Origin of the sequence: Micromonospora sp. DT201 (assembly GCF_049841575.1) — a bacterium.
Lineage (GTDB): Bacteria > Actinomycetota > Actinomycetes > Mycobacteriales > Micromonosporaceae > Micromonospora.
This window is the reverse complement of the sequence record NZ_JBNCKP010000008.1, coordinates 57,672-114,808: the sequence shown is the minus strand read 5'-3', so window position 1 is coordinate 114,808 and position 57,137 is coordinate 57,672. Positions and strand designations below refer to the sequence as shown.

Genomic DNA, 57,137 nt, shown 5'->3' with positions numbered 1-57,137 from the left:
GGCTGGCGCCGTCGACACAGGCGGCCAGGATGACCACCGCCTTGTCGAGAACGCCGACACCGCTCATACTGTGTCCCACAAGCCGAAACTTACCTCCCAAACTTTAGGATGTCCAGATGGTGGGAGTCACTCCTGAGCCGAGGACCCTGGCCGAAAAGGTCTGGGACGCGCACGTCGTACGGTCCGCTGATGGTGAACCGGACCTGCTCTTCATCGACCTGCACCTGCTGCACGAGGTGACCAGCCCGCAGGCTTTCGACGGGCTGCGGCTCGCCGGGCGCCCGGTGCGTCGTACCGACCTGACCCTCGCGACCGAGGACCACAACACCCCGACCGGGTACGCCGACCCGGCGTTCCGCCTTCGCCGTGGTGACCTGCTCACCATCGCGGACCCGACGTCGCGTACGCAGATCGAGACGCTGCGCCGCAACTGCGCCGAGTTCGGGGTGCGGCTGCACCCGCTCGGCGACGACAACCAGGGCATCGTGCACGTGATCGGCCCGCAGCTCGGCCTCACCCAGCCGGGCATGACGATCGTCTGCGGCGACTCGCACACCGCCACCCACGGCGCGTTCGGTGCGCTCGCCTTCGGCATCGGCACCAGCGAGGTGGAGCACGTACTGGCCACCCAGACGCTGCCGCAGAGCCGGCCCAAGACGATGGCCGTGAACGTCACCGGGAAACTGGCCCCCGGCGTCACCGCCAAGGACCTGGTGCTCGCGCTGATCACCCAGGTCGGCACCGGCGGGGGTCGCGGGCACATCGTCGAGTACCGCGGCGAGGCGATCCAGGCCCTCTCCATGGAGGGGCGGATGACGATCGCCAACATGTCCATCGAGTGGGGTGCCAAGGCCGGCATGATCGCGCCGGACGAGACCACCTTCGCGTACCTCAAGGGTCGACCGAACGCGCCGCAGGGCGCGGACTGGGACGCGGCGCTGGCCTGGTGGCGGACGCTGCCCACCGACGAGGGCGCGCGCTTCGACGCCGAGGTGACCCTGGACGCGAGCCGGATCACCCCGTTCGTCACCTGGGGCACCAACCCCGGTCAGGGTGCGCCGCTGAGCGCCCCCGTGCCGGACCCGGAGGACTTCGTCACCGACTCGGAGCGCAGCGCCGCCCGCCGCGCTCTGGAATACATGGACCTACGTCCCGGCACCCCGTTGCGGGACCTGCCCATCGACGTGGTCTTCGTGGGTTCCTGCACCAACGGCCGGCTGGAGGATCTGCGGGCCGCCGCCGACGTGCTGCGCGGCCACCAGGTCGCCGAGGGCGTCCGGATGCTCGTGGTGCCCGGTTCCGCCGCCGTGCGGGAGGCCGCCGAGGCTGAAGGGCTGGACAAGGTCTTCGCGGATGCGGGGGCCGAGTGGCGGTTCGCCGGCTGCTCCATGTGTCTCGGGATGAACCCCGACACGCTGAAGCCGGGCGAGCGTTCCGCCTCCACCTCGAACCGCAACTTCGAGGGCCGTCAGGGCCGGGGTGGGCGTACCCACCTGGTCTCCCCGCCGGTCGCCGCCGCCACCGCCGTGGTCGGCCGGCTGGCCGCCCCCGCCGATCTGTAGAAGGGACTCCAGGAGATGGACAAGTTCACCACCCACACCGGCACCGCCGTGCCGCTGCGTCGGTCCAACGTGGACACCGATCAGATCATCCCGGCCGTGTACCTCAAGCGGGTGACCCGGACGGGCTTCGCTGACGGGCTGTTCAGCGCCTGGCGGGAAGATCCAACATTCGTGCTCAACGATGACACCTATTCGGGGGCGTCGATCCTCCTCGCCGGCCCGGAGTTCGGCACCGGCTCCTCCCGGGAGCACGCCGTCTGGGCACTACGGGACTGGGGCTTCCGCGCTGTGGTGGCGCCGCGCTTCGGCGACATCTTCCGCGGCAACGCACTCAAGGAAGGTCTGTTGCCGGTCGAGTTGGAATTGAAAGCTGTCGAAGAGCTGTGGGATCTGGTCGAGCAGGATCCGACCACGCCGGTGACCGTCGACCTGACCGCCCGCCAGCTCCGCGCCGGGGATGCCACCTGGTCGTTCCCGCTCGACGACTTCAGCCGCTGGAGGCTGCTGGAGGGCCTCGACGACATTGGACTCACCCTCCGGCACGCCGCTGACATCGACTCCTACGAGGCCCAGCGACTGCCGTTCCTGCCCTCCGTGGCATAGCCGTACGCGTGCCCGCACAGCGGATTTCACCCCCATCGGTCCAACCGGTGGGGGTGAATCCGTTACGACACAAGGGCTTTTTTCCACCGAATGTTTGTGTAGCGGCAGCACAGGGCATACGGTGCGCGCAGAATGGCTCGCGACGAGTCAGTTGCACAATCGGGAGGAAGTCGTGAACAAGGCCGAGCTCATCGAGGCGCTCGCCGTTCGCCTGGGGGACCGGAAGACGGCGACGAACGCCCTCGAGGCGGTCCTCACCGAGGTCCAGGCGGCGGTCACCAAGGGCGAGAAGGTGGCGATCACCGGATTCGGAGCATTCGAAAAGCGTGTGCGTGGCGCGCGAACAGCGCGCAACCCGCGTACCGGCGAGGCGGTGAAGGTCAAGAAAACATCAGTCCCGACCTTCCGCCCCGGCGCCGGGTTCAAGGAAATGGTGGCCAGCGGCAAGGTGCCGAAGGCCACGGTGGCGACGAAGAAGACCGCCACCGCCACCGCCACGGCCAAGGCGGCGGGCACCAAGGCTGCGGGCACCAAGGCGGCGGGCACCAAGGCGACCGGCACCAAGGCCGCCGGCACCAAGGCCGCGGGCACCAAGGCAACCGCGGCCAAGGCGGCCAGCAAGACGACCGCCCCGGCCAAGGCAAGCAAGACCACCACGGCGACCAAGACGGCCGCCAGTAAGAAGACCGCCCCGGCCAAGGCGAGCAAGAGCACCACGGCGACCAAGACGGCCGCCAGCAAGAAGACCACCACCGCGGCGAAGAAGACCACCGCGGCGACCAAGTCGACCGCGGCGAAGAAGACCACCGCGGCGGCGAGCAAGAGCACGGCGGCCAAGAAGGCGCCGGCGAAGAAGGCTCCAGCCAAGAAGGCGGCCAGCAAGCGCTGACCAACCCTCTGCGAAAGGGCGTCCACCCGTGGGTGGACGCCCTTTCCGTGTACGGGGACCGTCGACCCGGCCGCCGCAGCGGTGGGGCCGAGCGTACGGGCCGGTGGCGCTGCTGGCCGGCGCGGTGCTGTTCGCCCTCAACCGGGGTGACCTGCTCCTCCCGGCCATCCTGCTCGCCGCCGTGGGCCTTGGCGCCTGCCTTGCTCAGTCGCGGAGATCGGTGGCAGCTCAGCAGGGCGGTGCTCGGCGTGTCGAATCGCTCAGCTGCCAACGATCAAGGATGCGAGTCGCGATGCCGGCGGGACTGCGACTTGATGCCGGCTCTACAGGCGGTCGGCGGCCAGCAGCCGGTCGCCGGTGAAGGCGAGCAACCAACCGCCACCCTTGGGAGTGGTGAAGTCCTCGTCGGTGCGGCCGGTCAACCGCTCCAGGGCGCCCGGCAGCACCTTTCCCTGGCTGCACACCGCCACCTGCCCACCGCCGCTGGCCAGCTCCAACAGTCGGGCGGCGGTTGCCAGAATCTGCTCGTCACCCTGCTGGCCGGGCTGCGGCTCGTCCAGGTCGCCGCAGATTTCGATCGGCAGGTCGAGCAGCGCGGCGGTCGGGTCCAGTGTCTGCACGCAGCGGCGCGGTGACGCCGACACCAGCCGGGCCGGCCGGATCAGGGCGAGGAGGCCGGCCAACGCGGTCGCCTGGGCCCAACCCTCGGCGTCCAGTGGGCGGCCGACGTCCGGGCCGGACCAGGTGGCCCGCTTACCGGCGTGGGCGTGCCGGACCAGCGCGACCGTCGCGGTCACCGACGGCAGTGCGGCGAACGCCGCCAGCACCTCGGCGTCATGGGGGTAGCTGACCAACCGGATGGCGTCGTCCACCGGGAGCCAGCGCAGGTCGTCCACCTCGGTGTCGGGTTGGAAACCGCCGCTTGCCACCGCGAGCATCGACCAGTAGTCGACAAGCTTGGCCTGCCCCTCGCTGCGGTAGCGCACCGACGGCAACCGGACCTGCGGTACGCCCCGTACGTCGGCCTCCTCGGCCACTTCACGGACCGCTGCGGCCAGCGCATGCTCGCCCGGCTCCAGCTTGCCCTTCGGCAGCGTCCAGTCGCCGTAGCGGGGGCGGTGCACCACGCAGACGCGTACGCCGTCGGCGGTCGGCCGCCAGGCCACCCCGCCAGCCGCCCGGATGCCGGTCACGGCAGCCAACTGGTCCGCCGCCGCCGGGTGGCCCGGTGCCAGGCAGCCGGGAAGAGATCCCGCATCCGCCGCACCGAACCGCGTTCGCGCTCGGCCAGCCGCCCGGCGGTGACCGCCAGCTCGTGGTCGTCCGGCCGCTCGGCGGCGATCTCCAGCCAGGTGTCCGCTGCCACGGCCGCATCCTGGTGCTCGCCGAGCACGTCCTGCACACCGGCGAGGGCGCGGGAAAGCCGACGTGCACCCTTGCTGACGGTCGGTGCCACGGCATTCACCGCGTACCGGGCCTGTTTGCCCTCCTTGCGCACGGCGTGCCAGCGGGTGTCCGGCGACTGCGCGTCGAGCCCGTCGACGCCTTCCGGCCCGGTCAGCCGCCTCCACGGCCGGGCCACCAGCGCCGGCAGCGCCTCCGCTGCGGGGGCAGCCGACCCGCGGGTGAGCCGGGGCGCGCGGGCGGCCAGCACCAGGCTGTCCACCAGGGCCAGGTAGCGGGTGGAGCGCAGCGCCTCGTCGACGGCGGCGAGTGCCTGCCGTTGCCGTACGGCGAGCACCTCGTCCAGCCGGTCCACCGCGCCCTGGTCGAGCGGGCTGAGTGGGTCGGCGCTCGCGGTCTTGCGCAGCCGTTTGCGCAGCACCTCGGCGTCGCGGGCCGCGCCGAGGACACCGGCCAGCCAACGCAGCTCGTCGCGCAGCGGACGGGACCAGGTCTTGCGGATCAGCGGTTTGAAGGTGCGCAGATCACTGCGCAGGCGTCGGCAGGCAACCCGCATCTGATGCACGGCGGTGTCGCCACCGGCCGCCGGGGCGCGCAGCCGGACCAGCGGGTCGTGCGCCAGCAGCCGGCGGATCTCCTTACGGATCGCCTCGGTCACCACGTCGCCGGCGCTCGGTTCGGCGGCCAGCCCTGCCGGCGCGACCAGGTCTGGATCGGCCTGCGCCGTCGCGCCCAGCGCCCGTACGTGCTTCGGGGTGAACGAGCCGCCCTCGGCGCCAGCCTCGCGCAGCGCAGCGCCAACCCGGTCGAGCAGCTTCCGGTCGCCGGCCTTGAGCTCCACCTCCAGCTCGCGGAACGTGCCAGTGGTGGCACCGGCGTCGTCGAGCACGGTCACCCGGTCGTCCACCACCTCGGCGAGCACCGTGCCAGCCTTGTCACACACCTCGTACGCGCGCCGGACCGTCCGCACCACCGTCACCGGAGCCAGTGGTGCCCCACGGTGCAAAACGGTGACCAACTCCACCAGGTCCGGCGGTGGCTGGCCCACCGGCCCGGGGCGGGAGACCTCGTGCCGGACACCCGGCGTCCCGGTCGGCAGCTTCACCGTCCAGGGCAACTCGTCGCCCTGGCGATGGCGCAGCGAGGCACCGGCGCGGGCCAGCCGGAGGTCGACCGTGTCGAGGTAACGGGCGACAAGTGTCACCGGTGGCAGCGCCCGGACCTGGCCCCCGGCCGGGGACGTGGCGGTCAGGTCCGGTAGCACGTAAGCGCCGTCCACCTCGTACTTCTGCTCCTCCTCGACCATCGGTTCAGCCTATGCGCTGATCGGTCAACTGGCCGTGCCACCGACGCGGTGCAGCAGCAGTTCCTGCAGATGCACCCGGGCGGCGTCGTCACTGCCGGTGCGCCTTGTCCAGGTGCCGTCGCCGGCCAACTCGAACGCGTCCACGTCGGAGCTCATCGCGGCGGTCAGGACGTGGTCCAGCTCGGCGCGGGCGATCGGGTCGGTCACCTGCACCAGCGCCTCCACCCGGCGGTCGAGGTTGCGGTGCATCAGGTCGGCGGAGCCCATCCAGAACTCGGCTTCGCCGTTGTTGCCGAACCGGAAAACCCGCGAGTGTTCCAGGAAACGACCGAGGATCGAGCGGACGCGGATGTTCTCCGACAACCCCGGCACCCCCGGGCGCAGCGTGCACATGCCCCGGATGAGCAGGTCGACGTGCACGCCGGCCTGGGAGGCCCGGTACAGCGCGTCGGTCACCCCCTCGTCGACCAGCGAGTTGACCTTGAACTGGACCAGGCCAGGCATGCCCAGTCGGACGTGGGAGATCTCCCGCTCGATCCGCTCGATGAGGCCGCTGCGGATGCCCTGCGGGGCCACCAGCAACCGCCGGAACGCGGTCTGCCGGCTGTACCCGGTGAGCACGTTGAACAGGTCGGTGAGGTCGGCGCCGATCTCCGGGTCGGCGGTGAGCATGCCGAAGTCCTCGTACAGCCGGGCGGTCTTCGGGTGGTAGTTGCCGGTGCCGATGTGGCAGTAGCGGCGGATCTGGTTGCCCTCCTGGCGGACCACCAGCGCGGTCTTGCAGTGCGTCTTCAGGCCGACCAGGCCGTACACCACGTGGCAGCCGGCGCGTTCCAACGTGCGGGCCCAGCCGATGTTGGCCACCTCGTCGAAACGGGCCTTCACCTCCACCAGCACCACCACCTGCTTGCCGGCGGCGGCCGCGTCCACCAACGCGTCGACGATCGGGGAGTCGCCGCTGGTCCGGTAGAGGGTCTGCTTGATGGCCAGCACGTTGGGGTCGGCGGCGGCCTGCTCGATGAAGCGCTGCACGCTCGTCGCGAACGAGTGGTACGGGTGGTGAACCAGGATGTCCCCGTCGCGCAGGGTCGAGAAGACACTGCGCGGCACCTCGCCCTCGGCGAGCCGGGGGTGGGTGGACGGCACGAACGGCGGGTCCTTGAGGTCCGGCCGGTCGGCCTCACCGTAGACCTGCCACAACGCGGAGAGGTCCAGCAGCCCGGGCACCCGCAGCACGTCCTGGTCGTTCATGTCCAGCTCGCGAACGAGCAACTCCAGCATGTGGTCGGAGATGGACGCGGCCGCCTCCAGACGGACCGGTGGGCCGAACCGCCGCCGCGCCAGCTCCCGCTCCAGCGCCTGGAGCAGATCCTCGTCGCGGTCCTCGTCGACCTCCACCTCGGCGTTGCGGGTGACCCGGAACAGGTGGCACTCGACCACCTGCATGCCGCTGAACAACTGGCCCAGGTGCACCGAGATCAAATCCTCGACCGGCAGCATCCGTACGCCCGGCTGGTCCCGGTCCACACGGACGAAGCGGGGGACGTTGTTGGGCACCTTCACCCGGGCGAACAGCTCAGAGCCGCCATCGGGGTCGCGAACCGCCACCGCCAGGTTCAACGACCGCCCCGAGATGTACGGGAACGGGTGCGCCGGGTCCACGGCGAGCGGGGTGAGCACCGGGAAGATGTGCTCCCGGAAGTAGGTGCGCAGCCGTTCCCGCTCGGGGTCGCCCAACTCAGCCCAGCGAAGTATGCGGATGCCCTCGTCGGCCAGCTTGGGCAGCACGTCGTCGACGAAGCAGGCGGCGTGCCGGGCACCCAGCTCAGCGGTCCGCTCGGCGATCAGCGCCAACTGGGTACGCAGGGGCAGCCGGTCCCCGCCGCGCACCGGTAGGCCGGCGGAGAGCCGCCGCTTCAGCCCGGCGATCCGCACCATGTAGAACTCGTCGAGGTTGCTGGCGAAGATCGCCAGGAACTTGGCCCGTTCCAGCAGCGGGGTGCGTTGATCCTCGGCCAGGGTGAGCACCCGAGCGTTGAAGTCGAGCCAGGAGAGCTCCCGGTTGAGGAAACGGTCCTCCGGCAGCGGCGGGGCCGCCGGCGGTTCGTCGTCCTCGTCCTCCTTCTCGGCGTTTGTCGGTAGGTCGCTCGGCAGGACCTGATGGACGTCACCGGTGGTCGGGCCGTTCGTCTCCTCGGCAGCTGTCGGCCCGGGGTCGAGGACCTCGTCCAGCCCGGTGGAGGCGGCACCGGGGTCGTCGGCCAGGGTGTCGGCGCGGGCGGCACCGGCACGTTCTGCGCGGGACGGGCGGAAGCGGCCGTCGGTGCCGCGTACGCGGGAGCCGTTGCGGAGGTCGGTGGCGGGCGGGTGGGCCGGTTGCTCGCGAGGGGTGCTCACCCGCTCATAATCACCCGATTACGGTAAACGCAAAATGAACTTGGGCTCGCTGGCTCAGATCATCGTCGGCAATGTCACCCGGACGACCTCGCCGTCGGGATCGGTGTCGATGTGAACCCGCTGACCGAGCCGGAGCAGCCGCAGCCCGGAGGCATCGAAGGCTCGGGCGGGGAAGCGCATCTCGGTGCCGTCGTCGAGCAGCAGGAGACCGCTGCGTGTCGCCGCGTCGTAGCTGGCCACCGTGCCCTGCATGCAGGCACCGTACACCCGCGGGTCAGACCGCAGAGCGGGCCGGGCTAATCACCCCGCGGCGCGGGCCGGGCGGGTGGCGGCGACGAGTTCGGCGGTGCGCGGCCCCAGCCCGAGCCGGGTGGCTGCGATCAGGTCCGCGGCGGTGTCCACGTCCCGGCGCAGGCTGGGCCAGTCGCCGCTCAGCGGCAGCGCCCCGCTGGCCGCGTGCGCGACCGCCGAGCCCACCCCGAAGCGAGGGTCCAGGGGTACGCCAGGAGGGGCGGTGAGCAGCGTCGTGCCGCTGCCGGGTGCGTCGGGTACGAAACGGCGTACCGCAGGTCGGCCGTTCTCTGCCGCGAGCAGCGTGCCGGCCAGTTCGGCCGTGAGCAGCGCGCCGGCCAGCTCTGCCGCGAGCAGCGCGCCGGCCAGTTCTGCCGCGAGCAGCGCGTCGGCCAGTTCGGCCGGGCGCAGCGCCGGCAGATCCGCGGTGAGCGCGGCCACCCATTCCGCGGCGGCCCCGGCGGCACCGTGCCGGAACGCGGCGTTCAGGCCGGCGTCCGGCCCGTCGGGCAGCACCCGCGCGCCGGCGGCCCGCGCCGTCGCCGCCACCCGGGTGTCGTCGGTCACCACCAGGGCCTCGGCGACCGCCGGACAGGCCAGCACCGCGCGGAGCGTGTCGGCCGCCAGGGCCAGCGCCAGTTCCTCGTGCGGTACGCCGGGCAGCGCGCCCCGCAGCCGACTCTTGGCCGCTGCCAGATGCTTCACCGGCACCAACACGGTCCATCTCGGCTGACTCACGCCCGCCATCCTGCCAGCCGGACGTGGGGACCCTCGCTGGCCGTACCGGGGGCGAGCAGGCATGATTTCCGCTGCGGGTGTCGTGGGCGGGTTCCGCGGCGGGGTTCGGGCACGACGAGGAGGCACAGTGGCACGGCGGAGGCTGGGGTTCTGGCAACGGTTCTCCGTGGGGCTGGTGAAGCCCGTGATGGCCGTGTGGACCCGGCGCACCTGGCGTGGCCAGGAGCACCTCCGACGCGACGGCGGCATGATCATCGTGGCGAACCACATCTCGCACGCCGACCCCCTGGTCTCCGCGCACTTCATCCACGATGCCGGGCGGTGGCCGCAGTACCTGGGCAAGGCCAGCCTGTTCCGGGTGCCGGTGGTCGGCTGGCTCCTGCGTCAGTGCCGGCAGATCCCGGTCGAGCGGGGCACCATCGACGCGGTCCGGTCGCTGGATTCGCTGGTCGCCGCGCTCAATGAGGGTGGCGCCGTGGTGATCTACCCAGAGGGCACCACCACCCGAGAGCCGGACCTGTGGCCGATGAAGGCCAAGACCGGTGCCGCCCGGCTGGCCCTGGCCACTGGCGCCCCCGTCGTACCGCTGGTGATGTGGGGGCCGGAGCGGCTCTTCGACCCACGGACCAGCCGCGTCAACCTGCGCCCCCGGATCCCGGTGACCGTTGTCGCCGGCGAGCCGATCGACCTGAGCCGGTGGGCGGACGCCCAGCCGACCCGGGCCACCCTCGAAGAGATGACGGACACAATCATGGTGCGGCTGCGGGACATGCTCGCTGAGATCCGTGGCGGCACCCCGCCGCCGCTGTGGGTGCGAAATGCCCGGTCCTCGACCACCGGACGCGAGCAGCAGGGTGACGCGGCATGAGTGGCCACGTCGCGGTGCTCGGTGCCGGTTCCTGGGGCACCGCGTTCGCCAAGATCCTCGCGGACGCGGGGCGGGATGTGACGGTGTGGGCCCGTCGTGCGCCGGTCGCCGAGAGCATCCGGGCCGAACGCCGCAACCCGGAGTACCTGCCCGGCGTGCTGTTGCCGGCCCGTGTCACCGCCACTGCGGACGCAGCCGAGGCAATCACCGGCGCCGAGGTGGTGGTGCTGGCCGTGCCGTCGCAGACCCTGCGCGGCAACCTCGCCGAATGGGCCGGTTACCTGCACCCGGACTCGACCCTGGTGTCGCTGATGAAGGGCATCGAACTCGGCACCACCAAACGGATGAGCGAGGTCATCGTGGAGACCGCCGGGGTCGCCGCGGACCGGGTGGTCGTCGTGTCCGGGCCGAACCTGGCCCCGGAGATCGCCGCTGAGCAGCCCGCCGCGACCGTGGTCGCCGGGACCAACAGCCACCGCACCGTGCTCGTGCAGGCGTCGATCCGGACGCCCTACCTGCGCCCGTACACAAATGACGACGTGATCGGCTGTGAGCTGGGCGGGGCGGTCAAGAACGTGATCGCCCTCTCGTACGGCATCGCCACCGCGATGGGTTTCGGCGACAACACCCGGGCCATGCTGATGACCCGAGGGCTGGCCGAGACGGCCCGGCTGGGCGTGGCGCTCGGCGCGGACCCGATCACCTTCGCCGGCCTCGCGGGCATGGGCGACCTGGTCGCCTCCTGCTCGTCCCCGCTGGCCCGCAACCGCACCTTCGGAGAGCATCTGGGCCGGGGTGAAACGCTGGAGCAGGCCCAGGCCGCCACCCGGCAGACCGCCGAGGGCGTGAAGAGCTGCCTGGCGATCCGCGACCTGTCCCGGGCGCACGGCGTGGAGATGCCGATCACCGAGCACGTCGAGCGGATCTGCCATGAGGGGATGGACCCGCGCCTCGCCGTGGAGGCCCTGATGAGCCGAACCGCCAAACCCGAGTCGTACGAGTGAGGATCTGATGAACGAGTGGGGAGACGGCACCCGGTCCGTACGCGCTGGCCTGCCCGAGCCGGCACCGGGGGACCCGTTCCTGCCCGGGCCAGTCTTCGCCGCGCCGTACCACCTCGACCCGTGGCAGGGCCCTGCCACGTCGCCGAACGGTTACGGCCGCCCCGACAACCCGACCCGACGGTTGCTGGAGGCGGCTGTGGGCGAGTTGGAAGGCGGTGACTGCCGGGTCTTCGCCACCGGTCAGGCGGCCATCACCGGCCTGCTGCTCACCCTGCTGCGCCCGGGGGACACCGTGGTGCTGCCCGCCGACGGATACTTCCCGGTCCGGGCGTTCGCCACCGACGTGTTGGAGGCGATCGGCGTCCGGGTGCTCTTCGTGCCGACCGTCGGGCCGTACCCGTCGTTCCAGGGTGTCCGGCTGGTGCTGGTGGAGACGCCGGCCAACCCGGGCCTGGACGTGGTCGACGTGGCGGCCCTGGCCGAGCAGGCGCACGCCGCCGGCGCGCTACTCGCGGTGGACAACACCACCGCCACCCCGCTCGGTCAGCGTCCGTTGGACCTCGGTGCCGACCTGGTGGTCGCCTCCGGCACCAAGGCGCTCACCGGCCACTCCGACCTGCTGCTGGGCTACCTGGCCAGCCGGTCCACCGAGCTGATCGAGGCGGTGACGACCTGGCGTACCACCACCGGGGCGGTCCCGGGCGCATTCGACGCCTGGCTGGCACACCGGTCGCTGGCCACCCTCGACCTGCGCCTGGCTCGGCAGAGCGCGAACGCCGCCGCCGTCGCCGAACTGCTCGCCGACCGGCCGGACGTGACCGGCCTGCGCTGGCCCGGGCGGCCGGAGGACCCGGCGTACCCGGTGGCCTCGGCGCAGATGCGCCGGATGCCCGGGGTGCTCTCGTTCGACCTGGGCGACGCCGACCGGGTGGGTCGATTCATCGACGCCGCCCGGCTGGTGGCGGCGGCGACCTCCTTCGGTGGCCTGCACACCACGGCGGACCGGCGGGCGCAGTGGGGTGACGACACGGCTCCCGGCTTCGTCCGGCTGTCCTGCGGTGTGGAGGACACCAGTGACCTGGTGGCCGACATCGCTGCCGCGCTCGCCGCCGCCGGAGGGGCCTGAGTTATCGTGTCGGCGGCCCAGATCGGTGGGCCCCCGACCGTGAGGAGGTGAGTCCGATCCGCCAGCCAGTAGGACCGGCGCTTCCTCCCAGGTCCACGTCGCGATAGCGGCCCTCGGGAGCGCCGGACGTTTCCCCGGAGGTTCCCATGGCAGCACCATTTTCCACCGACCGGTCCGCACTCGTGGGGCGGCTGCGCGCCGCCGGCTGCGTCTACGCCGAGGACGAGGCGGACCTCCTGCTGGCCGCCGCCCCCGACGATCCGGCGACGTTGGCCGATCTGACCGAGCGTCGAGTAGCCGGCGAGCCACTGGAGTATCTGCTCGGCTGGGCGGAGTTCTGCGGCCTGCGGATCGCCGTCGACGCGGGCGTGTTCGTGCCGCGCGGTCGGACGGCCCTGCTGGTCGAGGCGGCGGCCGCGCTGACCGGCCCGGCTCCGGCCGTGGTGGACCTCTGCTGCGGGTCCGGGGCCACCACGGTCGCGCTGGCGCACCGCCTCATGCCCCGCTGGCTGGCCGCCGCCGACATCGACCCCGCGGCCGTGGCGTGCGCCCGCCGCAACCTCACCGGGCTGGCCGCCGAGGTGTTCGAGGGTGACCTGTTCGCGCCACTGCCCGTGCAGTGGCGGGGTCGGCTGGACCTGGTGGTCGCCAACGCCCCGTACGTGCCGACCGACGCGATGGCGATGATGCCGCCGGAGGCGCGGCTGCACGAGGCCCCGGTGGCGCTCGACGGCGGACCGGACGGGCTCTCCGTGCTGCGCCGGGTGGGTGTCGACGCGGCTCACTGGCTGGCCCCCGGTGGACACCTGGTGGTCGAGGCCGGGACCACGCAGGTGGAGGCGCTCTGCGCCGCGTTCAAGGCGGCCGGCCTGGTGCCGAGCGTGCAACACAACGAGGACCTAGACGCCACAGCAGTAACAGCCCACCGCCCCTAACCCCGCCCCTAACCCCGCCCCGCCCCCGCCCCGCCCGGCCCCCGCCCCGCCCCCGTCCGGCGATCTTGCAGTTTCGGTCGTCGAGATGAGCCGAACACCCCTTTTGTCGGGACAGTAACTGCAAGATCGCGGGCAGGGCCGGCTGGTGGGGTGGCCGGGCGTGGCGGGGGAGAGGGGTTGGCACTAGCCTCGGCTCACACTTACGACGGCGGGAGGCGGTTTCGGTGGGCAGCGCAGGGGTGCCGGTGGTCGTCGGGCTGGACAACGGCGGCACCAGCAACAACGCCACCGTGCTGACGGTGGACGGCCGCTTCCTGGTGGACGGGCTGTTGGAGATCCCCAGCGAGGTGCGGGCCGGGCCGGAGGCGGCGATCGAGGCGCTGGCCCGGGCGTTGGACGGTGCCCTGGCCCAGACTGGCGTGCCGCGCGAGCTGGTCCGGGCGGTGGGGCTCGACACTCCCGGCCCGGCCAGCGCCGACGGCATCATCTCGTCGCGGGGCTCCACCAACTTTTCCCAGCCGGCCTGGCGCGGCTTCGACGTGCGGGGTGCGCTGGAACGACGGCTCGGCCTGCCGGTGATCTACCACAACGACGGCAACGCGGCTGCGCTCTACGCCCACCACGTGCACTTCGGTGCCGACGCGATGAACCGCTCGTCGGTCTCCGCGATCGTCGGCACCGGCCTCGGCGGCGGTGTGGTCGAGAGCGGCCGGGTGATCGCCGGTGCGTCCGGGATGGCGGGGGAGCTTGGCCACGTGCACATCCCGCTGAGCGGGCTGCTCGGCCCGGGGCAAGCGGAACCCACCTGCGCCTGCGGCTTCACCGGGGACGTCGAGAGCGTCGCCTCGCTGACCGGGATCGAGCGCAACCTGCTGCCGTACTGGCTGACCCGGTATCCCGACCACCCGCTCGCCGCCGAGCCGTTGGGCCGGGCGGCCAAGTTGGTCCGGGGGTACGGCGAGCGGGGGGATGCCCTCGCCCGGGACCTCTTCACCCAGCAGGCGATGGCGCTGGGCCGGCTGTTCACCGTGGCGGCGAACTTCACCGACCCGCACGCGTACTTCGTCGGCGGTGGGGTGGTGGAGGCGGCACCGGAGTTCCGCGACTGGTTCCTGGAGACGGTCCGCGAGCACACCGTGCTTCGCGAGGAGCAGGCGGCGGTGGCCACCTTCGCGCTGGTGCCGGACCGGGACATGGCCGGTGCCCGTGGTGTGGCAATCGCCGCGCTGGAGGCGCTACGCGCCGTCCCGGAGCCCCGTCCACTGGTCGCCTGAGCCTCACCGGGCCGCCGCGCGTCGTGGTCAGCTGCGCGGCGGCCCGGTGGTGCACCCGGTCAGGTCAGCGAGGCGGCTGCCCTGGCCGGTGGTGGGGTGGTGCCTGGGCGAAGGTGGCCCAGGCGGCCGGTGGGAACAGCAGGGCCGGACCGGACGGGTCCTTGGAATCGCGGACGGCCACCAGCCGCGGGATCGCGGCCACCTCCACGCAGGCGCCCTCGTCGCCGCTGCGGCTGCTCTTTCGCCATGCCGCCGTGGCCAGGGCCGCTGTGATTGTCGGTGTCATCGGTCCTACCGTCCCTTCAGGACTGTCAAGAGCATTTCGCGGCTGTCGGCCGGGCTGAGGGCCACGCTGCGGAGATGCTCCATGATCTTGGTGCAGGTACGCGTCTCGCCGGCCCGGTCGAGGATCATCTGACCGGCGACGGTCTCCACCGACGCGATGATCGGGTCCTCCGGGTCGGCGAACTCGAGGATGTGCAGGGAACCCCGCGTTCCCCGGTGGTAGCCGGCGGAGAGTGGGATCACCTGAACGGTGATGTTCGGCAACTCGGCCATCTTGACCAGGTGCCGTAGTTGCCCGTCCATCACCGACTGGTCGCCGACCGGGCGCAGCAGTGCGCCCTCGTCGATGATCGCGTCGAGGATGGGCGGTTGGTCGCCGGTGAGCCGCTGTTGTCGATCGAGGCGGACCCTGACCCGCTGCTCCACCAGGTCGTCGCCGAGGGTGTGCGGACCACCGCGCATCACGCCACGGATGTAGTCGGCGGTCTGCAGTAGGCCGGGCACCACCGAGGGCTCGAAGTTGGCGATGGCGGTCGCCTCGGCCTCCAGTGCGATGAAGTCGATGGTGCGCGGATCCAGCAGGTAGGAGTACGACACCCACCAGCCCGGCTTGCGGGCGTCTTTGGCGAGTTGCACCGCAGCGGCTACCTCCTCGGCACTCACCCCGTACGACGTGAGCAGGGCACGCACGGTGGCCGGAGTGATCAGGGTCTGGGCGTTCTCGTACCGGGAGAGGGTGCTGCGGGTGCTGTTGATCTCATCCGCTGCGGTTTCCAGCGTCAGACCGGCGGCTTCCCGGTGGTGGCGCAGGGCGATGCCGAGCCGGCGGGCACGGGCTGTCTTCGGGGCCATGCATCGATGGTCGCACACATCTGCGGGAAAGGCTGCATGAGAGAACGTCGATGAGAGTTGCATTCACGGCTGTACACGTGTCAATCTGTTATGGCGTCCTCACCGCCGGTTGTCGTGGCGACGGTGGTGGTGAGTGACCGGAGGGGATGGGGCGCGCGGCGATCGGGTTTCTCCCCCGTACCCGATCGTCGCGTGCCGCCGCCATCCCGGCCTGCCGGAAGGAGACGACGACGTGCGTAACGGCCCGGAGCCCTCCGCCGTGCACCCGGTCGGTCTTCCATGACCCGCTTCCTGGTGGTGCTCACGGACGTTCGTTCCGTCGAGGGCATCGACCGCGACGAGCGGACCGCGCCGGAGCGGCGCCGGCAGGTGGTTGGCGCCAGCAGTCGGGAGGCCGCCGACCGGATCGCCGGAGCGTTCATGGCGTTGGGCATGGTCCGGGCCGGCCGGCAGCGAGTGAAGGTGATCGCAGTCGGCCGCCGGCACGCCCGCGACTGAGCAGCCGCCGGCCGCCGACCTGGGGCACCGCAACGGTGTCGTTACGCACCGTATATGCTCTGGTGACCGATTGCCGTGTCGTGCCGTGGCTCGCCGGGTATCACCTCGCCCTACCGCCACGCACAGTAAGGTCAACCGGGTGAGCGCCACCGGCGAGCACGACCAGCCGCAGTCGCGTACGAAGAGGTGACCGGAGTGACCACCCCAGGCAAAACCCGCGTGGCGATCGTCTTCGGCGGCCGCAGCCCGGAGCACGGCATCTCCTGCGTCAGCGCCGGCAGTGTGTTCGGCGCACTCGACCCGGACGAGTTCGAGGTGGTGCCCGTCGGCATCACCCGGGCCGGCCAGTGGGTGCTGACCAGCGGAGATCCCGCCCAGCTCGCGATCAACGCCCGTCAGTTGCCGGAGATCACCGCCGACTCCGGCGACGACATCGTGCTGCGCGCCGACCCTACCGGCAGCGGGCTGATGGTGCTCGACCCGACCGAGGGCCCCCGGGTCCTGGCCGACGTGGACGTGGTCTTCCCGGTGCTGCACGGTACGTACGGCGAGGACGGCACCATCCAGGGAATGTTGGAGATGGCCGGCATCCCCTACGTCGGGGCGAACGTCTTCGCCTCAGCGGCCGCCATGGACAAGGAGTTCACCAAGAAGCTCTGCGCCGTCGAGGGCATTCCGGTCGGCTCGTACGCCGTGCTGCGCAACGGGATGACACTCAGCGAGCAGGACAAGGAGCGGCTCGGCCTGCCAGTCTTCGTCAAGCCGTCCCGGGCCGGTTCATCGTTCGGCGTCAGCAAGGTCACCGACTGGGCGCAGCTGGACACCGCCGTCGCCGCCGCCCGGCAGTTCGATCCGAAGGTCATCATCGAGGCCGCGATCGTCGGCCGCGAGGTCGAGTGCGGCGTGCTGGAGGGCGAGGCCGGTGGCGCGCCCGAGGCGTCCGTCCTGGCCGAGGTGCGGCTCATCGCCGACCACGACTTCTACGACTTCGAGGCGAAGTACCTCGACGACTCCTGCGAGTACGACATCCCGGCCAACCTGCCGGACAGGGTGACCCGTCAGGTGCAGGAGTACGCGGTCCGCGCGTTCACCGCGCTGGACTGCGCCGGCCTGGCCCGGGCCGACTTCTTCGTCACCCCCGAGCTGGACGTCTACCTCAACGAGATCAACACGATGCCCGGGTTCACCCCGACGTCGATGTTCCCGCGGATGTGGGCGGCCTCCGGCCTGGAGTATCCGAAGCTGGTGAACCGGCTGATCCGTACCGCCCAGCGGCGCGGCGTCGGCCTGCACTGAGCCACCCGGCCCCACCCGACCACGTCAGCCGGCTCAGCGCTGGCAGCTCAGCGCTGCCAGCCTTCGCGGCGCCGGCTCAGCGCTGGCAGCCGGACGGGATGGCGCCGCCGGAAGGCACGCTCGCCACGATCGTGCTGGAAATCGGCGACACCCACTGCAACGGCTGCTCGTACTCGCGCGGGACACGCACCGTGATCAGCGTCTCCCGGTCGACAGTGGTGAGCACGGCCGCCTCGGTCTCCTCGGCCAGGTGCCAGCAGACCCGGTTGACCGTCCAGACCTCATCGGTGCTGGGGAAAGTCGGCTCGGTGCCGCCACAGGCCACGGTGAGCGCGGGGTCGCCGTACGCGGCGTTCTGCTCCGGACCGGCCGTGACCGGCCGCTGGGCCAGGTCGCGGATGCTCGTCGGCAACTGGGAGAGCAGGGCCCGGCAGAGCGTGGCCGGGCGGGCGACCAGAGCCGGGGCGGCCATCTCCACCGGGGCGGTCGACTGCACCCGGGCGGCGGTCGCGGAGGGCGTCGGCGCGGCGGCCGGCGTGTCCGGGGTGAGCTTCGTGAAGGCCAGCACCGCCACCAGCAGCGTGATCGGCAGCGCGATCAACGTGGCCAGCAGGGCGGCGCCGCGAAGGGTCCGGTCCCGGCCGACCGGCGCGGCGGCGGCTGAGTCGGCCGGATCGCCGATACCGTCAGCCGGCTCGCGCGTTCCCTCGTCGTCCAGAGCAGCGGTGGAGGTCGTCATCTCGTCCACTTACAGCCGCACCACCGAACACGTGAGGGTGCGGGTGATGCCGGGCACCATCTGCACCTTGCTGACGATGAGTTTGCCAAGCTCGTCGACGGTGTTCGCCTCGGTGAGGACGACCACGTCGTACGGCCCGGTGACGGCGTCGACGCGTACCACGCCGGCGATGTCCGCGATGAGACCTGCCACGTCGCGTGCGCGGCCGACCTCGGTCTGGATGAGGATGTACGCCTGTACCACGACTCGGCCTCCGTCCGTCGCCGCTCAGGAGCGGCCCGAAGGGTGAAACTACCTTACGGACCAGGTCTGATCCCTATCGGTGGTCAAGGAGCAGCGGTGAGCGAGCACGGCGGAGCCGGGCAGCACGGGCGCAACGCCGGCGGCAGCGCCAGCGTGTCCGGGATCGGGGAGTTCGGGCTGATCGGGAAGATCACCGCCCGGCTGTCGTACGGGCCGACGACCCTGCTCGGCCCAGGCGACGACGCGGCGGTGGTGGCCGCGCCGGACGGCCGGGTTGCGGCGTCCACGGACGTGCTGGTCGATGGGCGGCACTTCCGGCGGGACTGGTCCTCCGCCCGCGACGTCGGGCACCGGGCGGCGGCGGCCAACCTGGCCGACATCGCGGCGATGGGTGCCACGCCGACCGCCCTGCTGGTCGCTCTCTGCATGCCGGCGGATCTGGACACCAGCTGGGCGGAGGAGCTGGCCGACGGGCTTGCCGCTGAGGCGGCGACGGTCGGCGCGAGCGTCGTCGGCGGGGACATGTCGGCAAGCCCCACCCTGACCGTCGCGGTCACCGCGCTGGGCGACCTGGCGGGCCTCCCGCCCGTGCTGCGCTCCGGTGCCCGTCAGGGGGACGTGCTCGCCCTGGCCGGGCGCACCGGGTACGCGGCAGCCGGGCTAACCGTGCTCACCAGGGGCTTCCGCACTCCCCGGTTGCTGGTGGAGGCGTACCGGCGCCCGCAGGTGCCGTACCAGGCCGGCCCGCAGGCTGCCCGGCTGGGCGCCACCTCGATGATCGACGTGTCGGACGGGCTGCTCGCCGACCTCGGGCACGTGTCGGCGGCCAGCGGCGTCGCGATCGATGTGCGCCGGAACGCGTTCGAGGTGCCCCGGCAGATGGCCGACGCGGCGCAGGCACTCGGCGTCGACCCGTACACCTGGATCCTCGCCGGTGGCGACGACCATGCGTTGGCCGCGACCTTCCCCCCGACGGTGGTGTTGCCGCCGGGCTGGCGGCCGATCGGCGTGGTCACGGACGGTGCCGGGGTGACGGTCGACGGCGCACCCTACGAGGGCCCGACCGGCTGGGACCACTTCCGGTGAAGCCTGCGGGCCGCCGTACCCTGGATACCGTGAGTGAGATCGAGATTCGGTTGGTGCGGTTCGACGCACCGGTGGCGCAGCAGTTGATCAGTGCCGCACTGGCCGACCTGGGTGCCCGCTACGGTGGCTCCGGCGACGACACCCCGGTGGACGCGACCGAGTTCGAGCCGCCCGACGGCGCGTTCCTCGTCGCCTACCTGGCTGGCGAGCCGGTCGGCTGCGGTGGCTGGCGCAGCCACGGCGCGGACACCGCGGAGCTGAAGCGGATGTACACGGTCCCGGCGGCGCGTGGGCGAGGCGTGGCCCGCACCGTGCTGGCGGCCGTCGAGCGCTCGGCTCGTGAGCAGGGCCGCAAGCGGGTGGTCCTGGAGTGCGGCGACAAGCAGCCCGAGGCGATCGCCATGTACGGCTCCGCCGGTTACGAGCGGATCCCGAACTTCGGCTTCTACAAGGACGCGGAGGGCTGCGTCTCCTTCGGCCGCACCCTCTGACCTACGGTCGCCGACGGCTCCGGGCGCGGCAGGCGGTGTTCGGGCGCTGCTCGCGGCTCCGGGCACGGCTTGCGGCTCGGACACGACAGAGCCGGCGGACCTTGAGGTCCGCCGGCTGAGCCGAACGAGAAGTGTGGTGTTGCCGCGTCAGGCGCGGGTGACCTTGCCGGCCTTGATGCACGAGGTGCAGACCTGCAGCTTCTTGGTGTTGCCGCCACCGGCCGGGGTGCGCACCGACTGGATGTTCGGGTTCCAGCGGCGGTTGGTCTTCTTCTTGGACCAGGGCACGTTGTGGCCGAAGCCCGGCCCCTTGCCACAGACGTCGCACACGCTAGCCACGGGATACTCCTGGGATTGAAACGTTCATGAGGTCGCCGGCAGAGGTGCTGCACGGGCAACCGGGTCAGCCTACCCGATGCCCTGCCGACGGGACCAACCGCCCTGACCCGTTGACCAGCGGCGTCCCCGCCAGCGGGTGGTGGGTCGGCCCGCCTGGTGCATGGCGGTGGTTCCGGCGGCAACTCTACCTGCAGGGCCCGTCCCGGCTACCCGGCCCGGGAGCGACGGCCGACCGGTCCAGGGCAACCGGACACGCCGGACGAGTCCGACGCGTGTCGGTGCGCGCCAGTAGGCTTCTGGCCGTGCTGGACACCCTCGACGCCGCCGCGGTCCGCCGTTGGTGCGCGGGTGGGCTGGCCGCGTTGAAGCGTCACCAGGGCGAGATCGACCAGCTCAATGTCTATCCAGTGCCCGACGGCGACACCGGCACCAACCTGGTGCTCACCCTCACATCGGCGCAGCAGGCTCTCGCGATGGATCTGGACACTCTCCCCGACAGCGGGCCGACCGCGCACGGGCACGCGTTGCGGCTGATGGCCCAGGGCGCCCTGCTCGGCGCGCGGGGCAACTCCGGGGTCATCCTCTCGCAGATCCTGCGTGGTTTCGCCGACGAGGCCGCCGTGGTCCCGGCCGTGCACGGTCGCGAGTTGGCCGCCGCGCTGCGGTCCGGCACCGCCGCCGCGTACACCGCGGTTGCCCGGCCGGTCGAAGGCACCCTGCTCACCGTGGTCGCGGCGGCCGCCACCGCAGCCGAACAGGCGGACAGCGACGACCTGCCGGCGGTCGCCCGCGTCGCGGCCCGGGCCGCGATCGAGGCGCTCGCCCGGACCCCGGAGCAACTACCGGCGTTGGCCCGCGCGGGCGTGGTCGACGCGGGCGGCCGGGGGCTCTGCGTGCTGCTCGACGCCCTGGTCGAGGTCCTCACCGGGGAGAGCGCCGCCCGGCCCGCGCCGACACCGCGCTCCGCCCGGCCGGCGGCCACCGTCGCCCGGGAGGCCGGTTCCGACGAGTACGCGTACGAGGTGCAGTTCCTGCTCGACGCCCGGGCCGAGGCGGTGGCCGGGATGCGGCGGACGCTGGACGCACTGGGGGATTCGCTGGTGGTCGTCGGCGACGGGCGTGAGCCGGAGAGCACCTGGAATGTGCACGTGCACGTCAACGACGTGGGCGCTGCGGTCGAGGCGGGCGTCGCCGCTGGCCGCCCGTACCGGATCTCGGTGACCCGCTTCGCCGACCAACCGGAGCCGCCCCGCAGCCCGGTGGCGGACGGCCGGGCGGCAGTGGTGGTGGCCACCGGCGGCGGCATCGCCGAGCTGTTCGCCGCGGAGGGGGCCACCGTGGTGCCGGGCAACCCGTCCACGGGTGAGCTGTTGGACGCGGTCCGCAGCACGGGTGCGGCCCGGGTGGTGGTGCTTCCCAACGACCCCAACACGGAGGCGGTGGCGAGCGCGGCGGCCCGCGAGGCCCATCGTTACGGCATCAAGGTGAGCGTGGTGCCGACCCGCTCGCCCGTGCAGGCCCTCGCAGCCCTCGCGGTTCGCGACGGCGACCGCCGCTTCGAGGACGACGTGATCGCGATGGCCGAGGCCGCCGGGGCCTGCCGTTACGCCGAGGTCTGCCATGCCAGCCGGGAGGCGCTGACCGTTGCCGGCCCGTGCCGTCCGGGCGACGTGCTGGCGCTGGTCGAGGGCGAGGTGCACCTGATCGGCACCGACCTCACCGACACCTGCGCGGCAGTGGTCGACCGGATGCTCGGCGGCGGTGGCGAGATGGTCACTCTGCTGGCCGGGGTGGACGCCCCGGCCGGTCTCACCGATGCCGTCCGCGCGCACGTCGCGAGGCGCTGGCCGTTCGTCGAGGTGCACACGTACCCGGGTGGCCAGCCATTTTATCCGCTCCTGGTAGGGATCGAATGAGCGAACCAGCCACCGTGGACACTCCGCTGAAAAAGCTGGTCGGGGACAAGACAGCCAAGGCTTTGGCCGCGCACCTCGACCTGCACACCGCGGGTGACCTGGTCTACCACTTCCCGCGTCGCTACGACGAGCGCGGCGAGCACACCGACATCCGCTCGCTGGACGTCGGCGAGCAGGTCACCGTGCTGGCCCAGGTGCAGCGCACGGCCGTGCGCCCGATGCGCCAGCGGCGCGGCAACCTGCTGGAGGTGACCGTCGGCGACGGCTCCGGCGGGCTGCTGACGCTGACCTTCTTCGGCAATCAGGCGTGGCGCGAGCGGGAGCTGCGCCCCGGCCGGTGGGGGCTGTTCGCCGGCAAGGTCACCGAGTTCCGGGGCAAACGACAGCTCAACGGCCCGGAGTACGTCCTGCTCGGCGAGGGTGGTGACGGCGAGGCGGCGGTCAACGACGAGATCGAGGAGTTCGCCGGCGCGCTGATCCCTGTCTACCCGGCCGCCGCGGCCGTGCCGACCTGGGTGATCGCCCGCTGCGTGCGAGTCGTGCTGGACACGTTCACCCCGCCGGACGATCCGCTGCCGGGCAGCGTGCGGGCCAGTCGCAAGCTTGTCGGGCTCGGCACCGCGTTGCAGGAGATCCACCGGCCCACCAGCAAGGAGGAGCTGTACCGGGCGCGGCGGCGGCTCAAGTGGGACGAAGCGTTCGCCGTCCAGTTGACCCTTGTGCAGCGCAAGCACCGGGCTGCGGACTGGCCGGCCCGGCCCCGCCCTGCGCGCCCCAGCGGGCTGCTGGACGCGTTCGATGCCCGCCTTCCGTACGAGCTGACGGCCGGTCAGCGCGACGTCGGCGTGGAGATCGCCGCGGATCTGGCCGCCCCGCACCCGATGCACCGGTTGTTGCAGGGCGAGGTCGGCTCGGGCAAGACGGTTGTGGCGTTGCGGGCGATGCTCCAGGTGGTCGACGCGGGTGGGCAGGCCGCGCTGCTGGCGCCCACCGAGGTGCTGGCGGCCCAGCATCACCGCGGCATGCTCGACCTGCTCGGGCCGCTCGGGCAGGCCGGCGAGCTGGGCTCCGCCGAGCACGCCACCCGGGTCGAGTTGGTCACCGGTTCGTTGGGTGCGGCGGCTCGTCGTCGGGCGCTCGGCGAGGTGGCCAGCGGCGCAGCCGGCATCGTGCTCGGCACCCACGCCCTGCTCTACGAGGGCGTCGACTTCGCCGATCTCGGCCTGGTGGTCGTCGACGAGCAGCACCGCTTCGGCGTGGAGCAGCGCGACGCTCTGCGTGCCAAGGCCGATCAGCCGCCGCACGTGCTGGTGATGACGGCCACCCCGATCCCGCGCACGGTGGCGATGACCGTCTACGGCGACCTGGAAGTCTCCACCCTCTCCCAGTTGCCCCGGGGCCGATCGCCGATCGCCTCGCACGTGGTGCCGGCCGCCGAGAAGCCGGCGTACCTGGACCGGGCCTGGCGTCGGGTGCGCGAGGAGGTGGCCGCCGGCCATCAGGCGTACGTGGTGTGCCCGCGCATCGGTGACGGTCCGGCTTCCGAGGAGGAACCGCCGCCCGAGGACGACAACGGCCGACGGCCGCCGCTGGCGGTGACCGAGGTGGCCCCACTGCTGGCCGAGGGGCCGCTGCACGGCCTGCGGATCGGGGTGCTGCACGGTCGCCTGCCGGCCGACGAGAAGGACGCGGTGATGCGGTCCTTCGCCGCCGGTGAGCTGGACGTGCTGGTGGCGACCACCGTGATCGAGGTCGGCGTGGACGTGCCGAACGCGACCGTCATGATCGTGCTGGACGCCGACCGGTTCGGCGTCTCCCAACTGCACCAGCTCCGTGGCCGGGTCGGCCGGGGCGCCGCGGCCGGGCTCTGCCTGCTGGTCAGTGAGGCCGCCGAGGGTTCGTCGGCGCGGGAACGGCTGGACGCGGTGGCGTCCACAAGCGACGGATTCAAGCTCGCCGAGCTGGATCTGGAGCAGCGCCGCGAGGGTGACGTGCTGGGTGCCACCCAGTCCGGGCATCGTTCGCACCTGCGGCTGCTGTCGCTTCGACGCGACGCCGACCTGATCCGCGACGCCCGTGCCGAGGCGATCACCCTCGTCGAGGAGGACCCGGAGCTGACCCGCAATCCGGCGCTGGCCGCTTCGGTCGCCGCGCTTGTCGACGAGGACCGGGCGGAGTACCTGGAGAAGGGCTGACGGTCCCCGCCTGGCCTACTCCTCATCAACTGATCACCTGAATACACCGAGGGCGCGCCGACCGGATGGTCGACGCGCCCTCAGTTTCTGTCAGAGCGGGTTGTCTCAGGCGGTGAAGCGCACCCGACGACGACGCGCCATCACGAACAGGCCAGCACCGGCGGCCAGCAGCACCACGGCACCAGCGATGATTCCGCCGGTCGCGGCACCGGTCAGCGGCAGCGCGGGCTCGTCCTTGTCGCCGCCACCCTGACCCGGGTTGCAGTCGGCCGGCTTCTCCCAGGCGACCGGGCTGGTGTCGTCGAGGCCCTCGGCGGCCGGCGTCACGGTCAGACCCTCGGACGCGGCGAACTCGACGATCACGGTCTTGCCGGGCTCGACGGTCCGCTTCTGCACCTCGCCCTTGTTCGGGGTCAGGGTCACCTCGAAGGCCTTGCCGTCCTCCGGGTTGGCGAAGCCGAAGACGAGCTTGTCGCAGGTGGACTCGAAGCCCGCCTGGGGCTCACCGGGCTTGACGCAGTCCTCGGGCGTCGCCCAGGTGTAGGGCTCGCCGACCAGCTTGTCGCCCTCGCTGACGGTGATCGCGCCGGCCTTGGCCGGAACGACGATGTCACTCTTGCTGTCACCCGGCTTGACGGTGTAGGTCTCCGAGAAGCCCGTCGCCTTGACGGTGAGCTTGGCGTCGGTCGTGGCGTCGGCACCGTTGGCCAGCGTCACCGTGACGGCGCCCTCGCAGTCGGAGGCGAAGCTCGCGGTGGGGACGGTGACCGCCGCCGGCGGGGTGGTCGGCGTGGGGGTCGGGCTGGCCGTCGGCGTCGGCGTCGGGCTGGCCGGCGGCGTGGTCGGCGGGGTGTCCTTGGCGCAGGTGCCGCCGAACGTCACCTTGCCCTTGGTGGGCTGGTCCTCGGAGTAGCGGTCGTCCCACTTGGCCTTCACCGCGAGGGTGGCCTGGGTCGCCGAGCCGGGGACCCGCTGCTCGCCGGTGATCGGGGTGTTGACGTCGTAGGACTCGTCGCGTCCCGACACCTTGATGTTGGTCACCGTGGTGTCGGCGGGGGTGAGCTCGACAGTACGCAGCTTGAAGGTCTTGGAGGATCCGTGCTTTTCGCTCTTCACGGTCCAGGTCACCACCCACTCGCCGGTGGTGGTGTCGCAGACCGCTTTGCCGCTGACCGTGGAGTAGTGGGCGCTGGCGGGGGACGCCACGACGCCAACACCGGTGAGGCCGATCAGCGCGCCCGCGGCGATGGCCGCAAAGCGTCGCAGCGGAGACTTGGGGAGGTTCAACGCCTGCTCCTGGTGAGGGGTATGGATCGCGTGCGGGAGACCGGGAGGCCGGGCGACCGGACGGGTCGTCTGCTCACCGGGACGTCGCGCAACGCGGGGGTGTTCCCGCGCGAAGCGGGGACAGGGGGTGACTGTACTGGCGGCTCATGAATGAGGGGAGTTCATATCATTGCCATCAGGCAATGTAATCGATTTGTGATCTTTGATGAACCGGTGGTGCTCGTCCGCTCACTGAGGATCGGCGGCGACGGTCGGGCGGGGCTCCGCAGTGGATCGTCCTCAAGCGTCGGACGTCTGTCGTCGAGCCCGAGGGGCGGGCATCCCGACAAGCGTTATGACTCAGAGGCATATTTATACCTGTGAGTCATGACGCTCACCAGTGCACCCGCCGCCCGTTGATACGCGAATAGTGATCATCTGTCCGGCCCGGCGATAGGGACGGTGTCGGTCGTGGTCTGCGTCGGTTCGCGTAGCGTCGCGGGCATGAGCAGGAGGAAACCGTGACCCGGATCGTGGCCGGGACGCTCGGCGGGCGGCGAATCGCCGCGCCTCCCGGCGCCGGCACCCGACCCACGTCCGACCGGGTGCGGGAGGCGCTGTTCAGTGCCGTCCAGGCCGAGGTCGACCTCGACGGTGCCCGCTTCGCCGACCTGTACGCCGGTTCCGGGGCAGTGGGGCTGGAGGCGCTCTCCCGGGGGGCCCGGCACGTGCTGCTGGTCGAGTCCGACCCACGGGCGGCCCGGGTGATCCGGGAGAACGTGGCGGCCCTGCGCGCCGGACCGGCAGCCCGCCTGGTCACCGGCAAGGTGGCGACGGTGCTGGCCGCCGGTCCGGGCGGTGAGACCTACGACGTGGTCTTCGCCGATCCGCCGTACGCGGTGCCGCCCGAGGAGATTACTGCCGTGCTGACCGCGCTGGTGGACGGCGGCTGGTTGGCGCCCGACGCGCTTGTGGTGGTGGAGCGGTCCAGTCGTACCAGGCAGTTCGACTGGGTGGACGGGATCACCGCCGAGCGCAGTCGCCGGTACGGCGAGACCACCCTTTGGTACGGTCGCCGATCATGAGACGTGCGGTGTGCCCCGGTTCGTTCGATCCGGTCACCAACGGACACCTCGACATCATCGGGCGGGCCAGTCGGCTCTTCGATGAGGTGATCGTCGGTGTGCTGATCAACCAGTCGAAGAGTGGCCTGTTCACCGTCGAGGAGCGGATCGACATGCTCCGCGAGGTGACCTCCTCGTACGGGAATGTGCGGGTCGAGTCGTTCCGAGGGCTGCTGGTCGACTTCTGCCGGGCCCAGCAGGCGAGCGTGCTGATCAAGGGCCTGCGGGCGGTCAGCGACTTCGACTACGAGTTGCAGATGGCCCAGATGAACATCGGGCTGGCTGGCGTCGAGACGCTGTTCATGCCGACCAACCCGCTCTACTCGTTCCTCTCCTCAAGCCTGGTCAAGGATGTGGCCAAGTGGGGCGGCGACATCTCCGCCCACGTGCCCGACCCGGTCCGCGAAGCCCTCCAGTCCCGCCTAGGCCCCCGCCCCTAACCCGACTAACCCCACCCCACCCCACCCCACCCCACGCTCCACCCCCACCCCCACCCCCACCCCACCCCACGCTCCACCCCCACCCCCACCCCCACCCCCACCCCCACCCCCGCGCCCCACCCGCTCCCCGCGATCTTGCACTTACGGTCCCCGAATCGCCCCTTTTGGGGTGGTTTGGCGCAACAGAAAGCGCAAGATCGGCGCGGGAGGCGGGGCGCGGGGAGCGCGGGGTGACGATGTCGCGACGCGCCGGAATGGGGCGGATGGGGGCGGTGTGGGGCCGGCACGACATGATTGGTGGCGCGGGGAACGGCCGTAGCCCGCATCATGGAGGTCGGCCGAGGAACGACAGGAGTGAGGTACCGGTGGACCCGCTCGATCGAATCGACGAACTGATCGCCATGGTGGAGCAGGCCCGCTCCGTCCCGATGTCGCGCAACAACTGCATGGTCGACCGGGGTGAGATGATCGCCGCCCTCGACGAGATGCGCGCTGACCTCCCCGCCGACCTGCGTCGCGCCGCCGCGCTCCTGGAGGAGCGCGACAAGATCATGGAAGCCGGTAAGCGCGAGGCGGACCGGATCATCAGCGAGGGTGAGGCAGAACACGCCCGCCTGGTCTCGGTGAACGAGATCACCGTGTCGGCCGAGCACGAGGGTGCCCGGATCGTCGCCGAGGCCCGGGCCGAGGCGCAGCGCCTGCGTGAGGAGGTCGACGACTACGTCGACACCGCGCTGGCCAACTTCGAGCAGTTCCTCACCCGGGCACTGGCTTCGATAGAGCGTGGCCGAGACAAGATGCACGCACTGCGAGAGATCGGCACCTTCGGTGGGGATGAGGCGGAACGCCCGCTACCCTTCTGAGCGGCACCTCACCAGCCGACATTCTCAGGCAGGCGTCGCCCCCGGTTCGACGGTCGGGCGGTCGTCCAGGTAACCTTTTTTGTCGGCCTCTCACCGGCCGGAGTCTAACTATGCCCAAGCACTCGCCATCGACACTCAACCCCAGGTCGCCGCTGGTCCTCGACACGAGGGACCTGCCGCGTCGACCTGGCGCGTTGCGTGAGGTCCAGCGGGTTGTGCCGGCACCGGCGGACCTCGGTGTGGAGTTGATCAGCGTGCCGGAGGGCGCGGACCTCGACCTCGATCTGAGGTTGCAGTCGGTGTCCGAGGGCGTGCTCGTCTCCGGGACCATCACCGGTCCCGTCCGGGGCGAGTGCGGCCGTTGCCTGCGCGAGATCAACGACTCGATGGGCGTGACGATCCAGGAGCTGTACGCGTATGAGGACAGCACCACGGACGCCACGACCGACGAGGACGAGGTGGGCCGGATGCAGGGCGATCTGATCGACCTGGAGCCGGCGCTGCGGGACGCGTTGGTGCTCACGCTGCCGACCAACCCGCTCTGCCGGGAGGACTGCCCAGGGTTGTGTCCCGAATGCGGGGCGCACTGGGATGATCTGCCGGCCGACCACAGTCACCAGCAGATCGACCCGCGTTGGGCGGGCCTGTCGCAACTGACCGTTACAGAGGAGTAAGAACCGTGGCCGTCCCGAAGCGCAAGATGTCGCGCAGCAACACCCGGTCCCGCCGGGCGAACTGGAAGGCGACCGTGGTCGCGACCGTCGCGTGCCCGCAGTGCAAGTCCCCGAAGCTGCCGCACGCTGCCTGCTCCGTCTGCGGCACCTACAACGGCCGCCAGGTTCTCGAGGTCTGACCTGGACGCCGAGTGACGCCCCCGACCTCAGGTCGGGCGGCGCGCGCATCCTGGCATTCGCCCGGTGCCCCGGCTTCCTCCGCCGCCGGCCGGCCCAATTCGGTCGGCGTTCCGGTGGAGCCGGGCACCGCGCGGATCGCCGTTGACCTCCTCGGCGGGGACGACGCTCCCGCCGTCGTGGTTGACGGCGCTCTGCGGGCCATGCGCGCCGATCCTGACCTGCACCTGCTCCTCGTCGGTCCGACCGAGGTCGCCGACGGGTTGATTGCTGCCCTCGATCCGCCGCAACGCGCCCGGATCACGGTTCGGCCCGTTCGCGATGTCGTCGGCATGGCCGACCATCCCATTGCCGCCCGTGCGCAGAGCACGGTCCGGGCCGCGGTCACCGCCGTCCGGGACGGGACCGCCGATGCCCTGGTCTCCGCCGGTGCGACCGGTGCCACTGTCACCGCCGCCGTGCTCGGCCTCGGCCGTTGGCCGGAGATCCGTCAACCTGCGCTGGTCGCCACCCTGCCCGCCGTAGCCGGGCCGGTCGTGCTCCTCGACGTCGGCGGCTCCCTGGAACCCCGCCCGGCCACCCTTGCCCGCCACGCCGTACTCGGGGCCGCCTACGCCGCAGTGGCGCACTCGATCGCCGCGCCGCGGGTCGGGCTGCTCTCGGTCGGTACCGAGGCCGGCAAGGGCGACCGGGTCCGCCGCGCCACCGACCCGTTGCTCGCCGTCGAGCCGCTGCCCGGTAGGGCGCGCTACGTCGGCCTGGTCGAGGGGTACGACGTGACCCTCGGCGCGCGCGTCGATGTGGTCGTCACCGACGGCTTCACCGGTAACGTGCTGCTCAAGGCCATCGAGGGCGCGTACGCGATGGCCGGCGGCCCACCTGCCGAGGGCGGTGCGCCCCGCGCGGCCGCCCTGCTTGGCGTCGCCGGGACGGTGGTCGTCTGCCATGGTTCCGCTCGCGCCGACGACGTCGCCTCCGGCATAGCCCTCGCCGCCCACCTGTGGCGGCGGCGTGCCACCGATCTGGTCTCGGCGTTGCTCGACGACGACGCCGAGAAGAACCGCACCGACCGCTCCACCGACACCGAGGTACGCACATCATGAGCAACGACAAGCGGCGGCGGGCGTCCGTCGGTCACCTGGAAGCCGCGTTCGGCGTGAGCCTGGAGCCCGAGCTGCTGCAGCGTGCGCTGACCCACCGCTCGTACGCCTACGAGAACGGCGGGCTGCCGACCAACGAGCGGCTGGAGTTCCTCGGCGACTCGGTGCTCGGCGTGGTGATCACCACCGCGCTCTTCCACAACCACCCGGATCTGCCCGAGGGGCAGTTGGCCAAGTTGCGTGCCAGCGTGGTCAACATGCGAGCGCTCGCCGACGTGGCCCGTGGCCTGGGCCCGGACGGCCTCGGCGCGTACCTGCTGCTCGGCAAGGGCGAGGAGACCACCGGCGGCCGGGACAAGGCGAGCATTCTCGCCGACACCCTCGAAGCGTTGCTCGGCGCGATCTACCTGCAGTACGGATTGGACACCACGGGGATCGTCATCCACCGGCTCTTCGACTCGCTGATGGCTGAATCGGCTGGTCGGGGCGCCGCACTGGACTGGAAGACCAGTCTTCAGGAGCTGACGGCGGCGCTCGGGCTCGGTGTCCCGGAATACCGGATCGAGGGCACCGGTCCGGACCATCTCAAGACGTTCACCGCTTGGGTGGTGGTGGCCGGCAACCGGTACGGCGGTGCCGAGGGGCGCAGCAAGAAGGAGGCCGAGCAGCGGGCCGCCGAGGCCGCCTGGCGAACGCTCGCCGAGCAGAACGGCCAAGCCGGCGACGACGGCCAGAACGGCCAAGCCGGCGACGACGGCCAGAACGGCCAAGCCGGTGACGGCGGCCAGGGCGGGCCGGCCGGCGACGACCGCCAGGACCAGCCGATCGACCCGGACGACTCGGCCGACCGGGGTGAGTCGTCCGGGCCGCTGGAGCGCGCCGAGCGGGCAGCCCAGGCCGAGCAGGCCGACCACCTGGCGCAGGCCCTGCCGGCTGGGGGTGCCGACGGCCACGAGACGGGGTTGCGGCGTGCCTGAGCTGCCCGAGGTGGAGACGGTCCGGCAGGGGCTGGCCCAGTGGGTCATCGGCCGCCGGATCGCCTCGGTGGAGGTCCGTCACCCGCGCGCGGTGCGCCGGCACGTCCCGGGCGGCGTGCACTTCGCCGACGTACTCGCTGGCCGGACGGTGCTGGACGCCCGCCGCCGCGGCAAGTACCTGTGGCTTCCTCTGGATAGCGGCGACGCGATCATCGGGCACCTCGGTATGTCCGGTCAGCTCCTGATCCAGCCATCGGGCACCGCGGACGAGACCCATCTGCGGGTCCGGTTCCGGTTCGCCGACGAGGGGCCGGAGCTGCGCTTCGTCGACCAGCGCACGTTCGGCGGGCTCTCGGTCAGCGAGGGCGGCGCCGAGCTGCCCGACGAGATCGCCCACATCGCCCGTGACCCGATGGACCCGGAGTTCTCCGACGCGGCTTTCGTCGCCGCGTTGCGCCGCCGGCACACCGAGGTGAAGCGGGCCCTGCTCGACCAGACGCTGATCTCCGGGGTGGGCAACATCTACGCCGACGAGGCGCTCTGGCGCGCCGGGCTGCACGGCTGCCGACCCACCGACGCGCTGACCGGCCCGGCCGCACAGCGCCTGCTCGGCCATGTCCGCGACGTGCTCGCCGAGGCGATCAAGGCGGGCGGGACGAGCTTCGACGCCCTCTACGTCAACGTCAACGGGGAGAGCGGCTACTTCGACCGGACGCTGAACGCCTACGGCCGCGAGGGCGAGCCGTGCCGTCGTTGTGGGGCGCCGATCCGCCGCGAGGCGTTCATGAACCGGTCCTCGTACAGTTGCCCGCACTGCCAGCCACGGCCCCGGGGTTCCCTTCGGGGATGACCCGGAGCCGGCTCCGGGTCGGCACCGGCGGGTCGTGGCCGGACGCGCCGGGCCCGCACCCGGGACCTGTCCGAATCGCGGGTTGATGCTCGCCGAGCGGACCCGCCACCACGGTGTACGGGGTCCGGGGTAGGCCAGGGCCGTTCCCCGATGTGACCGCCTCGTCACGCACCTAACGTCAGCACCGTTGACAGAGGGTTGACGTGACAGGGGGACCCGAGATGGGCAACAGACCGGTGACGGTGCGGTTGGCGCGGTGGAGCGCCGAGCACCCGTGGCGGGCGGTCGCACTGTGGGCCGTGTTCGTGGCGGTGTGCTTCGTCGGCGGCAACGCCGCCGGCCTCAACGAGGCCACCAGCGGCGACCAGGCGATCGGCGAGGCGGGTCGCGCCAGCCTCATCGTGGATGCCGCCAACTTCGACGACCCGGCCGTGGACAACGTCCTCATCACCTCGCCGGGCGGTGTGCTGGACCAGACGGCGGCGAAGGCAGCGGCCGACGACGCGGCGGCCCGCCTGCGTACGGTCACCGGCGTCGCGGAGGTGGGTCAGCCGATCACCGCCCGGGACGGCTCGGCGCTGCTGCTGCCGATCACCATGTCCGGCGACCCGGAGACCGCCTCGGAGCGGGTGCAGCCTCTGCGCGACGTCACCGCCTCCGTGCAGACCGCGCACCCGCAGCTGCGCATCGAGCAGGTCGGCGGGCCGTCGATCGGCCAGGCCCTCGACGACACCCTGGGCAAGGACTTCAAGCGCGCCGAGTTGCTCAGCCTGCCGGTCACCCTGGCGATCCTGATCATCGCGTTCGGCGCGCTGATCGCGGCCAGTGTGCCGGTGCTGCTGGCGCTCTCCTCTGTCGCCGCCGCGATGGGCCTGTCCACGCTCGCCTCGCACCTGGTGCCGGCCACCGACACGACGGCACCCGTGATCCTGCTGATCGGCATGGCGGTCGGGGTCGACTACTCGCTGTTCTACGTCCGCCGAGAGCGGGAGGAACGGGCCAAGGGCCGCTCCGGCCTGGACGCGGTGGAGATCGCCGCCGAAACCTCCGGGCACGCCGTGGTGGTCTCCGGCATCGCGGTGATCATTGCGATGGCCGGGCTGCTGCTCGCCGGTGACGTGGTCTTCTCGTCCCTGGCCATCGGCTCGATCCTGGTGGTCGCCGTCGCGGTGATCGGCTCACTGACCGTGCTGCCCGCCCTGCTGGCCAAACTCGGCCGTTGGGTCGACCGGCCCCGGGTGCCGCTGCTCTGGCGGCTGACCGCGCCGCGTACGGGCCGACACGGCGAGCCACGCTCGCCCCGGCTCTGGCCGGCGCTGCTCCGGCCGGCGCTGCGCGCCCCGGTGGTGACGCTGGTTATCTCGGTCGGCCTGCTGCTCGTGCTGGCCGCGCCGGCGCTCGGCATGAAGCTGAAGTTCCCCGGCATGGAGGACCTGCCGCGCACCACGCCGGCAATGCAGGCGTACGACCGGCTCACCGCCGCTTTCCCGAGCACCGGCACCAACCACGTGGTGGCCGTCCGCGCACCGGCCGAGCAGGCCGATCGGGTCCGCGCCGCCCTCACCGACCTGTCCACCCGAGCCTCCGGCGATCCGCTGTTCGCCCCGACCGAGGCGGACGGCCCGAAGATCGAGGTGTCGGCCGACCGGCGGGTGTCGGTGCTGGACGTCGCCACCCCGTACTCCAGCCGGGACGACCGGTCGGTGCAGTCGCTGGAGAAGCTGCGCGAAGACCTGGTCCCGGCCGAACTGCGGAGCATCCCCGGGATCGAGTACGCGGTCGGCGGCAGCGTGGCCGGGAGTGAGGACTACGCACAGCACATTCGGAAGAAGTTGCCGCTGGTGATGGGCTTCGTGCTGGTGCTGACCTTCCTGGTCATGGTGCTCACCTTCCGGTCGGTGGTGGTCGCGGCAAGCTCGATCGCGTTGAACCTGCTCTCCGCCGGTGCCGCGTACGGGCTGTTGGTGCTGATCTTTCAGGGCGAGTGGGCCGAGGGGCTGCTCGGCTTCACGTCGATGGGCGCGATCGTGTCCTGGCTGCCGTTGTTCCTCTTCGTGGTCCTCTTCGGCCTCTCGATGGACTACCACGTGTTCGTGGTCAGTCGGATCCGCGAGGGGATCCGGGCCGGCATGGCCAACCGCGACGCCGTGTCGTACGGGATCACTTCCTCGGCCGGGGTGGTGACCAGTGCGGCGATCGTGATGGTCGGGGTGTTCTCGATCTTCGCCACGCTGAGCACGATCGACATGAAGCAGCTCGGCATCGGTCTGGCGGCGGCGATCCTGCTGGACGCCACGATCATCCGCGGAGTGGTGCTACCAGCGTTGATGACCCTGCTCGGCGACGCCAACTGGTGGGCCCCGCGTTTCCTGCGCCAGCGCCCGGCACCCGCCCCCGTCGAGCCGCCCGCATCTGCCCCGGAGCTGGTGCCGGTCCCCTAACCGCCCCTCCGCCCCGCCCCACCCCAGCCCGCCCCAGCCCAGCCCCCGCCCCACCCCCCGCCCCACCCCCCGCCCCCACCCCTCGCCCCGCGATCTTGCACTTTCCGTCGCGACAAAGCGGGCCAACCCCGCCGAATCGACGACCGAAAGTGCAAGATCGCGGGCTGGGGTGGGGTGGGCTGGGCTGGGGTGGGGTGGGGTGGGTTGGGTTGGGTTGGGGTGGGTTGGGGTGGGTTGGGGTTAGGGCAGCGGGCAGGCTTCCCGCCAGGCATCCAAGTCGCGGTCCTTGCGGATCGAGGCGAAGCCGTAGCCGACGGTGGTCACGCAGAAGTCGTCGGTTGGGCCGGCGTACTCGACGTGGAAGACCGGCTTGCCCGCGTCGGCGAACGGCAGCAGTTTGGCGCACTGATGTAGCCGGATACACTCCTCGTTGACCGTGAAGTCGAAATCCGGGGCCAGCGCCGCGAGCTGCGGCACGTCGTTGACCAGCCCAGGGGAGAGGCTCAGCGAACGGGCCAGCTGAGCGAGTCGGCGGTTGAACAGCAACTGGTCGTCGAAGTCGAGCGGGAAGCCGGTGCGAGACGCGTACCCGTCGGCGTCGGCGAGCGCCACCGCACCGAAGCCCTTGCCCCGGCACAGCCGGAACCGGTCGGCCAGGACCGGCTCCAGTGCGTCCCAGCCCCGGACGTCCAGCCACCGACTGTCGGGTCGGCGAGCCGAAGTGCCCTGCACGACGTCCGGGAACCGGCTGGCGTCCGGGTCGGCGGAGCGGACCGAACCGATGTGCACCTGGCAGATCAGCCGGCGGTCCCGGGAACGCAGCTCGGCGGTCTGCGCGGCTGTGGTGGTCACCGGATCGAGCAGGAAGACATCCGCGTCCACCGTCGGGTCGAGCGGGCCGCTGAGCTGCCACTGCCACTGCCAGTGGCGGGCCTGTGCGGCCGGCCACGGGGTGGGCGCGCCGGGCGGGGTCAGTTCGGGTCGACACCCGTACGCCGGCACCACCAGGACGAGTACGACGCTCACCGACAGGACGCGGCGCAGTGGGCGTACGGCGGCGCGTCGCCGCGGCCGGATCCGCATCGGCAGCTCCCGGGTCCCGGACGGCCCGTCGCCGCCCTCACCGATACGCCGCCCCCACGTTCCGGCCCGGCGTACCTCACCGGGTCAAACGAGCGCGGGGGCGCGAACGACGCGCGGTCAGCGGGGTGCTGCGAAGACCTGCGTCCAGTACGGCCCGTTGCTGCTGGCGATGCCGACACCGATCTCGGTGAACGCGCAGTTCAGGATGTTGGCCCGGTGCCCGGAGCTGTTCATCCAGGCGTCCATCACTGCGGCCGGGGTCTTCTGGTTCCAGGCCACGTTCTCGCCGTACGTGCGCCATGCGTAGCCGACCCGGTCCAGCCGGACACCGGAGTCGCTGCCGTCGCTGCCGGTGTGCGACATGTTCTGGTGGTCGGCCTGATCCTGGCTGTGCCGCTGGGCGGCGGTCATCAGCTTGTCGTCGATGCTCAGCGCGTTGCAGCCGGCCTTGGCCCGCTCGGCGTTGACCAGGTCCACCACCTCGCGGGCCTGGGCGCTGACGGTGCCGCTGGAGCCGCTGGAGCCGCTGGAACCGCTGCTCGTGCTCGGCGCGCTGGTACGCGGAGCGCTGCGGCGCGACGCGGCGGTCGAACGTGACGACTCTGGGGTGGGCTTGACGGTCTTGCTCGGTGACGGGCTCGGCCGGGTCGGGCTGGGCGTGCTGGTCGGGGAGGGTGCGGCGAGGGTGTCGAGGACCGGCGGCTCGGTCGGTGCCGCCGACGCGGCGAAGGTGTCGTCGACCGCCGTCGGCTGACTGGCCCCGTCGTCACCGCCGGGCAGTGCGAGCGCGCCGACGCCGAAACTCACCACGAGGGTGGCTGCCGCGGCGGCGCCACCGATCATGATCGGCCGTCGCCAGCGGCGGGGGGAGCGATGCCGCCCCTCGCCCGGCCGGCCGGCACCGGCGCGCGAGCCATCGGCCGTCTCCGGGTCAGCGTCGGTGTGCCAGCGCCCGGTGGCCGCCTCGGCCGGGCCGGTGCGGTGCCAGCCGTCGGTGGTCGCCTCGACCGGGCCGGTGCGGTGCCAGCCGTCGGTCGGCTCGTGCTCCGGCCGGTGTGCCGGCCAAGGGGTGTCGGCCGACCCCGCGCGGGTCGCCGGGTCCGGCTGCCGGCCGGCCGGGGGCTGCTCCCAGTGCGGTTGTTCGGCGGGCTCGTCGGGGCCGTCACCGAACAGGTAGGCCGAGCGGGGCTCCGGGCGGTCGTGCAGCCAGGTCGGCTCGTCGGTCTGCCGCTCGGCGCGCCGGCGGGCGCCGTTCGGGTCCATCGGGTCGGTCCAGCCGTGCACGCCAATGCCTCCATCAGTCGGTTGCGGGCCGGGGTGACGCTACGGCGCGCCCGCGACCTGCGGCAACGTGGCTAAGGAAGAGTTAAGGGGAAGTCGGACGCCGGGGTGCGGACTTCCGCGGATCCGGGCGTACAGTAAAGGTGTCCGGACAGAGCGTGTCCGTGCCTTTGAGGCAGCCCCCGGCAAGTGGACAGGTCGACGTGGAGATGATCTACGGCCTGCGAGAACTTGACGGAGGAGGGGTTTGCGGCTCAATATATAGGTGTCGCCAGTCGCGCCCGGTCATGCCCAGATACAGCCTGGAATGACAGCCGCGTACAAATTGGGCGCGCGTTGGCCGGCCTTTCCGGCAGCGCATATCAAGGAGTCAGCATGGCGAAGGCCCTCTACGGCCACGTAGGTGCAGCGCCCGACCGGCGTCTGCTCGACGAGGTCACCCGACTGCGTGCCAGGGTTCAGGCACTGGAGTTCGAGATCACGCGTCTGCGTGCCGACAATGATCGGCTCGCGGCGGCTGCGGCGGAGGCGGACGATCTGCTCCGTCTGGCCGAGCCGGCGCTGACCTGATCTCCGCGTCGACAAAACTGAATCGCACTATCGCAAAATGCGCGCCGACACGTCTGTGCCGGCGCGCAACACTGTCCGGCACCTTTCGGTGCCGACGATTTACGATCTTGTGTTCGATCGCGTCGGAACCATGCCGACCGTGAGCGAATAGCGCGCCGACCGATAAGCCGATCATGAACGGCCCTTGTCTTTTTCGCGGCCGACGGAACAACAGCGCGCCCTCGACCGACGCGACCCGGGGCGGGTCGCGTGCCGGCCCGCTCCCGCCTCCGGGTTAGTCTGCGAGTTCACCCAGGTCCCCACAGCCGGCGACGGTACGGCGGCCACCGGACGAGGATCGAGAAGGTGTATCTCAAGAGCCTGACGGTGAAGGGGTTCAAATCCTTCGCCTCTGCCACGACGTTGAAGCTGGAGCCCGGGATCACCTGCGTGGTGGGCCCGAACGGCTCGGGCAAGTCCAACGTCGTCGACGCCATCGCCTGGGTCCTCGGCGAGCAGGGCGCCAAGGCCCTGCGCGGCGGCAAGATGGAGGACGTCATCTTCGCCGGCACCGCCGGCCGGGCGCCGCTGGGTCGCGCTGAGGTCACCCTCACCATCGACAACACCGACGGCGCGCTGCCGATCGAGTACACCGAGGTCTCCATCACCCGCCGGATGTTCCGCTCTGGCGAGAGCGAGTACGAGATCAACGGCAACACCTGCCGGTTGCTCGACATCCAGGAGCTGCTGTCCGACTCCGGCATCGGCCGGGAGATGCACATCATCGTCGGGCAGGGCCGACTCGACGGCATGCTGCACGCCAAGCCGGAAGACCGCCGGGCGTTCATCGAGGAGGCGGCTGGCGTCCTCAAGCATCGCAAGCGCAAGGAAAAGGCCCTGCGCAAGCTCGACGCGATGCAGACCAACCTCAACCGCCTCGGCGACCTCACCGCCGAGCTGCGCCGCCAGCTCAAGCCGCTGGGCCGGCAGGCGGAGGTCGCCCGGCGTGCCGCCGCCATCCAGGCCAACCTGCGCGACGCCCGACTTCGGCTACTCGCCGACGACCTGGCCACCCTGCGTACCACTCTCGACCGGGAGATCGCCGACGAGACGGCGCTGCGGGAGCGGCGCGAGCAGATCGAGGGCGAGCACGCCGAGGTGCAGGGCCGGCTCGGCGAGCTGGAGGCCGCGCTGGCCGAGGACGCTCCGCTGCTCGCCGCTGCCCAGGACACCTGGTACAAGCTGTCGGCCCTGCAGGAACGCTTCCGCTCGATCGAGCAGTTGGCCCGGGAACGGCTGCGGCACCTCAGCGCCAGCGGCGACGACGAGCGGCCCGGCCGCGACCCGGACCAGCTGGAGGCCGAGGCGGAACGCGTCCGCGAGCAGGAGGAGGAGCTGCGCGGGGCGCTCACCGACGACCAGATCCGGCTGGCCGAGGCGGTCGAGCACCGCCAGGACCTGGAACGACAGCTTGCCGCCGCCGAGCGGGAGCTGGTCGCCGCCGCCAAGGCCATCGCCGACCGGCGGGAGGGGATGGCGCGGCTCACCGGTCAGGTCAACTCTGCACGGGCCCGGACCACCAGCGCCGGTGAGGAGATCGAACGGCTCGCCGTCGCGCACGCCGACGCGTTGGGCCGCGCCGAGCAGGCGCAGGCCGACCTGGACGCAGTGGCCGCCCAGTCCACCGAGGCCGACCGGGACAACGCCGACCTGGACGCCCGGCACGCCGAGGCGGTTGCCGTGCAGGAGCGGGCGCAGGCCACCGTGCGATCGCTGGCCGACGCCGAGCGGACGGCGGAGAAGGACGCTGCCACCTGGAAAGCCCGGGAGGAGGCGCTCGCACTGGGGCTGCGCCGCAAGGACGGCGCGGGTGCGCTGCTCTCCCGCGCCGGCGAGGTGCCTGGCCTGCTCGGCAGCCTCGCTGGGCTGCTCACCGTCGCGCCGGGCCACGAGGCCGCGCTGGCCGCCGCGCTCGGCGGTCTCGCCGATGCGGTCGCTGTCAGCGGGGTGGACGAGGCTGTCGAGGCAATGCGGCTGCTGAAGATCTCCGACGCCGGCCGGGCCGGTCTGCTCGTCGGCAGCCCGGCGGGGCCTGGCATGACCGGCTCCGCGGACGCGCTGCGCCCGAAGCTGCCCGATGAGGCCCGCTGGGCCCCCGACCTGGTCGAGTGCAGCGCCGAGCTGCGTCCGGCGGTGCACCGGGCACTGCGGGACGTGGTGCTCGTCGATGATCTCGCCGCTGCGGCCGAGTTGGTCGCCAGCAACCCCGAGTTACGGGCGGTCACCCCGGACGGTGACGTGGTCGGGGCGTACGCGGCGGCTGGCGGGTCGGCCAAGGCCCCGAGCTACATCGAGGTGCAGGCGGCCGTCGAGGAGGCCCGTACCAACCGGCTGACCGCCGAGCATGGCGGCGCGGAGTTGCGTGACCAGCTCGTCGAGGCGCGTGCCGAGGTGGCCGCCGCCAAGGATGCCGTGCAGCACGCCGCCGCCGAGAAACGCGAGGCGGAGAGCCACCGCAACGCCGCGGCCCGCCGGCTGGCCGAGTTGGGCGCGGCGGCGCGTTCCGCGAAGGCGGAGACCGACCGCCTGGGTGAATCCCGAGCCCGCGCCGAGGCGGCCCGGCAGCGGGACCTCACCACGCTCGACGAGTTGGCGGAGCGGCTGCGGCTGGCCGAGGAGACCCCGGTCGACGCCGAGCCCTCCACCGAGGAGCGGGACCAGCTCGCCGCCATGGTGCCGCAGGCACGGCAGAACGAGATGGAGGTCCGGCTCGCGGTGCGTACCGCCGAGGAGCGCGTCTCCTCGATCGCCGGCCGGGCCGACTCGCTGGCCCGGCAGGCCACCGCGGAGCGGGCCGCCCGGGAACGCGCTGCGGCGCGGCGGGCAGCGCGGACCCGGGGCGCGGGCATCGCCCGGGCCGTCGCCGGTGGCGCCCGGGAGGCGCTCACCCGGCTCACCACCTCGATCGCGACGGCCGAGGAGCACCGCGACGCCGTCGCCCTGGAACGCGCCGCGCGCGAGGCAGAGCTGCAGGAGGTACGCGGTGCGGCCAAGCGGCTCGGCGCGGAGTTGGAGCGGCTGACCAGCCAGGTGCACCGTGACGAGGTGGCCCGTGCGGAGCAGCGGCTGCGCATCGAGCAGTTGGAGGCGAAGGCCGCCGAGGACTTCGGGTTGGACGTGGAGACGCTTGTCGCCGAGTACGGCCCTGCTCAGCCCGTCCCGCCTACCCAGGTCGATGTCGCGGCGGCCGAACGCGACGGCCTGCCGGTGCCCGAGCCGGTGCGCTACGAGCGGCCGGTGCAGGAGAAGCGGGCGGCCAAGGCGGAACGCGAGTTGGCCCTGCTCGGTAAGGTCAACCCGCTCGCGTTGGAGGAGTTCGCCGCACTGGAGGAGCGCTACAAGTTCCTCTCCGAGCAGCTGGAGGATCTCAAGGCCACCCGTCGGGACCTGCTCACCGTGGTCAAGGACGTGGACGAGCGGATCCTGGAGGTCTTCGCCAGCGCGTTCGAGGACACTGCGCGGGAGTTCGAGCAGGTGTTCACCGTGCTCTTCCCCGGTGGCGAGGGCCGGCTGATCCTTACCGACCCCGACGACCTGCTCACCACCGGTGTCGAGGTGGAGGCCCGCCCGCCGGGCAAGAAGATCAAGCGACTGTCTCTGCTCTCCGGTGGCGAGCGGTCGCTGACCGCGGTGGCCATGCTGGTGGCGATCTTCCGCGCCCGGCCCAGCCCGTTCTACATCATGGACGAGGTGGAGGCGGCCCTGGACGACGTGAACCTGGGCCGTTTGATCACGTTGCTGGCACAGTTGCGGGAGAAGAGCCAGCTGATCGTCATCACGCACCAGAAGCGGACGATGGAGATCGCCGACGCGCTCTACGGAGTGACCATGCGCAGCGGGGTCACCCAGGTGATCAGTCAACGGCTCAATCGGGCCGACGAGGACGACCAGCGGCACAGCCGCGGCGAGGAGAACGGGTAGTGGCTCGGGAACGCGCGACGGCGCTCCTGCTGGACTTCGACGGTGTACTGCGCCGGTGGGACCCGGCGGTGGCCGCCGTTGTCGAGCGGGAGTACGGCCTCTCCGCGGGGGTGCTCGGCGAGATCGCCATGCAGTGGGGGCGGCTCCAGCCGGTGCTCACCGGTCAGGTCAGCCACGCCGAATGGATGAGCAGCGTGGCCGACGCGCTCGCCGAGCCGGCCGGTGGCCCGGACCGGGCCCGCGCTGCGGTGGAGCAGTGGCAGCGCTACCGGGGTGAGGTGGACACCGAGGTGCTCGACTTCGTCCGTGAGGTGCGTGCCGCCGGGATCAGGGTCGGCCTGGCCACCAACGCCACCGACCTGCTCGACGCCGATCTGGCCGCCCTCGGTCTGGTCGGCGAGCTGGACGTGGTGGTCAACTCGTCGACGCTCGGGGTGCACAAGCCCGCTCCGGACTACTTCCAGGCTGCCTGCGTGGCCCTGGCCACCCCGCCGGCCCGGGTCCTCTTCGTCGACGACGAGGACTGGGCCGTGCGAGGTGCCCGATCCGCCGGGCTGTCGGCGCACCGCTGGGGCGGCCACGCCGACCTGCGTTACCTGCGGGCGGCTCTGGACTACTGAGCGCCGGTCACTCGCCGGTGACGCCGTCGATGCGTTCCCGGATCAGGTCGGCGTGGCCGTTGTGCCGGGCGTACTCCTCGATCATGTGCACGTACACCCAGCGCAGGTTGAACGTGCGCTTCTTGGCGCTGACCTCGGTGAACGTCTCGTCGAGTGCGTGGCCGGCGGCGGCCTCGCGGGCCAGCGCCACCTCGCGGTGGAAGATGGCGAAGTCGGCCTCGGCGTCAGCGTCGCTGACGTCGTGGTCGGCGTCCGGCGTCTCCGGGGTGAAGTACGGGTAGTCGACCTGCTCGCCGGCGAAGTTCTCCCGGAACCACCACATCTCGACCTCGGCCAGGTGCCGGACCAGACCGAGCAGCGTCAGCCCGGATGGCTCCACGCTCGGCGTACGCAACTGCTCCTCGGTCAAACCGGCGCATTTGTGCAGGAGCGTCTGACGGTGGTAGTCGAGCCAGCCGTCGAGCATGGTGCGCTCGTCGCCGACGTACGGTTCGGGGGTCCGGGTGATCTCCGGTGCGATCCAGGTCATGCCGCGCATCTTGCCCGGCTTCCCGACATGCCGCGACGGGTTATCAGGGCACCACGACGACGGGCCAGTGGCCGGTGCGGACCAGGCGGGTGGCGACCGAGCCGACCAACCGGTGACCGGCCTGCTCGGAGGCACCCACCAACACCATGTCGGCCTGGAACTCGTCGGCTGCCGCGCACAGTTCGCCGTACGCGTCGCCGCGCCGGAACAGGAAGGTCAGTGGAATGCCCCACTGCTCGGCCCAGCGCCGGCACTCCCGACGCAGATCGTTGGCCAACTCGTCGTGGGTGCGCTGAAGCGCGCCGGCGTCCATCCCGGGCACCAGCGCGCTCAGTCCGTTCGCCGAGCTGACGAAGACCACCAGCAGGGCGGCGCCCTGCCGGCGGGCCAGGCCGGCGGCGTAGGAGCCGGCCCGCTCGGAGGTGCGGGTGCCGTCGACGCCCACCATGATCACCCGCGGGCCGTCCGTGCCCCGTTCGAAGGGCAGCGGGCGGGTCCGGGGACCGTACTCCTCGCGGTCCGCTGCTCCCACGCTCATGGCTCTACCTCACCTCTGCTCGCCGGTACGGATCACGGGTGAACCAGCGCCGGCAGCGACTGTCGATTCCCGCTCGGCCTCGCCGGAAACCGGGTTGCCGTTGTGCTGTCGCAGTGGGACCTCCTTGATGAAGCTCACCGCGATCAGCGCGATCAGCGCGAAGGGTGCGGCGGTCAGGAAGATGTCACCGGCACCGTGGCCGTACGCGCCCTCCACCACTGCCCGCAGCGGGCCGGGCAGGGTGTGCACGTCGGGCAGGGTGCCACTGCTGCCCGAGCTGGACGCGGGGATGCCAAGCTGGGCCAGCCCGTCGGCGGTGTAGCCCTTGACCTTGTGGGCGAGCACCGCGCCGAGCGCGGAGACACCGATCGCGCCGCCGAGGCTGCGGAAGAATGCCACCACCGAGCTGGCGGCGCCGAGCTCGTGCGGGCCGACGGTGTTCTGCACGGCGAGGACCAGGTTCTGCATGGTCAGACCCAGGCCGACGCCGATCAGCACCATGTAGACACTGAGCAGGGTGAAGCTGGTGTCCGCGCGCAGCGTGCCCATGAGCGCGAAGCCGATGGTGAGCAGCGCCGAGCCGGTCACCAGGAACCGCTTCCAACGGCCGGTCTTGGTGATGATCCGCCCGCCCACCGTGGAGGCGACCAGCAGGCCGAGGATCATCGGCAGGGTCATCAGGCCGGCCATGGTCGGGCTCTCGCCACGGCTGATCTGGAAGTACTGGCCGAGGAAGATCGACGCGCCGAACATGCCCACGCCGACCGCGATGCTCGCGATGACGGCGAGGAAGATGGTGCGCTTGCGGAACAGCCGCGGCGGGATCATCGGCTCGGCTGCCCGGGTCTCCACCCGGATCGCCAGCGCGCCGAGGAGCAGGCCACCGATCACCATGGCGGCGGTCTGCCAGGAGGCCCAGGCGAACTGGTTACCGGCGAGCGAGACCCAGATCAGCAGCACCGAGACGGCCGCGGTGATCAGGGTGGCGCCCCACCAGTCGATCTCGGCCTTCCGCTTGATCACCGGCAGGTGCAGGGTCTTCTGCAGCACGATCAGCGCGACGATGGCGAACGGCACGCCGACGTAGAAGCACCAGCGCCAGCCGAGCCAGGAGGTGTCGACGATCACGCCGCCGATCAGCGGGCCGCCGATGGTGCCGACGGCCATCACGGCACCGAGGTAGCCGCTGTAGCGACCCCGCTCGCGCGGCGCGATCATCGTGGCCATGATCACCTGGGCGAGCGCGGTGAGGCCACCGGCGCCGACGCCCTGCAGCACGCGGCAGGCGATCAGCTCGCCGGTGCCCTGCGCGAGGCCGGCCAGCACCGAGCCCAGCACGTAGATCCCCAGGGCGAGCTGCACGAGGGTCTTCTTGCTGGTCAGGTCGGCCATCTTGCCCCAGATGGGGGTGGTCGCGGTGGTCGCGAGCAGGGCCGAGGTCACTACCCAGGTGTACGCGGACTGGCCGCCGTGCAGTTCGGTGATGATCCGCGGCAGCGCGTTCGAGATGACCGTAGAGGAGAGGATCGCGACGAACAGGCCCAGCAGCAGGCCGGAGAGCGCCTCCAGGATCTGCCGGTGGGTCATGTTGACGGCGGTCGCCCGAGTGGGCGCTGTCGCCTGGCTCATCGTTTGTTGCCTCCGAGCGGAGTAGAGGTGGAACGGCGGCGAGCTGTGTACGCGGGTCGCCTGAGAGTTGCCTGAAGCAACCGTATGCCTTGGTTGCCTGAAGCAACAACTTGTGCGAGCGGTGCGCCATTCCCCGTCCTCGGGGCGTCACTGCCAGGAGTCGTTGAAACGGCCGAGCAGTCGAGCGAACTCCTCGATGTCCCGCTCCGGCCAGCCGTCCAGGGCGCGTAAGAACTCGCCCAACCGGGCGGATCTGGCCACGTCGAACCGGCGTTGGCCCTCATCGGTCATGCTGATCTGGGCGGCCCGCCGATCGCTCGGATCCGGGTCGCGGTGGACCAGACCGAGCACCTCCAGCGCGTTGATCTGCCGGCTCAGCGTCCCCTTGCCCACACCGAGCCGCGACGCCAACTCGGTCAACCGAATCGACCCACTGCGCCGCAACCAGAGCAACAGCCCATAGGTGTTCGGCTCAAGGTTCGGGTGCACTTCTCGGGCGATTTCCCACGAAACCGCCCGCCCGCGACGCAGCAGAGCTGTCAATTCGTGCTCGACTGCCCGGATCGGCTCCGGCAGGTGCTCGTCCACGGCGTAGAGAGTACGGGTGACGTTGCTCAGTCGGCATCGGAGAGCTGGCGGTGCATCACTCGGCGTAGGTGACCGTCGCTCGTCGTGCCCTCGATGGTCACCTCGGCCGCCCGGCCCTCATGGGTCAGGGTGGCGACGGCGTTGCCGAAGTAGGGGCCGGCCAGCTTGTGCCACCGCACCTTGGGGCGGCGGACACCCGCCGAGCGGGCCAGCGCCCGAGTGGCCCCCGCCGGGCCGGACGACCAGCCCAACCGCATCAGCGGACGGATGCCGGCCGGCACCTGGTTGTGGATCGGCGAGCAGGTGAGCTGGTGCACCGGAGTGACCACCGCCGGGTCGAGGAACCGGGCCCGAGCCACGTACGAGTGGTGCACATCCCCGGAGAGCACACTGATCGACGCCGGCGGGGCGTACGCCGGACCGGCACCGACCCGCGCGCCAGACTGCGTCGGGGTGCCGGTCCCGATACGGGCGAAAGTCTCCGCGAGTGCCTCGAAGGAACGCCGGAACGCCGCCCAGTGCTCCAGATCCAGTGCGCGGCGCAGCCTCTCAGCCCCCCGTGCCACCCAGGGGCGACGCGACTCGGCCAGCTTCTCGTTCCACGCCTCGATGTGATGGATGCCCTGCGGGAGCAGCCAGGGCAGCGAAGCGCCGACCACCAGGTGGTCGTAGACCCCGTGCGCCTGGTCGAGGAACCAGGACCACTCGCCGGGCGGCAGCATGGCCCGACTGCCCGCGTCGAGCACCCGGCTGCACCGGTTGTCCAGCATGACCAGGCGGGTGCGGCCCAGGTCCAGTGCGTAACTCCACTGGTACTGCACCGTGCGCCAGCGTTCGGTGTCGTGCGCCAGGTCCGATTCCTGATCGACCCGGTGCCCGAACTCGCGCAACACGCCCGTGGCGTCCTCGGCGGCGGAGACCTTGGCGAAGACCGGATCGGCGGCGATCTCGTCGGGGGAGAGGTTGCCCAGGTGCTGGTAGACCCAGTACGACGCGAGCCCACTGCCGATCCGCTCCTGCCACCACGGCTGTTCGCGCACCTCCGCACGCCAGGCTGCCGAGGTGTTCCAGTCATCGATGATCTCGTGGTCGTCGAAGATCATCACGCTCGGCACGGTGGAGAGCAGCCAGCGGATCTCCGGATCACGCCAGGACTCCAGGTAGAGCTTGGTGTACTCGTCGAAGCTCACCACCTGGTCGGCCGGGGCGTCCTTCGGACGCCGCCGCCGCCGACGCAGCAGCCGGCGCACCGTGGGCGAGGTGACGTCGGCGTAGACCTGGTCACCGAGCAGCACCAGCAGGTCAGGGAGCGGGTTCGACTCCGGGTCGGCCATCAACCGCCGGGCGTACGCGTCCAGGGCGTCCGGCGGCAGCTTCCTGGTGGTGGCGTGCTGGGTGGTCTCCCGACAGGAGCCGAAGATCAGGCTGACCGGCTGGTCCCGGTCATCGGCGGCCCGGGTGCGGATCACGCTCGGCGGGAACCCGCTGCCCGCCACCGGCCAGACCAACTCATCGTCGACCAGCACCTCGTAGGTGGTCTCGCTGTCCGGGGTGAGCCCCTCCACCACCACGAGGGCGTAGTGGTGGTCGTACGCCGAGAAGGTGGGCGCGGTGCCGGTGGCGCCGCTGGCGGTGCGGACGGTGACCACGGCGGGCGCGGCCGTCTCCACCCAGACGGTGGCCCGGGTGTCCACCACTCGCCGCAGAAGTGGGCCGATGAGGAGGTGTGCGGCGGGCATGCGGCCGAGCCTACCGCCGCTTCCTGGCACCGCCCGGGGGGCGGTGGCTGAGACTCCGGGCGGCGCTCGGGGTGCGGTGGCTGGGACGCCGCCGCCCGCATCTGACAGGATTCCGGCATGGCCGAATATCTCGTCCTCGCTCTGGTCCTGCTCGGTGTGCTGATCGCCGGCACAGTCGGGCTGGTCGTGCCGCGATTGCGGCGGCGGCCCGAGCCGCCGCTGCCGCGCACCGAGGTCGACACCAGAGCTGAGGAAGACCTCGCCGGCCCGCCGGTCGAGGCACCGGAGTCGGATCTGTCCACCGGTGTCCTGATCGAGCCGCCACCGGTGCTTGAGGCACCCGTGGAGGTGCCCGAGCCGACCGCCGGGCGTCTGGTCCGGCTCCGCTCGCGTCTGTCGCGCTCGCAGAACGTCTTCGGCAAGGGCCTGCTCGGCCTGCTCGCCCGCGACCACCTCGACGAGGACGTCTGGGAGGAGATCGAGGACAGCCTGATCACCGCCGACGTCGGCGTCGACGCCACCCGCGACATCGTCGACCGGCTCCGCGAGCGGACCAAGGTGCTCGGCACCCGCTCGGCCTCCGAGCTGCGGGCACTGCTCGCCGCCGAGTTGGTCAACGCGCTCGACCCGAGCCTGGACCGGTCGTTGCGGACCGCCCCGAAGGACGGCGTGCCGGCCGTGGTCCTGGTCGTCGGCGTCAACGGCGCAGGCAAGACCACCACCTGCGGCAAGATCGCCCGGGTGCTGGTGGCCGACGGCCGTAGCGTGCTGCTCGGCGCCGCGGACACGTTCCGCGCCGCCGCCGCCGACCAGTTGGAGACCTGGGGCTCGCGCGTCGGTGCGGAAACCGTCCGTGGGCCCGAGGCCGCCGACCCCGCCAGCGTCGCCTTCGACGCGGTCAAGCGCGGCATCGACACCGGCGTGGACACCGTGCTCATCGACACCGCTGGCCGCCTGCAGAACAAGGTCGGCCTGATGGACGAACTGGGCAAGGTCAAGCGCGTGGTGGAGAAGCAGGGCCCGATCGACGAGACCCTGCTCATCCTGGACGCCACAACAGGGCAGAACGGCCTGGAACAGGCCCGGGTCTTCACCGAGGTGGTCAACGTGACAGGTGTGGTCCTGACCAAGCTCGACGGCACCGCCAAGGGCGGCATCGTGATCGCCGTCCAGCGCAAGCTCGGCATCCCCGTGAAGCTGGTCGGCCTCGGCGAAGGCAAGGACGACCTGGCCCCGTTCGACCCGGCGCAGTTCGTTGACGCGTTGCTGGGGACCGAGGCCGCCGGACGGGACGCGTAGTCTCGGGTGACCAGTGACAACCGCGCGTACGCGGGCTGGCGAGAGCCCGGACACCCTTCGCAGCGCCTCGGGAGACCGTACGTGACTTCGCAGGAGATCCCGCTGCACGGCGGCAACGTGAGCACCGTCGTCCGTGTCGGTGACACGGTCCGCCGCAACGCCGGGCCGTGGACACCATCCGTGCACGCCCTGCTGCGCCACCTGGAGTACGTGGGTTTCACCGGCGCACCACGAGCGCTCGGCATGGACGAGCGCAACCGTGAGGTCCTGTCGTACCTGGAGGGGGAGTGCGGAGAATATCCGCTCGCCCCGCACTGGGTGACCGATGAGGCGCTGGTCACCGTCGCCACCATGCTGCGGATGTTCCACGACGCGCAGTACGGCTTCACTCCGCAACCGGGGGCGGTCTGGCGTTCGTTCGGGCCCCCGCCGCCGGACACCGAGGTGATCTGCCACCACGACGCCGCGCCGCACAACGTGATCTGGCGGCCGGACGGCACCCTCGGGCTGATCGACTTCGACCTCGCCTCGCCCGGAGCGCGGATCTACGACGTGGCGTACGCGGCCTGGACCTGGGTGCCGATCTTCGCGGACCGGGACTCGATCACGCTGGGCTGGAAGCACCCGGACCGGCCGCGCCGGCTACGGCTCTTCGCCGACGCGTACGGGCTGATCCCGCGGGACCGGCACCGGCTGATCCGCACCATCCGCAAAAGGATCGTGGACCACGTCGAGGGGATCCGCCGAATGGCCGCCGCCGGTGAGCCGGCGTTCGTCCGGATCGTGCACAAGGGTCACCTGCGCCGGCCGATGCGCGATCTGCGGCTGCTCGACTACGAGCGGCACGCCCTGGAGAACGCCCTCCGCTGAGCGCCGACCGGTCGATGCTCGGCCGGTCCCGGCAAGCGGACCGGTCGATGCGAGTGGCCAGTCAGTCATCGACGTTCGCCGTCCGGGCGATCCACCACCGTCCATGCCGCCTAGTGTGCAGAGTTCGTGACACGTACGAAACAACCCGTCACGGAACGGAAACCCGCACGGGACCTTGGGTGAAACAGCCGGCCGCGAAGCTTCCGCGCAACCGGCCAACGGGCGACGCTGCCCCGGAAAGCCGCGAAGGAGGACTTCACCTTTAGGAGGCCAGCGTGCCTGAAGCACCGACGATCGACGGCGCCAATACCACTTGGCTGCTGGTTTCGACCGCGCTCGTGCTGCTCATGACCCCCGGACTGGCGCTGTTCTACGGCGGCCTCAACCGGGCCAAGGGCGTACTCAACATGATGATGATGAGCTTCTCGGCTATCGGGCTCATCTCAATTCTGTGGTGGTTCTACGGATTCAGCGTCGCCTTCGGGACCGACGTGAACGGCTTCTTGGGCAACCCGGGCACGTACTTCGGCACCAAGACCTTCCTCGCCGAGACCGACCTGTGGGGCGCCACGGCGGAGAACCCCAGCGGCATCGGGATTCCGCTCTACGTGTTCATGGCCTTCCAGATGGTCTTCGCGGTCATCACCGTCGCGCTGATCAGTGGTGCCATCGCCGACCGGGCCAAGTTCGCCGGCTGGCTGCTGTTCGCGTTCGGCTGGGCCACCCTGGTCTACTTCCCGGTCGCGCACTGGGTGTGGGGCGGCGGCTTCATCGGCGGCGGTGCCGAAGGGCTGCACATCCACGCACTGGACTTCGCCGGTGGCACGGCGGTGCACATCAACGCCGGTGCGGCGGCCCTGGCCGTGGCTCTGGTGCTCGGCAAGCGGCTCGGTTGGCCGCGCGAGGGCATGAAGCCGCACAACATCCCGCTGGTCGCGCTCGGTGCCGGTCTGCTGTGGTTCGGCTGGTTCGGATTCAACGCCGGCTCGGAGCTGACCGTCGACTCGGTCGCCGGCCTCGCCTTCATCAACACCCAGCTCGCCACGGCGGCGGCGGTGCTCGGCTGGATCGCGGTCGAGTGGGTCAAGACCCGTAAGCCGACGATGGTCGGTGCCTCGTCCGGCGCCGTCGCCGGCCTGGTCGCCATCACCCCGGCCTGTGGTTTCATCGCACCGTGGGCGTCCGTCCTGCTCGGCATCGTCGCCGGTGCCGTGTGTGCGCTCGCCGTCAGCCTGAAGTACAAGCTCGGCTACGACGACTCCCTCGACGTGGTCGGCGTGCACTTCGTCGGTGGCTGGATCGGCTCGCTCTGGCTCGGTCTCTTCGCCACCAACTCGGTCAACGCCGCGATCACCGACGTGGTGGGTGGCTCCGACGGCCTCTTCTACGGCGGCGGCGTCACCCAGCTCGGGCGGCAGGCCCTCGCCGGCCTGATCGTCACCGTCTGGTCGTTCGGCATCGCCTGGGTGCTCGCCTTCGGCATCGAGAAGACGATCGGCTTCCGCGTCAAGGCCGAGGCCGAGGTCGAGGGCATCGATATCGGCGAGCACGCCGAGAGCAGCTACGACCTGTCCCCGGCCGGCGGCGGCACGGGCAGCGCGTTCGCGATGGCTGGCATCGGCACCCCCGGTGGCGGCACGACGAGCGCCGCCAAGCCGGAGGCGGACTCCGCCGAGCCGGTCAGCGAAAAGGTCGCCGGTTAACGTTCCTGGGATGGAGGGGTTGGACATGAAGCTGGTGACCGCAGTCATCAAGCCGTACCAACTGGACGCGGTGAAGGAGGCCCTGCACGCCCTCGGGGTGGCCGGGCTGACCGTCAGCGAGGTTCAGGGGTACGGGCGGCAGAAGGGGCACACCGAGGTCTACCGGGGTGCCGAGTACACGGTCGAGTTCCTGCCCAAGATCCGGGTCGAGGTGCTCACCGACGAGATCGACGTCGACAAGGTCGTGGACGCCATCGTCGGGGCAGCCCGTACGGGCAAGATCGGCGACGGCAAGGTCTGGGTAACCGGTGTCGAAGAGGTCGTCCGGGTGCGTACCGGCGAACGCGGCCTAGACGCGCTCTGACCAGGACAACGACCGACATGACCTCGTTGATCAAGAAGAACGCGTCAGGGCACGCCGGCGACGGTGACGCGAACCTCTTGATCAACGAGGTCGTCGGCGTTCCCGGGGGGATCGGCGAGGCGGCTCGGCTGGCACGGGCGGGGGCTTACGACTCCTTCCTGCGCGGGTTGCTCGCCGGGCGGGACGGGGTGGCACTGCTCGCTGTCGGGGGGTTGGGTCGGCGGCAGTGTGCTCCGTACAGCGATCTCGACCTGGTTCTGCTGCACGCGGGCGTGCCGGGCACGGACGAGTTGGCCGCCTCGATCTGGTACCCGATCTGGGATGCGGGCCTGCGGCTCGACCATTCGGTACGAACCGTCGCCGAGGCGCTATCGGTTGCCCAGGACGACGTCAAGGTCGCCCTCGGGCTGCTCGACGCCCGGCTGGTCGTGGGCGACCAGGCGCTGGCTGACGCCTTGATCCGCACCGCCGCCGATCATTGGCGGCGCACCGCCGTACGTCACCTGCCCGGCCTGCGGGAGGTCACCACCGCCCGCTGGCAGGCCCACGGTGAGCTGGCGTTCCTGCTGGAGGGCGACCTCAAGGAGGCTGCCGGTGGCCTGCGCGACGTGGGTCTGCTGCGGGCGATCTCCGCCGCCGGCATCACCGACGCGCTGCGTCCGGCCGTGCGCGCCGCCCACCTGCGCCTGCTGGACACCCGCGACGCCCTGCACCAGCAGGTCGGTCGACGGGTCGACCGGTTGATCGCCCAGGAACGCGACGGGGTGGCTGCCCTGCTCGCTCTTGAGGACGGTGACGCACTCCTGCGGCGGGTCGCCGGTGATGCCCGCACGGTCAGCCACGCTCTGGATGACGCGTTCCGTGCCGCCGACCGGCTGCGCTCCGGCCGGGCCCGGGGCGGCAACGGCCGCTCCGCGCGCCGCCCGGTGGCCCGCGACGTGGTCGAGCACGACGGCGAGTTGGTGCTGGCCCGGACGGCGATCGGGGCACGCCCAGACCCGAGCCTCTCGCTGCGGGTGGCCGCCGCTGCGGCCACGACCCGGCTCCCGATCGCCCGGGCCACCTGCGAGTGGCTGGCGGCCTACTGCCCGCCACTGCCCGCGCCCTGGCCGGCTGATGCCCGGGCCGCGCTGACCACTCTCCTCGGCGCCGGGCCCGGCCTGGTGCCCGCCTGGGAGACCAGCGACCGGTACGGGTTGGTCGACGGCTGGCTGCCCGAGTGGACCCGGCTGCGCAGCCTGCCGCAGCACAACCCGGTGCACCGCTACACCCTGGACCGGCACCTCGTGCAGGCCGCTCACGAGGCCAGCCGGCACGCCCGCGAGGTGGAACGCCCCGACCTGCTGCTTCTCGGTGCCCTCCTGCACGACATCGGCAAGGGCCTCACCGGTGATCACAGCACCGTCGGTGTGCCACTGGCCCAGGCGGTGGCGACCCGGGTCGGTCTGCCTCCCGACGAAGTCGAGCTGATCGGCACGCTGGTCCGATTGCACCTGCTGCTGCCCGACGTGGCCACCCGCCGGGACCTGGCCGACCCGGTCACCATCGCCTCGGTGGCCGAGGCGGTCGGCGACACCGGCACCCTCGACCTGCTGCACGCGCTGGTCCGTGCCGACGCGGCGGCGACCGGGCCGGCGGCCTGGTCGGACTGGAAGGGCCGACTCGTCGCCGAGCTGGTCGCCCGGGTTCGCACCGCACTGGACACCGGCGTGCTGCCGGAGCCTCCGGCTCCGGACCCGGCACTGCTGGCCGGGCCACTGCCAGTCGTCCACCTGACCGGGGACCGGGTGTCGGTCGCGGCGGCCGACCGGCGGGGCCTGCTCGCCACGGTTGCCGGCTGCCTGGCCCTGCACCGGCTGGAAGTGATCTCCGCCGACGCGTCCGTGGTCGACGGCCGTGCCCTGGTCGAGTGCCGGGTGCAACCCCGCTACGGCCTGCCGCCGGATCCGGTGCCGCTGCGCGCCGACCTGCGTCGTGCGGTCGGCGGTGACGTGTCGGTCACCCAGCGGCTGCGCGGCCGTGCGCTCGCCGCCCGCGGCGGCGGTGCGGCTCCCCGGGTTGTCTGGCACCGCGAGGCGGCCACCGACGCCGTGCTGCTGGAGTTGCGCGCGGCCGACGCCGCCGGGTTGCTCTACCGAGTCGCCTGCGCGCTCGACGAGGCGGGTGCCCTGGTCCGCGCGGCCCGCATCTCCACCCTCGGCGCCGACGTGGTGGACGCTTTCTACCTCGTTGGTGGCTGGCCGGACGACGACGCCCGAGCACGCCTGGAGGCCGCGGTCCTCGCCGCCATCTGACCCGACGGTGGCCGCTGTGCTGCGGGCTGCGGGGCTGCGGCGCTGCGGGGCTGCGAGCGCGCCCCGTGCGAGCCAGCTGTCCGCCGTGAGCGGTATGACTCTGCGGCATATTTATACCTGTGTGTCATATCGCTCACGGGCATGTCCGCCGCCGGCCGCCCCACGCCGGAGCCTGCTGGCCTGCCTCGCCGCCGGGGTTGAGGCGGCGGGTACGTCCGGGAGCGTAGGTGCGGTCCCGCTCGTGGACGCACGCCGAGGCCCGTCGGCGCGGGCAGAATGACGGCCATGTGGTGTGGCGGTCAGCAGAGGTGGCACTGGGCAGCGGCAGACTCCGCGCTCGCCCTGGCGCTGCTCGGCTTCGGGCTGCTCGGCACCGACCTGGCTGGTGACGACCAACCCGGGTCGAGGCCGGTGGACGCCTTCTGTCGGGTGCTGATCGTGGTCGCCGCGCTGGCCCTGCTGGCGCGCCGCCGGGCCCCGGCGACCGTCCTCGCCGTGGTCAGCGTGGCCACCACGACCTACCTGGTGATCGGGTACCCGTACGGGCCGATCCTGCTGACCCTCCTGGTCGCGGTTCACACAGTTGCGACCCGGCTGCCGGTGCGCCCGGCGGCACTCGCCACCGGTGGCACGTTCGTCCTGCTGCTGACGCACGTCTTCGTCTCCCTCGGCCCGGCCTCCGGTTGGACGGCGGTGCTGCCCACGTCGGCGTGGGTGGTCGTACCGTTCGCGGTGGGGGTGGTGAGGCGGGTCAACCGCGAGGCGGCCGCGCGCACCCGGGCCGAGGAGGCCCGCAGTCGCGCCGAGCAGGCTCGGCGCCAGACCGACGAGGAGCGGTTGCGTATCGCGCAGGAGGTGCACGACGTGGTGGGGCACGGGCTTGCCGCGATCAGCATGCAAGCGGAGATCGCACTGCATCTGCTGCCGAAACGACCCGAGCAGGCGGAAACCGCCCTGACCGCGATCAGCCGGACCAGCCGGGAGGCGTTGGACGAACTCCGGGTCACTCTGGGTGCGGTACGGCAGGGGGCGGAGCGTGGACCAGTGCCCGGCCTGGCCCGGCTCACAGCGTTGCGCGACCGGCTCGCCGGTGCTGGTCTCGCCGTCGAACTGCGTGTGGTCGGCGACCCGCGGGAGCTGCCGGCGGCGGTGGACCTGGCCGCGTACCGGGTGGTGCAGGAGGCGTTGACCAACGTGCTGCGTCACGCTGGGGTGTCCGACGCTGAGGTGACCGTCGACTACCGGGCCGACGAGCTGACCGTCGAGGTCACGGATCGGGGGGCGGGCGCCGGGCGCGCCGGTACAGGTCCGGCTGACGACGAGATCGGGCACGGTCTGGCCGGGATGCGGGAGCGGGTCGCGGCGCTGGGCGGGCGGTTGACCACCGGACCGCGCGCCGGGGGCGGGTTCCAGGTCCACGCCCAGCTGCCCCTGGAGTCGGCCGCGTGATCCGGGTGCTGATCGCCGACGACCAGGACCTGGTCCGGCTCGGTCTGCGCGCGCTGGTGGAGAGCGAAGACGACCTGGCGCTGGCCGGCGAGGCGGCCGACGGTCTGCGGGCGGTCGAGCTGGCGCGTCGGGAACGGCCGGACGTGGTGCTGATGGACATCCGGATGCCCGGCATCGACGGCATCGAGGCGACCCGGCGGATCGTCGCGGACCCCGACCTGACCGGTACGCGGGTGGTGGTGCTGACCACCTTCGAGCTGGACGAGTACGTCTTCGACGCGCTGCGGCACGGTGCGAGCGGGTTCCTCACCAAGGACACCCGACCAGCCGAGCTGCTCCGCGCGATCCGGTTGGTCGCCGAGGGGGAGGCGCTGCTGTCGCCGTCGGTGACCCGACGGGTGGTACGGGAGTTCGCCACCCGGCCGTCCCGGGTGCTCCGTCCGCACCCCCGGCTGGACACGCTCACCGACCGGGAGCGTCAGGTCGTCGGCCTGGTCGGTGAGGGCCTGAACAACGAGGAGATCGCCGCACGGCTGGTGGTCAGCCCGGCGACCGCGCGGACCCACGTCAGCCGGGCGATGGGCAAGCTGGGAGCCCGGGACCGGGCCCAGCTCGTCGTCTTCGCGTACCAGTCGGGGTTGGTGTCGGAGTGACGGCCCCGGCGGGCCGGGCCGGGCGACAGCGGCCTTGCGGCCGGGCGGCTACCCTAGCGGTGGCCGGACTCCGCAGTGCCGGCCGCGTTGTGCCCGCCGGAACACTGACAAACGGGATGTTCGCGTGTTTGACACCTTGAGTGACCGCCTGTCCGGGATCTTCACCAAGCTCCGCGGCAAGGGGCGGCTCACCGACGCCGACATCGACGCCACCGCGCGCGAGATCCGCCTCGCGCTGTTGGAGGCGGACGTCGCGCTGCCGGTCGTCAAGGGCTTCATCGCGGCCGTCAAGGAGCGGGCCCGCAGCTCCGAGGTCTCCCAGGCGCTGAACCCGGCGCAGCAGATCATCAAGATCGTCAACGAAGAGCTGATCACCGTGCTCGGCGGCGAGGGGCGACGGCTCCAGTTCGCCAAGCAGCCGCCAACGGTGATCATGCTGGCCGGCCTTCAGGGTTCTGGCAAGACGACCCTGGCCGGAAAGCTGGCCCGCTGGCTCAAGACCCAGGGGCACCAGCCGCTGCTCGTGGCCGCCGACCTCCAGCGTCCCAACGCCGTCGGGCAGCTGCAGGTGCTCGGTGGTCGGGCTGGCGTCGAGGTGTACGCCCCGGAGCCCGGCAACGGCACCGGTGACCCGGTGCAGGTGGCGCGCGCATCGATCGAGCACGCGAAGCGTGCGGCCCGCGACATCGTCATCGTCGACACCGCCGGCCGACTCGGCATCGACGCCGAGATGATGCAGCAGGCCGCCGACATCCGTGACGCGGTCCAGCCGGACGAGGTCATCTTCGTCATCGACGCGATGGTCGGTCAGGATGCCGTCCGCACCGCCGAGGCGTTCCGCGACGGCGTCGGCATCACCGGCGTGGTGCTCTCCAAGCTCGACGGCGACGCCCGTGGTGGTGCCGCGCTGTCGGTCCGCGAGGTGACCGGGCAGCCGATCCTGTTCGCCTCCACCGGTGAAAAGTTGGAGGACTTCGACGTCTTCCACCCCGACCGGATGGCCAGCCGGATCCTCGGCATGGGCGACGTCCTCACTCTGATCGAGCAGGCCGAGCAGGCCTTCGACTCCGATCAGAAGGAGAAGATGACCGCCAAGCTGATGGGCGGTGAGCAGTTCACCCTGGAGGACTTCCTCGACCAGCTCATCGCGGTGCGGCGGATGGGCCCGATCGCCAACGTGCTGGCCATGATGCCGGGCATGGGTCAGATGAAGGACCAGCTCGCCGATCTGGACGACAGCCACTTCGACCGGGTCACCGCGATCATCCGGTCGATGACCCCGGGTGAGCGGACCAACCCGAAGATCATCAACGGTTCCCGCCGGGCACGCATCGCCAACGGTTCCGGGGTCACCGTGATGGACGTCAACCAGCTGCTCAACCGCTTCACCGACGCGCAGAAGATGATGAAGCAGATGGGCGGGATGATGGGCCTGCCCGGCGGTGGCCGGCGCAAGGCGACCAAGTCGCCGAAGAACAAGCGCAAGGGCACCAAGGGTGGCGGTCGTCCGCGTACCGGGGCCGGCGCCGGGATGCCGGGCGGCTTCCCCGGTGGCATGCCGCAGCTCCCGCCGGGCCTGGACCCGAACGACCTCGCCGGTGGCCAGGGCCTGCCGCCCGGCTTCAAGCTCCCGAAGATCGACTTCAACAAGCTCGGCAAGGGCGGCGACAAGGGCCCACGCTGACGCGTGTCGGTGGCGGCGGGCGACGTCATCCTTGC

52 protein-coding genes and 1 pseudogene (1 of these 53 only partly in view) are annotated in these 57,137 nt (G+C 71.5%); 34 read left to right on the top strand and 19 right to left on the bottom strand.

Annotated elements, in window-relative coordinates:
• A protein-coding gene (locus ACLQ28_RS16120; RefSeq protein WP_110562481.1) for an IclR family transcriptional regulator crosses the window boundary here: on the bottom strand, positions 1–67 show its 5' portion. 620 nt of this gene lie to the left of the window's left edge; 67 of the gene's 687 nt are visible here — the first part of the coding sequence; its start codon is at positions 65–67; the stop codon falls past the left edge of the window.
• A 49-nt stretch (positions 68–116) separates the two neighbouring features.
• Between ACLQ28_RS16120 and leuC the strand changes: the two genes are divergently transcribed.
• From leuC to ACLQ28_RS16105, 3 genes are all read left to right on the top strand, one after another.
• Positions 117–1,562: a 3-isopropylmalate dehydratase large subunit gene (leuC, locus tag ACLQ28_RS16115; protein WP_425687076.1), complete on the top strand. Its 1,446-nt coding sequence runs from the start codon at positions 117–119 to the stop codon at positions 1,560–1,562.
• A gap of 15 nt (positions 1,563–1,577) precedes the next feature.
• Positions 1,578–2,165, top strand: coding sequence for a 3-isopropylmalate dehydratase small subunit (gene leuD, locus ACLQ28_RS16110; RefSeq protein ID WP_425687075.1), 588 nt, complete (start codon positions 1,578–1,580; stop codon positions 2,163–2,165).
• A gap of 172 nt (positions 2,166–2,337) precedes the next feature.
• Entirely contained in the window at positions 2,338–3,054 is a 717-nt protein-coding gene (locus tag ACLQ28_RS16105; protein WP_425687074.1) for an HU family DNA-binding protein, read from the top strand.
• 323 nt (positions 3,055–3,377) lie between these two features.
• Here ACLQ28_RS16105 and ACLQ28_RS16100 read toward each other — a convergent pair whose 3' ends face one another.
• Genes ACLQ28_RS16100 through ACLQ28_RS16080 form a run of 5 tightly spaced genes read right to left on the bottom strand, consistent with a single transcriptional unit; the run spans position 3,378 to position 9,190 of the window.
• The gene (locus tag ACLQ28_RS16100; protein WP_425687073.1) at positions 3,378–4,256 is read right to left on the bottom strand and encodes an NUDIX domain-containing protein; all 879 of its coding nucleotides are present in this window, start codon (positions 4,254–4,256) and stop codon (positions 3,378–3,380) included.
• The gene (locus tag ACLQ28_RS16095; RefSeq protein WP_425687072.1) at positions 4,244–5,764 is read right to left on the bottom strand and encodes a CHAD domain-containing protein; all 1,521 of its coding nucleotides are present in this window, start codon (positions 5,762–5,764) and stop codon (positions 4,244–4,246) included. The genes ACLQ28_RS16100 and ACLQ28_RS16095 overlap by 13 nt, the downstream gene beginning before the upstream one ends.
• Before the next feature lie 24 nt (positions 5,765–5,788).
• Positions 5,789–8,161, bottom strand: a complete 2,373-nt coding sequence (locus ACLQ28_RS16090; RefSeq protein ID WP_425687071.1) for an RNA degradosome polyphosphate kinase — start codon at positions 8,159–8,161, stop codon at positions 5,789–5,791.
• 54 nt (positions 8,162–8,215) lie between these two features.
• Positions 8,216–8,413 (bottom strand): cold-shock protein, encoded by a 198-nt coding sequence (locus tag ACLQ28_RS16085; RefSeq protein ID WP_425687070.1) that lies wholly within the window; start codon positions 8,411–8,413, stop codon positions 8,216–8,218.
• Between the two features lie 48 nt (positions 8,414–8,461).
• Entirely contained in the window at positions 8,462–9,190 is a 729-nt protein-coding gene (locus tag ACLQ28_RS16080; protein WP_425687069.1) for a 2-phospho-L-lactate guanylyltransferase, read from the bottom strand.
• Positions 9,191–9,317: 127 nt separating this feature from the next.
• Between ACLQ28_RS16080 and ACLQ28_RS16075 the strand changes: the two genes are divergently transcribed.
• The 5 genes from ACLQ28_RS16075 to ACLQ28_RS16055 all read left to right on the top strand — a co-directional run bounded on the left by ACLQ28_RS16075 (position 9,318) and on the right by ACLQ28_RS16055 (position 14,397).
• Positions 9,318–10,058, top strand: a complete 741-nt coding sequence (locus ACLQ28_RS16075; protein ID WP_425687068.1) for a lysophospholipid acyltransferase family protein — start codon at positions 9,318–9,320, stop codon at positions 10,056–10,058.
• Positions 10,055–11,062, top strand: coding sequence for an NAD(P)H-dependent glycerol-3-phosphate dehydrogenase (locus tag ACLQ28_RS16070; protein WP_425687067.1), 1,008 nt, complete (start codon positions 10,055–10,057; stop codon positions 11,060–11,062). Before ACLQ28_RS16075 ends, ACLQ28_RS16070 begins: the two co-directional genes overlap by 4 nt.
• A 7-nt stretch (positions 11,063–11,069) precedes the next feature.
• A complete protein-coding gene (locus tag ACLQ28_RS16065) occupies positions 11,070–12,188 on the top strand; it encodes a cystathionine gamma-lyase (RefSeq protein ID WP_425687066.1) in 1,119 nt (372 codons plus the stop codon).
• A 146-nt stretch (positions 12,189–12,334) separates the two neighbouring features.
• Positions 12,335–13,123 carry a putative protein N(5)-glutamine methyltransferase gene (locus ACLQ28_RS16060; protein ID WP_425687065.1) on the top strand — a complete coding sequence of 263 codons (789 nt, stop codon included), beginning with the start codon at positions 12,335–12,337 and terminating at the stop codon, positions 13,121–13,123.
• Positions 13,124–13,347: 224 nt separating this feature from the next.
• Entirely contained in the window at positions 13,348–14,397 is a 1,050-nt protein-coding gene (locus ACLQ28_RS16055; RefSeq protein WP_425687064.1) for an ROK family protein, read from the top strand.
• Between the two features lie 64 nt (positions 14,398–14,461).
• Here the strand turns inward: ACLQ28_RS16055 and ACLQ28_RS16050 are convergent, their stop codons facing one another.
• Positions 14,462–14,683, bottom strand: a complete 222-nt coding sequence (locus ACLQ28_RS16050; protein WP_425687063.1) for a DUF397 domain-containing protein — start codon at positions 14,681–14,683, stop codon at positions 14,462–14,464.
• A 5-nt stretch (positions 14,684–14,688) separates the two neighbouring features.
• On the bottom strand, positions 14,689–15,534 hold the full coding sequence (locus ACLQ28_RS16045; protein ID WP_425687062.1) for a helix-turn-helix domain-containing protein: 846 nt from the start codon (positions 15,532–15,534) through the stop codon (positions 14,689–14,691).
• A gap of 279 nt (positions 15,535–15,813) precedes the next feature.
• On the opposite strand from ACLQ28_RS16045, the gene ACLQ28_RS16040 reads away from it, so the two are divergent.
• Together ACLQ28_RS16040 and ACLQ28_RS16035 are read left to right on the top strand one after the other, a co-directional pair.
• Positions 15,814–16,032, top strand: coding sequence for a hypothetical protein (locus ACLQ28_RS16040; RefSeq protein ID WP_425687061.1), 219 nt, complete (start codon positions 15,814–15,816; stop codon positions 16,030–16,032).
• A gap of 195 nt (positions 16,033–16,227) precedes the next feature.
• On the top strand, positions 16,228–17,328 hold the full coding sequence (locus ACLQ28_RS16035) for a D-alanine--D-alanine ligase family protein (RefSeq protein WP_425687060.1): 1,101 nt from the start codon (positions 16,228–16,230) through the stop codon (positions 17,326–17,328).
• 76 nt (positions 17,329–17,404) lie between these two features.
• On the opposite strand, the gene ACLQ28_RS16030 is transcribed toward ACLQ28_RS16035, so the two are convergent.
• Together ACLQ28_RS16030 and ACLQ28_RS16025 are read right to left on the bottom strand one after the other, a co-directional pair.
• The gene (locus tag ACLQ28_RS16030) at positions 17,405–18,067 is read right to left on the bottom strand and encodes a DUF3515 family protein (RefSeq protein ID WP_425687059.1); all 663 of its coding nucleotides are present in this window, start codon (positions 18,065–18,067) and stop codon (positions 17,405–17,407) included.
• A 9-nt stretch (positions 18,068–18,076) separates the two neighbouring features.
• Complete coding sequence (locus tag ACLQ28_RS16025; RefSeq protein WP_007456453.1) at positions 18,077–18,310, bottom strand: Lrp/AsnC ligand binding domain-containing protein; 234 nt, start codon at positions 18,308–18,310, stop codon at positions 18,077–18,079.
• A gap of 96 nt (positions 18,311–18,406) precedes the next feature.
• Between ACLQ28_RS16025 and ACLQ28_RS16020 the strand changes: the two genes are divergently transcribed.
• Both ACLQ28_RS16020 and ACLQ28_RS16015 read left to right on the top strand, forming a co-directional pair.
• Complete coding sequence (locus ACLQ28_RS16020; RefSeq protein WP_425687058.1) at positions 18,407–19,396, top strand: thiamine-phosphate kinase; 990 nt, start codon at positions 18,407–18,409, stop codon at positions 19,394–19,396.
• A gap of 29 nt (positions 19,397–19,425) precedes the next feature.
• A complete protein-coding gene (locus ACLQ28_RS16015) occupies positions 19,426–19,887 on the top strand; it encodes a GNAT family N-acetyltransferase (protein ID WP_425687057.1) in 462 nt (153 codons plus the stop codon).
• 147 nt (positions 19,888–20,034) lie between these two features.
• On the opposite strand, the gene rpmB is transcribed toward ACLQ28_RS16015, so the two are convergent.
• A complete protein-coding gene (gene rpmB / locus ACLQ28_RS16010) occupies positions 20,035–20,226 on the bottom strand; it encodes a 50S ribosomal protein L28 (protein ID WP_091671657.1) in 192 nt (63 codons plus the stop codon).
• Between the two features lie 302 nt (positions 20,227–20,528).
• On the opposite strand from rpmB, the gene ACLQ28_RS16005 reads away from it, so the two are divergent.
• On the top strand, positions 20,529–22,142 hold the full coding sequence (locus ACLQ28_RS16005) for a DAK2 domain-containing protein (protein ID WP_425687056.1): 1,614 nt from the start codon (positions 20,529–20,531) through the stop codon (positions 22,140–22,142).
• A complete protein-coding gene (recG, locus tag ACLQ28_RS16000; RefSeq protein WP_425687055.1) occupies positions 22,139–24,337 on the top strand; it encodes an ATP-dependent DNA helicase RecG in 2,199 nt (732 codons plus the stop codon). The genes ACLQ28_RS16005 and recG overlap by 4 nt, the downstream gene beginning before the upstream one ends.
• 105 nt (positions 24,338–24,442) lie before the next feature.
• On the opposite strand, the gene ACLQ28_RS15995 is transcribed toward recG, so the two are convergent.
• Entirely contained in the window at positions 24,443–25,624 is a 1,182-nt protein-coding gene (locus ACLQ28_RS15995) for a cell wall anchor protein (protein ID WP_425687054.1), read from the bottom strand.
• 500 nt (positions 25,625–26,124) lie between these two features.
• On the opposite strand from ACLQ28_RS15995, the gene rsmD reads away from it, so the two are divergent.
• From rsmD to ACLQ28_RS15950, 9 genes and pseudogenes are all read left to right on the top strand, one after another.
• Positions 26,125–26,688: a 16S rRNA (guanine(966)-N(2))-methyltransferase RsmD gene (gene rsmD / locus ACLQ28_RS15990; RefSeq protein WP_425687053.1), complete on the top strand. Its 564-nt coding sequence runs from the start codon at positions 26,125–26,127 to the stop codon at positions 26,686–26,688.
• The gene (gene coaD, locus ACLQ28_RS15985; RefSeq protein ID WP_425687052.1) at positions 26,685–27,167 is read left to right on the top strand and encodes a pantetheine-phosphate adenylyltransferase; all 483 of its coding nucleotides are present in this window, start codon (positions 26,685–26,687) and stop codon (positions 27,165–27,167) included. Before rsmD ends, coaD begins: the two co-directional genes overlap by 4 nt.
• A gap of 365 nt (positions 27,168–27,532) precedes the next feature.
• A complete protein-coding gene (locus tag ACLQ28_RS15980) occupies positions 27,533–28,030 on the top strand; it encodes a hypothetical protein (RefSeq protein ID WP_425687051.1) in 498 nt (165 codons plus the stop codon).
• Between the two features lie 110 nt (positions 28,031–28,140).
• Positions 28,141–28,704, top strand: a complete 564-nt coding sequence (locus tag ACLQ28_RS15975; protein WP_425687050.1) for a YceD family protein — start codon at positions 28,141–28,143, stop codon at positions 28,702–28,704.
• A gap of 5 nt (positions 28,705–28,709) precedes the next feature.
• On the top strand, positions 28,710–28,883 hold the full coding sequence (rpmF, locus tag ACLQ28_RS15970; protein ID WP_030335284.1) for a 50S ribosomal protein L32: 174 nt from the start codon (positions 28,710–28,712) through the stop codon (positions 28,881–28,883).
• A gap of 114 nt (positions 28,884–28,997) precedes the next feature.
• Positions 28,998–29,984: a phosphate acyltransferase gene (locus ACLQ28_RS15965; protein WP_425687049.1), complete on the top strand. Its 987-nt coding sequence runs from the start codon at positions 28,998–29,000 to the stop codon at positions 29,982–29,984.
• A pseudogene (rnc, locus tag ACLQ28_RS15960) lies at positions 29,981–30,730 on the top strand (ribonuclease III); the annotation flags it as partial. The gene ACLQ28_RS15965 and the pseudogene rnc, both read left to right, overlap by 4 nt.
• A gap of 220 nt (positions 30,731–30,950) precedes the next feature.
• Positions 30,951–31,808, top strand: a complete 858-nt coding sequence (mutM, locus tag ACLQ28_RS15955; RefSeq protein WP_425687048.1) for a bifunctional DNA-formamidopyrimidine glycosylase/DNA-(apurinic or apyrimidinic site) lyase — start codon at positions 30,951–30,953, stop codon at positions 31,806–31,808.
• Between the two features lie 221 nt (positions 31,809–32,029).
• The gene (locus ACLQ28_RS15950; protein WP_425687047.1) at positions 32,030–34,249 is read left to right on the top strand and encodes an MMPL family transporter; all 2,220 of its coding nucleotides are present in this window, start codon (positions 32,030–32,032) and stop codon (positions 34,247–34,249) included.
• A 240-nt stretch (positions 34,250–34,489) separates the two neighbouring features.
• On the opposite strand, the gene ACLQ28_RS15945 is transcribed toward ACLQ28_RS15950, so the two are convergent.
• Positions 34,490–35,332 (bottom strand): endo alpha-1,4 polygalactosaminidase, encoded by an 843-nt coding sequence (locus ACLQ28_RS15945; protein WP_425687046.1) that lies wholly within the window; start codon positions 35,330–35,332, stop codon positions 34,490–34,492.
• Between the two features lie 117 nt (positions 35,333–35,449).
• Positions 35,450–36,616: a CAP domain-containing protein gene (locus ACLQ28_RS15940; protein WP_425687045.1), complete on the bottom strand. Its 1,167-nt coding sequence runs from the start codon at positions 36,614–36,616 to the stop codon at positions 35,450–35,452.
• A gap of 372 nt (positions 36,617–36,988) precedes the next feature.
• Here ACLQ28_RS15940 and ACLQ28_RS15935 point away from each other — a divergent pair, with 372 nt between their 5' ends.
• The 3 genes from ACLQ28_RS15935 to ACLQ28_RS15925 all read left to right on the top strand — a co-directional run bounded on the left by ACLQ28_RS15935 (position 36,989) and on the right by ACLQ28_RS15925 (position 41,763).
• Positions 36,989–37,183 (top strand): hypothetical protein, encoded by a 195-nt coding sequence (locus tag ACLQ28_RS15935; protein ID WP_007456482.1) that lies wholly within the window; start codon positions 36,989–36,991, stop codon positions 37,181–37,183.
• A gap of 345 nt (positions 37,184–37,528) precedes the next feature.
• Positions 37,529–41,143: a chromosome segregation protein SMC gene (gene smc / locus ACLQ28_RS15930; protein ID WP_425687044.1), complete on the top strand. Its 3,615-nt coding sequence runs from the start codon at positions 37,529–37,531 to the stop codon at positions 41,141–41,143.
• Positions 41,143–41,763 (top strand): HAD family hydrolase, encoded by a 621-nt coding sequence (locus ACLQ28_RS15925; protein WP_425687043.1) that lies wholly within the window; start codon positions 41,143–41,145, stop codon positions 41,761–41,763. Before smc ends, ACLQ28_RS15925 begins: the two co-directional genes overlap by 1 nt.
• 7 nt (positions 41,764–41,770) lie before the next feature.
• Here ACLQ28_RS15925 and ACLQ28_RS15920 read toward each other — a convergent pair whose 3' ends face one another.
• The 5 genes from ACLQ28_RS15920 to ACLQ28_RS15900 form a co-directional block, all read right to left on the bottom strand.
• Positions 41,771–42,292, bottom strand: coding sequence for a DinB family protein (locus tag ACLQ28_RS15920; RefSeq protein WP_425687042.1), 522 nt, complete (start codon positions 42,290–42,292; stop codon positions 41,771–41,773).
• A 43-nt stretch (positions 42,293–42,335) separates the two neighbouring features.
• On the bottom strand, positions 42,336–42,830 hold the full coding sequence (locus ACLQ28_RS15915; protein ID WP_425687041.1) for a universal stress protein: 495 nt from the start codon (positions 42,828–42,830) through the stop codon (positions 42,336–42,338).
• A gap of 9 nt (positions 42,831–42,839) precedes the next feature.
• Entirely contained in the window at positions 42,840–44,459 is a 1,620-nt protein-coding gene (locus ACLQ28_RS15910) for an MDR family MFS transporter (RefSeq protein ID WP_425687040.1), read from the bottom strand.
• Between the two features lie 147 nt (positions 44,460–44,606).
• Positions 44,607–45,047 (bottom strand): MarR family winged helix-turn-helix transcriptional regulator, encoded by a 441-nt coding sequence (locus ACLQ28_RS15905; RefSeq protein WP_425687039.1) that lies wholly within the window; start codon positions 45,045–45,047, stop codon positions 44,607–44,609.
• Between the two features lie 26 nt (positions 45,048–45,073).
• The gene (locus tag ACLQ28_RS15900; protein ID WP_425687038.1) at positions 45,074–46,786 is read right to left on the bottom strand and encodes an alkaline phosphatase D family protein; all 1,713 of its coding nucleotides are present in this window, start codon (positions 46,784–46,786) and stop codon (positions 45,074–45,076) included.
• 117 nt (positions 46,787–46,903) lie between these two features.
• Here ACLQ28_RS15900 and ftsY point away from each other — a divergent pair, with 117 nt between their 5' ends.
• The 8 genes from ftsY to ffh all read left to right on the top strand — a co-directional run bounded on the left by ftsY (position 46,904) and on the right by ffh (position 57,102).
• Positions 46,904–48,085, top strand: coding sequence for a signal recognition particle-docking protein FtsY (ftsY, locus tag ACLQ28_RS15895; RefSeq protein WP_425687037.1), 1,182 nt, complete (start codon positions 46,904–46,906; stop codon positions 48,083–48,085).
• A gap of 6 nt (positions 48,086–48,091) precedes the next feature.
• The gene (locus ACLQ28_RS15890; RefSeq protein ID WP_425687036.1) at positions 48,092–48,955 is read left to right on the top strand and encodes an aminoglycoside phosphotransferase family protein; all 864 of its coding nucleotides are present in this window, start codon (positions 48,092–48,094) and stop codon (positions 48,953–48,955) included.
• A gap of 275 nt (positions 48,956–49,230) precedes the next feature.
• On the top strand, positions 49,231–50,658 hold the full coding sequence (locus ACLQ28_RS15885) for an ammonium transporter (protein ID WP_425687035.1): 1,428 nt from the start codon (positions 49,231–49,233) through the stop codon (positions 50,656–50,658).
• A 25-nt stretch (positions 50,659–50,683) separates the two neighbouring features.
• Positions 50,684–51,022 carry a P-II family nitrogen regulator gene (locus ACLQ28_RS15880; protein WP_172862163.1) on the top strand — a complete coding sequence of 113 codons (339 nt, stop codon included), beginning with the start codon at positions 50,684–50,686 and terminating at the stop codon, positions 51,020–51,022.
• A gap of 17 nt (positions 51,023–51,039) precedes the next feature.
• Positions 51,040–53,316 carry a [protein-PII] uridylyltransferase gene (locus ACLQ28_RS15875; protein ID WP_425687034.1) on the top strand — a complete coding sequence of 759 codons (2,277 nt, stop codon included), beginning with the start codon at positions 51,040–51,042 and terminating at the stop codon, positions 53,314–53,316.
• A gap of 285 nt (positions 53,317–53,601) precedes the next feature.
• A complete protein-coding gene (locus ACLQ28_RS15870; RefSeq protein WP_425687033.1) occupies positions 53,602–54,765 on the top strand; it encodes a sensor histidine kinase in 1,164 nt (387 codons plus the stop codon).
• Positions 54,762–55,418 (top strand): response regulator transcription factor, encoded by a 657-nt coding sequence (locus ACLQ28_RS15865; protein WP_425687032.1) that lies wholly within the window; start codon positions 54,762–54,764, stop codon positions 55,416–55,418. Before ACLQ28_RS15870 ends, ACLQ28_RS15865 begins: the two co-directional genes overlap by 4 nt.
• A 124-nt stretch (positions 55,419–55,542) precedes the next feature.
• Complete coding sequence (gene ffh / locus ACLQ28_RS15860; RefSeq protein ID WP_425687031.1) at positions 55,543–57,102, top strand: signal recognition particle protein; 1,560 nt, start codon at positions 55,543–55,545, stop codon at positions 57,100–57,102.
• Positions 57,103–57,137 lie beyond the last annotated feature (35 nt).

Bases quoted from the DNA above. Each gene is read 5' to 3' on its own strand.
- ACLQ28_RS15975 (WP_425687050.1), top strand. From the start codon at position 28,141: ATGCCCAAGCACTCGCCATCGACACTCAACCCCAGGTCGCCGCTGGTC.
- ACLQ28_RS15875 (WP_425687034.1), top strand. From the start codon at position 51,040: ATGACCTCGTTGATCAAGAAGAACGCGTCAGGGCACGCCGGCGACGGT.
- ACLQ28_RS15935 (WP_007456482.1), top strand. From the start codon at position 36,989: ATGGCGAAGGCCCTCTACGGCCACGTAGGTGCAGCGCCCGACCGGCGT.
- ACLQ28_RS16085 (WP_425687070.1), bottom strand. From the start codon at position 8,413: ATGCAGGGCACGGTGGCCAGCTACGACGCGGCGACACGCAGCGGTCTC.
- ACLQ28_RS16040 (WP_425687061.1), top strand. From the start codon at position 15,814: ATGACCCGCTTCCTGGTGGTGCTCACGGACGTTCGTTCCGTCGAGGGC.
- ACLQ28_RS15870 (WP_425687033.1), top strand. From the start codon at position 53,602: ATGTGGTGTGGCGGTCAGCAGAGGTGGCACTGGGCAGCGGCAGACTCC.
- ACLQ28_RS15915 (WP_425687041.1), bottom strand. From the start codon at position 42,830: ATGAGCGTGGGAGCAGCGGACCGCGAGGAGTACGGTCCCCGGACCCGC.
- leuD (WP_425687075.1), top strand. From the start codon at position 1,578: ATGGACAAGTTCACCACCCACACCGGCACCGCCGTGCCGCTGCGTCGG.
- ACLQ28_RS16095 (WP_425687072.1), bottom strand. From the start codon at position 5,764: ATGGTCGAGGAGGAGCAGAAGTACGAGGTGGACGGCGCTTACGTGCTA.
- ACLQ28_RS15880 (WP_172862163.1), top strand. From the start codon at position 50,684: ATGAAGCTGGTGACCGCAGTCATCAAGCCGTACCAACTGGACGCGGTG.
- ftsY (WP_425687037.1), top strand. From the start codon at position 46,904: ATGGCCGAATATCTCGTCCTCGCTCTGGTCCTGCTCGGTGTGCTGATC.
- recG (WP_425687055.1), top strand. From the start codon at position 22,139: ATGAGCGAACCAGCCACCGTGGACACTCCGCTGAAAAAGCTGGTCGGG.
- ACLQ28_RS15900 (WP_425687038.1), bottom strand. From the start codon at position 46,786: ATGCCCGCCGCACACCTCCTCATCGGCCCACTTCTGCGGCGAGTGGTG.
- ACLQ28_RS16065 (WP_425687066.1), top strand. From the start codon at position 11,070: ATGAACGAGTGGGGAGACGGCACCCGGTCCGTACGCGCTGGCCTGCCC.
- ACLQ28_RS15945 (WP_425687046.1), bottom strand. From the start codon at position 35,332: ATGCGGATCCGGCCGCGGCGACGCGCCGCCGTACGCCCACTGCGCCGC.
- ACLQ28_RS16030 (WP_425687059.1), bottom strand. From the start codon at position 18,067: ATGACGACCTCCACCGCTGCTCTGGACGACGAGGGAACGCGCGAGCCG.
- coaD (WP_425687052.1), top strand. From the start codon at position 26,685: ATGAGACGTGCGGTGTGCCCCGGTTCGTTCGATCCGGTCACCAACGGA.
- ACLQ28_RS15950 (WP_425687047.1), top strand. From the start codon at position 32,030: ATGGGCAACAGACCGGTGACGGTGCGGTTGGCGCGGTGGAGCGCCGAG.
- ACLQ28_RS16050 (WP_425687063.1), bottom strand. From the start codon at position 14,683: ATGACACCGACAATCACAGCGGCCCTGGCCACGGCGGCATGGCGAAAG.
- ACLQ28_RS16045 (WP_425687062.1), bottom strand. From the start codon at position 15,534: ATGGCCCCGAAGACAGCCCGTGCCCGCCGGCTCGGCATCGCCCTGCGC.
- ACLQ28_RS15910 (WP_425687040.1), bottom strand. From the start codon at position 44,459: ATGAGCCAGGCGACAGCGCCCACTCGGGCGACCGCCGTCAACATGACC.
- ACLQ28_RS15920 (WP_425687042.1), bottom strand. From the start codon at position 42,292: ATGACCTGGATCGCACCGGAGATCACCCGGACCCCCGAACCGTACGTC.
- leuC (WP_425687076.1), top strand. From the start codon at position 117: ATGGTGGGAGTCACTCCTGAGCCGAGGACCCTGGCCGAAAAGGTCTGG.
- ACLQ28_RS16070 (WP_425687067.1), top strand. From the start codon at position 10,055: ATGAGTGGCCACGTCGCGGTGCTCGGTGCCGGTTCCTGGGGCACCGCG.
- ACLQ28_RS16060 (WP_425687065.1), top strand. From the start codon at position 12,335: ATGGCAGCACCATTTTCCACCGACCGGTCCGCACTCGTGGGGCGGCTG.